Origin of the sequence: Gardnerella massiliensis (assembly GCF_003408845.1) — a bacterium.
In the GTDB taxonomy this organism is placed as follows: Bacteria; Actinomycetota; Actinomycetes; order Actinomycetales; family Bifidobacteriaceae; genus Bifidobacterium; species Bifidobacterium vaginale_H.
This window is the reverse complement of record NZ_LRTV01000009.1, coordinates 1-57,671: the sequence shown is the minus strand read 5'-3', so window position 1 is coordinate 57,671 and position 57,671 is coordinate 1. Positions and strand designations below refer to the sequence as shown.

General features: G+C 44.4%; 42 protein-coding genes, 2 tRNA genes and 1 pseudogene (1 of these 45 running past the window's edge). 27 read left to right on the top strand and 18 right to left on the bottom strand.

The window, feature by feature from the left end:
* The 5 genes from gyrB to dnaA all read right to left on the bottom strand — a co-directional run.
* Positions 1 to 674: the beginning of a DNA topoisomerase (ATP-hydrolyzing) subunit B gene (gene gyrB / locus AXE77_RS05335; RefSeq protein ID WP_116712459.1), read on the bottom strand. 1,402 nt of this gene lie to the left of the window's left edge; only the first 674 of its 2,076 coding nucleotides appear in the window; it begins with the start codon at positions 672 to 674; its stop codon lies off the left edge, out of view.
* Positions 675 to 838: 164 nt separating this feature from the next.
* Positions 839 to 1,303: a DciA family protein gene (locus tag AXE77_RS05330; protein ID WP_116712458.1), complete on the bottom strand. Its 465-nt coding sequence runs from the start codon at positions 1,301 to 1,303 to the stop codon at positions 839 to 841.
* The gene (recF, locus tag AXE77_RS05325; protein ID WP_116712457.1) at positions 1,300 to 2,526 is read right to left on the bottom strand and encodes a DNA replication/repair protein RecF; all 1,227 of its coding nucleotides are present in this window, start codon (positions 2,524 to 2,526) and stop codon (positions 1,300 to 1,302) included. Before recF ends, AXE77_RS05330 begins: the two co-directional genes overlap by 4 nt.
* Before the next feature lie 149 nt (positions 2,527 to 2,675).
* Complete coding sequence (dnaN, locus tag AXE77_RS05320) at positions 2,676 to 3,800, bottom strand: DNA polymerase III subunit beta (protein ID WP_116712456.1); 1,125 nt, start codon at positions 3,798 to 3,800, stop codon at positions 2,676 to 2,678.
* Between the two features lie 441 nt (positions 3,801 to 4,241).
* The gene (gene dnaA / locus AXE77_RS05315) at positions 4,242 to 5,873 is read right to left on the bottom strand and encodes a chromosomal replication initiator protein DnaA (protein ID WP_116712455.1); all 1,632 of its coding nucleotides are present in this window, start codon (positions 5,871 to 5,873) and stop codon (positions 4,242 to 4,244) included.
* 390 nt (positions 5,874 to 6,263) lie between these two features.
* On the opposite strand from dnaA, the gene rpmH reads away from it, so the two are divergent.
* The 10 genes from rpmH (at position 6,264) to AXE77_RS06885 (ending at position 16,682) form a co-directional block, all read left to right on the top strand.
* The gene (gene rpmH / locus AXE77_RS05310; protein WP_116712454.1) at positions 6,264 to 6,398 is read left to right on the top strand and encodes a 50S ribosomal protein L34; all 135 of its coding nucleotides are present in this window, start codon (positions 6,264 to 6,266) and stop codon (positions 6,396 to 6,398) included.
* A gap of 21 nt (positions 6,399 to 6,419) precedes the next feature.
* Complete coding sequence (rnpA, locus tag AXE77_RS05305; protein WP_116712453.1) at positions 6,420 to 6,911, top strand: ribonuclease P protein component; 492 nt, start codon at positions 6,420 to 6,422, stop codon at positions 6,909 to 6,911.
* Between the two features lie 44 nt (positions 6,912 to 6,955).
* Positions 6,956 to 7,276: a membrane protein insertion efficiency factor YidD gene (yidD, locus tag AXE77_RS05300; RefSeq protein ID WP_116712489.1), complete on the top strand. Its 321-nt coding sequence runs from the start codon at positions 6,956 to 6,958 to the stop codon at positions 7,274 to 7,276.
* Positions 7,276 to 8,289 carry a membrane protein insertase YidC gene (gene yidC / locus AXE77_RS05295; protein ID WP_116712452.1) on the top strand — a complete coding sequence of 338 codons (1,014 nt, stop codon included), beginning with the start codon at positions 7,276 to 7,278 and terminating at the stop codon, positions 8,287 to 8,289. Before yidD ends, yidC begins: the two co-directional genes overlap by 1 nt.
* Before the next feature lie 134 nt (positions 8,290 to 8,423).
* The gene (locus AXE77_RS05290; RefSeq protein WP_116712451.1) at positions 8,424 to 8,981 is read left to right on the top strand and encodes a Jag family protein; all 558 of its coding nucleotides are present in this window, start codon (positions 8,424 to 8,426) and stop codon (positions 8,979 to 8,981) included.
* Between the two features lie 161 nt (positions 8,982 to 9,142).
* Positions 9,143 to 9,853, top strand: a complete 711-nt coding sequence (rsmG, locus tag AXE77_RS05285; RefSeq protein WP_165846084.1) for a 16S rRNA (guanine(527)-N(7))-methyltransferase RsmG — start codon at positions 9,143 to 9,145, stop codon at positions 9,851 to 9,853.
* A gap of 183 nt (positions 9,854 to 10,036) precedes the next feature.
* Positions 10,037 to 11,011, top strand: coding sequence for a ParA family protein (locus tag AXE77_RS05280; protein WP_116712450.1), 975 nt, complete (start codon positions 10,037 to 10,039; stop codon positions 11,009 to 11,011).
* Positions 11,008 to 12,390: a ParB/RepB/Spo0J family partition protein gene (locus tag AXE77_RS05275; protein WP_116712449.1), complete on the top strand. Its 1,383-nt coding sequence runs from the start codon at positions 11,008 to 11,010 to the stop codon at positions 12,388 to 12,390. The genes AXE77_RS05280 and AXE77_RS05275 overlap by 4 nt, the downstream gene beginning before the upstream one ends.
* A gap of 356 nt (positions 12,391 to 12,746) precedes the next feature.
* The gene (locus AXE77_RS05270; RefSeq protein WP_240612661.1) at positions 12,747 to 14,387 is read left to right on the top strand and encodes a hypothetical protein; all 1,641 of its coding nucleotides are present in this window, start codon (positions 12,747 to 12,749) and stop codon (positions 14,385 to 14,387) included.
* Positions 14,388 to 14,843: 456 nt separating this feature from the next.
* Positions 14,844 to 16,682, top strand: coding sequence for a leucine-rich repeat domain-containing protein (locus AXE77_RS06885; RefSeq protein ID WP_116712448.1), 1,839 nt, complete (start codon positions 14,844 to 14,846; stop codon positions 16,680 to 16,682).
* Positions 16,683 to 16,970: 288 nt separating this feature from the next.
* Here the strand turns inward: AXE77_RS06885 and trxB are convergent, their stop codons facing one another.
* The 5 genes from trxB to AXE77_RS05240 form a co-directional block, all read right to left on the bottom strand.
* Positions 16,971 to 17,912, bottom strand: coding sequence for a thioredoxin-disulfide reductase (gene trxB / locus AXE77_RS05260; RefSeq protein ID WP_116712447.1), 942 nt, complete (start codon positions 17,910 to 17,912; stop codon positions 16,971 to 16,973).
* Between the two features lie 149 nt (positions 17,913 to 18,061).
* Entirely contained in the window at positions 18,062 to 20,305 is a 2,244-nt protein-coding gene (locus AXE77_RS05255; protein WP_116712446.1) for a protein kinase family protein, read from the bottom strand.
* 135 nt (positions 20,306 to 20,440) lie between these two features.
* The gene (gene murJ, locus AXE77_RS05250) at positions 20,441 to 22,225 is read right to left on the bottom strand and encodes a murein biosynthesis integral membrane protein MurJ (RefSeq protein ID WP_116712445.1); all 1,785 of its coding nucleotides are present in this window, start codon (positions 22,223 to 22,225) and stop codon (positions 20,441 to 20,443) included.
* Complete coding sequence (locus AXE77_RS05245) at positions 22,222 to 24,567, bottom strand: DUF6049 family protein (protein ID WP_116712444.1); 2,346 nt, start codon at positions 24,565 to 24,567, stop codon at positions 22,222 to 22,224. Before AXE77_RS05245 ends, murJ begins: the two co-directional genes overlap by 4 nt.
* Positions 24,518 to 25,294, bottom strand: coding sequence for an NUDIX hydrolase (locus AXE77_RS05240; protein ID WP_116712486.1), 777 nt, complete (start codon positions 25,292 to 25,294; stop codon positions 24,518 to 24,520). Before AXE77_RS05240 ends, AXE77_RS05245 begins: the two co-directional genes overlap by 50 nt.
* Before the next feature lie 75 nt (positions 25,295 to 25,369).
* Between AXE77_RS05240 and AXE77_RS05235 the strand changes: the two genes are divergently transcribed.
* Positions 25,370 to 26,806, top strand: a complete 1,437-nt coding sequence (locus tag AXE77_RS05235; protein WP_346426251.1) for a CCA tRNA nucleotidyltransferase — start codon at positions 25,370 to 25,372, stop codon at positions 26,804 to 26,806.
* A 113-nt stretch (positions 26,807 to 26,919) separates the two neighbouring features.
* Here the strand turns inward: AXE77_RS05235 and AXE77_RS05230 are convergent, their stop codons facing one another.
* The 4 genes from AXE77_RS05230 to AXE77_RS05215 form a co-directional block, all read right to left on the bottom strand.
* Complete coding sequence (locus AXE77_RS05230; protein ID WP_116712442.1) at positions 26,920 to 27,546, bottom strand: LytR C-terminal domain-containing protein; 627 nt, start codon at positions 27,544 to 27,546, stop codon at positions 26,920 to 26,922.
* A gap of 132 nt (positions 27,547 to 27,678) precedes the next feature.
* Complete coding sequence (gene rsmA / locus AXE77_RS05225) at positions 27,679 to 28,575, bottom strand: 16S rRNA (adenine(1518)-N(6)/adenine(1519)-N(6))-dimethyltransferase RsmA (RefSeq protein ID WP_116712485.1); 897 nt, start codon at positions 28,573 to 28,575, stop codon at positions 27,679 to 27,681.
* A gap of 85 nt (positions 28,576 to 28,660) precedes the next feature.
* Positions 28,661 to 30,334 carry an aggregation-promoting factor C-terminal-like domain-containing protein gene (locus AXE77_RS05220; RefSeq protein ID WP_116712441.1) on the bottom strand — a complete coding sequence of 558 codons (1,674 nt, stop codon included), beginning with the start codon at positions 30,332 to 30,334 and terminating at the stop codon, positions 28,661 to 28,663.
* A 418-nt stretch (positions 30,335 to 30,752) separates the two neighbouring features.
* Positions 30,753 to 30,826: transfer RNA gene (locus AXE77_RS05215), tRNA-Thr, on the bottom strand.
* A 169-nt stretch (positions 30,827 to 30,995) separates the two neighbouring features.
* On the opposite strand from AXE77_RS05215, the gene AXE77_RS05210 reads away from it, so the two are divergent.
* The 4 genes from AXE77_RS05210 to AXE77_RS05195 all read left to right on the top strand — a co-directional run bounded on the left by AXE77_RS05210 (position 30,996) and on the right by AXE77_RS05195 (position 37,131).
* Entirely contained in the window at positions 30,996 to 32,684 is a 1,689-nt protein-coding gene (locus AXE77_RS05210) for a serine/threonine-protein kinase (protein ID WP_116712440.1), read from the top strand.
* Between the two features lie 208 nt (positions 32,685 to 32,892).
* A complete protein-coding gene (locus tag AXE77_RS05205) occupies positions 32,893 to 33,864 on the top strand; it encodes a DsbA family protein (RefSeq protein WP_116712439.1) in 972 nt (323 codons plus the stop codon).
* 457 nt (positions 33,865 to 34,321) lie between these two features.
* Positions 34,322 to 35,449 (top strand): ABC transporter ATP-binding protein, encoded by a 1,128-nt coding sequence (locus AXE77_RS05200; protein WP_116712438.1) that lies wholly within the window; start codon positions 34,322 to 34,324, stop codon positions 35,447 to 35,449.
* Between the two features lie 266 nt (positions 35,450 to 35,715).
* Complete coding sequence (locus tag AXE77_RS05195) at positions 35,716 to 37,131, top strand: DUF4032 domain-containing protein (RefSeq protein WP_116712484.1); 1,416 nt, start codon at positions 35,716 to 35,718, stop codon at positions 37,129 to 37,131.
* A gap of 215 nt (positions 37,132 to 37,346) precedes the next feature.
* Here the strand turns inward: AXE77_RS05195 and AXE77_RS05190 are convergent.
* Positions 37,347 to 37,419 (bottom strand) — tRNA-Lys (locus AXE77_RS05190).
* Positions 37,420 to 37,498: 79 nt separating this feature from the next.
* Positions 37,499 to 37,759 carry a mycoredoxin gene (locus AXE77_RS05185; RefSeq protein ID WP_116712437.1) on the bottom strand — a complete coding sequence of 87 codons (261 nt, stop codon included), beginning with the start codon at positions 37,757 to 37,759 and terminating at the stop codon, positions 37,499 to 37,501.
* A 193-nt stretch (positions 37,760 to 37,952) separates the two neighbouring features.
* Here AXE77_RS05185 and ftsY point away from each other — a divergent pair, with 193 nt between their 5' ends.
* From ftsY to AXE77_RS05150, 6 genes and pseudogenes are all read left to right on the top strand, one after another.
* Complete coding sequence (gene ftsY, locus AXE77_RS05180; protein ID WP_116712436.1) at positions 37,953 to 39,179, top strand: signal recognition particle-docking protein FtsY; 1,227 nt, start codon at positions 37,953 to 37,955, stop codon at positions 39,177 to 39,179.
* Between the two features lie 269 nt (positions 39,180 to 39,448).
* Positions 39,449 to 40,963, top strand: a pseudogene (locus AXE77_RS05175) (ammonium transporter); the annotation flags it as partial.
* A 1,170-nt stretch (positions 40,964 to 42,133) separates the two neighbouring features.
* Entirely contained in the window at positions 42,134 to 43,498 is a 1,365-nt protein-coding gene (locus AXE77_RS05165; protein ID WP_116712483.1) for an MATE family efflux transporter, read from the top strand.
* Positions 43,499 to 43,525: 27 nt separating this feature from the next.
* Entirely contained in the window at positions 43,526 to 44,998 is a 1,473-nt protein-coding gene (gene dnaB / locus AXE77_RS05160) for a replicative DNA helicase (RefSeq protein ID WP_116712482.1), read from the top strand.
* A 5-nt stretch (positions 44,999 to 45,003) separates the two neighbouring features.
* On the top strand, positions 45,004 to 46,446 hold the full coding sequence (locus AXE77_RS05155) for a Mur ligase family protein (protein WP_116712434.1): 1,443 nt from the start codon (positions 45,004 to 45,006) through the stop codon (positions 46,444 to 46,446).
* 27 nt (positions 46,447 to 46,473) lie between these two features.
* The gene (locus tag AXE77_RS05150) at positions 46,474 to 47,271 is read left to right on the top strand and encodes a type 1 glutamine amidotransferase (protein WP_116712433.1); all 798 of its coding nucleotides are present in this window, start codon (positions 46,474 to 46,476) and stop codon (positions 47,269 to 47,271) included.
* Positions 47,272 to 47,450: 179 nt separating this feature from the next.
* On the opposite strand, the gene AXE77_RS05145 is transcribed toward AXE77_RS05150, so the two are convergent.
* The gene (locus AXE77_RS05145; RefSeq protein ID WP_116712432.1) at positions 47,451 to 49,688 is read right to left on the bottom strand and encodes an RNA degradosome polyphosphate kinase; all 2,238 of its coding nucleotides are present in this window, start codon (positions 49,686 to 49,688) and stop codon (positions 47,451 to 47,453) included.
* 609 nt (positions 49,689 to 50,297) lie between these two features.
* Between AXE77_RS05145 and AXE77_RS05140 the strand changes: the two genes are divergently transcribed.
* The 3 genes from AXE77_RS05140 to AXE77_RS05130 all read left to right on the top strand — a co-directional run bounded on the left by AXE77_RS05140 (position 50,298) and on the right by AXE77_RS05130 (position 53,039).
* Positions 50,298 to 51,029: an MIP/aquaporin family protein gene (locus tag AXE77_RS05140; RefSeq protein ID WP_116712431.1), complete on the top strand. Its 732-nt coding sequence runs from the start codon at positions 50,298 to 50,300 to the stop codon at positions 51,027 to 51,029.
* A 124-nt stretch (positions 51,030 to 51,153) separates the two neighbouring features.
* Positions 51,154 to 52,203: a glutamyl-Q tRNA(Asp) synthetase gene (locus tag AXE77_RS05135; protein WP_116712430.1), complete on the top strand. Its 1,050-nt coding sequence runs from the start codon at positions 51,154 to 51,156 to the stop codon at positions 52,201 to 52,203.
* Between the two features lie 35 nt (positions 52,204 to 52,238).
* Positions 52,239 to 53,039 (top strand): YggS family pyridoxal phosphate-dependent enzyme, encoded by an 801-nt coding sequence (locus tag AXE77_RS05130; protein ID WP_116712429.1) that lies wholly within the window; start codon positions 52,239 to 52,241, stop codon positions 53,037 to 53,039.
* Positions 53,040 to 53,078: 39 nt separating this feature from the next.
* Here AXE77_RS05130 and AXE77_RS05125 read toward each other — a convergent pair whose 3' ends face one another.
* The gene (locus tag AXE77_RS05125) at positions 53,079 to 53,894 is read right to left on the bottom strand and encodes a fumarylacetoacetate hydrolase family protein (RefSeq protein ID WP_116712428.1); all 816 of its coding nucleotides are present in this window, start codon (positions 53,892 to 53,894) and stop codon (positions 53,079 to 53,081) included.
* Between the two features lie 315 nt (positions 53,895 to 54,209).
* Between AXE77_RS05125 and clpB the strand changes: the two genes are divergently transcribed.
* The 3 genes from clpB to AXE77_RS05110 all read left to right on the top strand — a co-directional run.
* Positions 54,210 to 56,804, top strand: coding sequence for an ATP-dependent chaperone ClpB (clpB, locus tag AXE77_RS05120; protein WP_116712427.1), 2,595 nt, complete (start codon positions 54,210 to 54,212; stop codon positions 56,802 to 56,804).
* A gap of 308 nt (positions 56,805 to 57,112) precedes the next feature.
* Entirely contained in the window at positions 57,113 to 57,274 is a 162-nt protein-coding gene (locus AXE77_RS05115) for a hypothetical protein (protein ID WP_165846082.1), read from the top strand.
* Positions 57,275 to 57,300: 26 nt separating this feature from the next.
* Positions 57,301 to 57,671, top strand: a 371-nt coding sequence (locus tag AXE77_RS05110) for an ATP-binding cassette domain-containing protein (protein ID WP_116712425.1), incomplete at its 3' end; no start/stop codon positions are given.

Below are 57,671 nucleotides of genomic sequence, written 5' to 3'. Positions count from 1 at the left end.
AGGAAGGCCATCTGCTGGAAGCGAGAACGCAATGTTTCAAAATCGTATGTAGTTGTTTCAAAAATTGCTGCATCCGGCCAGAATGTTACGGACGTACCAGTAGATTCTCCTTCTTCCATTGGCTTACCTTGGGCAAGTGGAGCAGTTGGATGCTGATCTACATACGTTTGTGTCCAGTGGAATCCTTGACGACGGACTTCAATTTCCACACGCGTAGAAAGTGCGTTGACTACAGAAATACCAACACCGTGAAGACCACCGGAAACAGCATAGCCGCCGCCACCAAACTTGCCACCAGCATGCAGCTTAGTCATCACTGTTTCAACACCAGAAACACCTTCGCCTGGAACCTCATCTACTGGTATGCCACGGCCATCATCGACAACGCGAATAGCGTTATCTGGCAAAATTGTTACTTCAATATGCGAAGCATAGCCAGCTAATGCTTCATCTACAGAATTATCTACAATCTCATAAACTAAGTGATGCAAGCCGCGAGGACCGGTAGAACCAATGTACATACCCGGTCGAATACGAACAGCCTCCAAACCTTCGAGAACTCGAAGATCACTAGCATCATAATGTTCAGGAGCAAGTGAATCATCAAGTTGAGCATCATTAAGCTTATGCTCTTCGACAGTATTGTCCATCGAATTATCTTCTGTATTTGTCACCTTAGGTCCCTTCACCATTTTTCACACCAAAAGGCATTAATAAGGTCAACATACGCCAGAAAGCACAAAAAAGGGGATTCTAGCGCTTGAACTATATTACATGACATTCTACACATACATAATGACCTCTCGTCATTAAGAGGCCTTTTCACTATTTTTAATATTTACTTACTTTTCCAAGCACCTAATCCGGTTGTAGTAGGGCCAATAACTTTAATTTCTGTAATCTCAATATCGGCAAGATTTTCAGAAATTTTTTTCTTTAATTGAGGAAGTAAATAAGAAAGTTGTGTAGCCCAAACAGCTGATTGCGCACGAATAATAAGTGTTCCATTTCTTATTTGACTAATTTCACAATGTTGAGCAATAACTTCTCCCACCACTTTATTCCAAGAAACACGCAATTTTGCTATAGAAAGCTGCTTATTCCACCTATTTTTAGAAGCAAAAGTTTGTAAAATTCCACCTAATTCAATAGGATCTCTCCCAGGTTTACCAAAATTTTCCCAAGCCTGCTCAGCTCGGTAAGAAAGATCTTCTTTTTTTCTTGCTTTAGCAGAAATTGGTTCAAATATTAATGCCGGTAATTTACGAGTATCTAGCTTAAGAATCTTATACGCAGGTATCATAGTGCATCATTTTCCTGACTGCTGCGTTGGGCTAATATACCTTTTAGCATGGTGGTGTGAAGCGAATTAATATCATCGTCTTGTTGGGATGTTAAATCAGCAACATCAATAATATGATGATTGCATAACTCACTATTTTCAATGCTGTTAGGTATATCGCTTATTGAGGAAGTAGTAATAAAAACTTGTCCTTGTTGTTCTGCAAAATTCAAAATTTGTTGACGTCTCTGTTCATCGAGCTGAGCAAAGACATCGTCAAGAATAATAACAGGATTATCACGATTTTTTTCTTCTAATGCTTTACACAGTGCCATTTTTGCAGCTATAGCAAGTGTCCATGATTCACCATTAGAAGCAAAATCCTTAGCAAGCATAGAATCAAGCATAAAATTGACGTCATCTCGATGAGGACCTATAAGATTGCATCCTCTAGCAAGTTCACCCTCATAAATACGTTGAAAATGCTCACCTATATCTTGTAAAAGTTCATTATGAGAATCGTAACTTTTTAATACTTCTTCAAATGAAGGAGCATATTGTAATATTGCGTTTTCACTATTATTAGTAAGATTTTGAACAAGCTGAGTAAAAGAGTTATTTAATATAGTTACTACTTGATTTCGAGCACGAGTTACAGCAATAGCACTTTCAATAAATCTTCCAGTCCAAATTTCTAAACCAGATAGTGAAATATTACGTTCAGAATAAGAATTTTCTCGAATATTTTTTAGTAGTGCAGCACGTTGCTTAGCAATATGACGAAATTCTTGAATAAGCTGTGCATAATTAGGAAGTAATAAAGTTCCCGCCTGATCTAAAAAAGTACGTCTTATATTAGGATCTCCAAAAATAAGAGATTGATCTCGAGGAGTGAAAGAAACCACGGGAAGTAATCCTGCAATTTCTCTCATATATAATGATTTTCCAGAATTAATACGCGCTCTATTGGCACCCTTTATTGAAAGAGTAACTTCGTAAGTAGTATCTTCTTTGTTGTCACACACGTTAATACGTATAGTAGATGTTTCATAACCTCGTGTAACAAGAGGTAAAGTTGAGGAAGTTCTGTGACTTATTCCTGTTCCAACAATTTCTAAGGATTCTACAATATTTGTTTTTCCTAAACCATTATTGCCAAGAATAATATTTATTCCAGGCTGAAAATCACAAATAATATGTTTCCAAGAACGAAAAGTATCAAGGGCAATGCGAGAAACAAACACTGTTTTTATTACCCTTTCTTTTTACGAAAAACGTATAATATTAAATATTTTTAAACGTTGGTAGTTATATATAAAAAATTGCGATATTACACTCACTTTGAAAATGTGTTGATATTAAATTCATAGTGAATGTAATATCGCAAAAATGTTTAATTATTAAAGCGCATAGGAACAAGAAGATAACGATAATTCAGAGATTCGTCACCATCAGATTCTTGTTGACCATTAAATTCGACAGGTTTTACTGCTGTTGCCATTTTCATATGAACGAAAGGTTCACTAATAGCGCTTAATCCTTCCACTAAGTACATTGGATTAAATGCTACGGTAATGTCTTCTCCATCCATATCAATATCGAGAACTTCATTTGCTTGAGATTCATCGGCAGTACCAGCACTTAATGTGAGTTCTTGATTAGAAAAGACCATGCGAATAGGAGCATTACGTTCAGCAACCAAAGATACTCGTTTGATAGCGTTAATTAATGCTTGTCTGTCAATAACAGCGTGAATAGGATATTCATCGACAAAAAGTCTGTCTACTGAAGGAAATTCGCCATCAATTAGTTGTGATGTGCTGGTTCGTCCAGAGTTTTCAAAACCAAGTAATGTTGGTTCTTCTTCATTAAAGTAAACAAGAACATTTTGGTGGTCATCAAAAGAACGAGCAATGTCACGAAGTAAAGATCCACGAACAAGAGTTGTTGCGTGAATATTTTCATGTTCAGGAGTCCATTTGAAATTAGAACGAGACAAGCGGAAACGGTCAGTAGAAGTCATAGTTACGGTATCGTCATCAAATTGCATGCGAATACCAGTCAGTACAGGCCTATTTTCTTCTCGTGAAACAGAAACAGAGGCTTGGTTAACAGCTTGCATAAAAGTTGGAGCATCAACTTGTCCTAATTTGCTAGGAAGATCAGGCAAATTAGGATATTCACCGAGTGGCATTAGTTGCAGAGTAAAAGTTGATTTTCCAGAAGTAATGGTCAAAGTATTTTCTTTAGAACTTAGATAAGTATTTTCTGCTGGAAGAGATTTAGTAATATCTGCCATTAATTTGCCTAAAACAAGAACGCTACCTTCTTCATCAATGCCAGCTTCAATGTGGTGACAACTGGAAATCTGATAGTTAAATGCAGAAAGTTGTAAGGTACCATTTGTTGCTTCAATTTTTAAGCCTGCAAGGATAGGATTAGCTGGTCTTGCATCGATAACGCGTGTTGTCCAAGCTACAGCGTCAGCGAAAGATGCAGAATTAACTTCTACTTTCATACGTCCTCTTTTCTGTAAAGTCTGCAATTATTCTATCGTATGTTGCGCCTACTTTGCTAAGTGAAAAAAGAAAGTGGAAAAAGTCTTAATTATTTCTACTAATAAGTAAGTAAATAAAGTAATAGGCATAATAAGCGTGGTTAATATGTGGAAAAGTGCTGTAAAAGCGCGAAATAAAAAGGTTATGCACACGAGAAAATTGTGTATAGTGTTCGAACAACAGTGTGCACAAGTAGTCGACTTATCCACAGCGTTAGCTATTTTTTGAGTTGTTAACAGTTGAATCGTGCTTATACACGACTTACTAACATTTTAAAACGGCGTTTTCCACGAGTTATGCTCAGGTTTTACCCACATTTGTGATTAAGTATGTGGATAACTTTCTTTATTTTCTATGAACAATTAAAGAATAACATGGTGGAAAAGCAAATATTTTTTATACTACTTCCTATGCTCGGTAGGATTTTGCTTCAAACGAACTGTTAATTCCATAACGTAATTATAAATTTCCTGCTTTTCTTGCATCTCACCACTAACACGAGTATAAGCGTGCATAACGGTGGTATGATCTCGACCGCCAAAAACCTCGCCAATATCAACCAAGCTCATACTTGTCATTTCACGAGCAAGATACATAGCAATTTGACGTGCAAGTGCAACATTTTTTGTACGTTGGCGACCAACAAGTTCATCAAAAGTCATGTGGAAATATTGCGCAACTTGACTAATAATATCGGATGGTCGAACTTCAATATCAGTTGCAAAGAAATCCTGCAACGCCTGTTCCGCCAAAGCCTTACTCACCGGCTGATTACTTAAGGAAGCAACAGCGGTAACGCGAGTTAACGCACCTTCAAGCTCACGAATATTCTCTGTAAAGCGTTCGGCAATCAAATCAAGTACATCACTCGGAACGTTGCAATGGTTCATAGAAGCCATCATACGTAAAATTGCGATACGCGTCTCTAAATCTGGTGGTTTAATATCAACGGTAAGACCAGATTCAAACCTGGAAATTAAACGAGCTTCAAATCCCTTAAGATTTTTTGGAGCAACATCAGAAGCAATAACAATACGTTTATTGGCCTGATACAAGGCATTAAAAGTATGGAAGAACTGTTCTAGTGTTGCTTCCTTACCACCGAGGAATTGAATATCATCAATGAGAAGTACATCAACTTCACGGTAACGCCTGTTAAAGTCAGCAATTTGACCTTGACTTTGATTTGGCGTCTGTAGAGCTTCAATAAACTCATTGGTAAACTCCTCACTGGTGACATAACGCACTTTAAGAGAAGCATCCTTAACCAAAGCATAATTACCAATAGCATTAAGCAAATGGGTTTTACCAAGCCCAGAACCGCCATAAATACATAACGGATTAAAGTCGCGGCCAGATCCTTCAGCAACAGCAAGAGCTACAGTTCTTGCAAAACGGTTTGAATCTCCAGGCACAAACGTATCGAAAGTTGCACAAGTATTTAAATGCGTAACAGAATCTCTTTGCACGGAAACAGGCATTTTTTGTTGAGAAACCTGTGCCGAAGTAGATGGCATACGAGTTTGTTGCAGAGTGGAAAGACCAGTGGCATTGTCAAAATCCGGCTGCGAAGGCATTGTCGCCGAATGTAAAGTATTAAGTGAATCTTCAGATTTTCTGTCAGCTTCCATCGAGTTAGTAGAAGCTGAATTATGAGATAGAGGAGCTGGGGAAGTTGTATTGATTGATGCCGTTTGTTTCGGCTGAGGCGCCACAGTAGGGCGTGTATCAGCCGCATTTTGCTCGTTATTATGCGTTTGTGGAACTATTTTGAAAGCAGGGAACATATCCTTGCCTGTGCAAATTTTCAAAGCAGTCAGCAGCGGAGAATTAAGTTCATTCTGTAATGCAAGCTGCGCTTGAGCATTAGGAACACATAAAACGATAGTTGTCCCAAAAATTGCCTCTGGTTCGACGCTTTCAAACCAACCCTTATCTCGTGCAGTTAACAGGGCATTGTGCTGCAAAACAGTAAGCGTATTAGACCAAACAAGAGCAGCTTGTGCTGCAGGGTCGCCTAATGTATCAGCCATGTCACCCCCCAAAAGGTTAACGTACACACATGAGAATAAATATGATTTTTATACGCGCACGCGTGTGTAAAAGTATCAGTAAGCTATCTTTACACCGACCCTACGAAGTTATCCACAGTCTAGCGTGTTGAAATTACTTAAATGTGAATAACATGTGTGTAATTTGTGGATAAGTTAGAAGTGTAGTTTTGGCTATATTTCAACGTTTTTGGCTATATTAAAAATGTGATGAAAATGTGAACAAAATAATTTTTGTTATCTGTATGACATTCACCCAATAAGCACAAAAAATGTGAAGTTTTGACTCTTGGTGAGGGGTAAGAGTATTTTAGTAGAGCTTGACTCATACGGGGCCATGCTTTTGCATGGCTGAATACAGGAGCATTAGTTATGAAGAGGACATTCCAGCCGAATAACCGTCGTCGTCACATGAAGCACGGCTTCCGCGTTCGCATGCGTACGCGTTCTGGTCGCGCCGTTATTAATCGTCGTCGCGCCAAGGGCCGTAAGTCGCTGTCTGCCTGAGCTAAGGTAGCGTCGTCAGGTATGGAAAGGCTGAAAAGCCACCGTGATTTTGTTACGGTACTTAGGAAACGACGCAAAGTGAGTTCGCGGGATATCGTCGCGCATTATGTGATGCGTGACGATATAGCCGTACCGAACGCGCTTAACGAAGGTAGAAGTGCAGGTCTAGAAAGTGTTGCCACGGGTTTTGAAAGTAGTATTCCCGCGGCATTTTCTGATACCTTAAAACAAGCTCACAATACTGAGGTTGCCAAGAGGTTAGGCCTTGCTGTATCTAAATCAGTAGGAAAAGCTGTAATTCGTAATAAAGTGAAGCGTCGTTTAAGGGCTATTACTCGCGAATGCGAATTTTTGTTGCCTGCGGGCTGCGATGTTGTACTACGAGCTAAGCCGACTGCAGCTAAAGCTTCATTTGATTCACTGCAAAAACAAATTCGAAAGCTATTTGAAAAAATTAGTGAAGTGTTGCAGCCTGCTCAAGGTTGTGAATCGCATGAAAATAATCAAAATTAAGTAAGTGAGTATATATTACTTAGAGAGAGAAAGTGGTTATTATTATGCGAAATAAGGAAAGTTTTGCAGCGAGTACAATGATTACAGCAATTCGTTGGTATCAGCGCGTGATTTCTGCCAAAAGACCAGCTTGCTGCCGCTACTATCCTACTTGTTCGCGTTACGCTATTGAAGCCGTTACAAGGTTTGGAGCAGTAAAAGGTGGTATTCTGGCGGCGTTGCGACTACTTCGCTGCAGACCGTGGACTAGTTGCAGTATTGACGACGTGCCACATATTTATTCAATTTTTTATCGTTGTGCTTGGTCTAAAGCGCATGAAGAGCCTCGGTTAACTCCCTTGGCTGAAGAAGACAAGGAAAACTAATGTTTAATCAAGATCACTTCTTACTTGATAGCGGACCCTGGGGATGGTTCTACAAAATCCTTACGCCAGTTGAGTGGCTTATGACTCAAGTTATGTACTTGTTCCACAAATTCCTAACTATGCTCGGGATGAATGAAATTGGTTTCTCTTGGGTTCTTTCGATAGTGTTTTTGGTGCTGGTTGTTCATGCCTGCATCTTCCCTGCCTTTATAAAAAGCATTAAGGGCATGCGTAATATGCAGGCAATTGCCCCTAAAATGAAGAAGATTCAGCAAAAGTATAAGGGCAAAAATGATGCTGCAAGCAAAGAAGCAATGCAGCGAGAAATGATGAAACTGTACCAAGATAACAACGCAAATCCTGCTGGAAGCTGCCTTCCTATGATGATTCAAGGTCCAGCGTTTATGAGTATTTGGTATACGCTTTCTGTGATTCCGTTCATTGCTCGTGGAAAGCATGCCGCTCTTGGAGCTTTTGATATTGCTACAGCACAACAATTTATTAAAACGCACGTGTTTGGCGTAGGTGTTGCTGACACATTTATGACGGTTGGGGCATTAGGGAAAGTTGTTATTGTTATCGTTGTAATACTCATGTGTGCTGCAATGTGGTACATGCAGTTTAACAATATTCGTAAGAATCTGCCTCCAGAATCTAAGCAGGGCAGCCAATATACGATGCAAAAGCTCATGATGTGGGGATTCCCGTTAATCTATGTTTTCTCTGCATTCGCTCTTCCATTTGCAATGCTTGTTTATTGGCTTGTAAACAACATTATGAATATGCTTCGCTCTATTTGGCAGGTATATGCCTTCCCAACTCCTGGCTCTCCTGCAGCTGAGGAAAAAGAAGAGCGAGATTATAAGAGAGAAACAGCTCGTCGCGAACGTGAAGGATTGCCTTCTATTGAAGAAGAAAAGCTCCAACAAGCCCGCGAAGAGGCTGAGCGTAGGGAAACTGAAGGATTCCAACGTAAGCAACCACAACGTAAGCGTAAGGTGACAAAGCGGTAGTAATAGCTATATTACATAAATCAACAAAGCCGGTGCGAAAGCCTGAAAATAGGTTGTTAACTTGGCTTTATTATCCGCTAAACTAGACTTCAGAATTGTGTAACGTGAATTTGTATCACGATAAGGAGTAGGTAATGATACAAGATGAGAAGAAGACAGTGGATCAGCTCAATGAAGAAGCTGATATCGCTGCCGATTATTTGGAAGGTTTGCTTGATATTGCCGATTATGAAGGCGATATTGAGATGGGAGTGCGCAATAACCGTCCAATGATTCAAATTGTTGCTGATGACGATACTGATATCAAGCATTTGATTGGTCGCGAGGGCGAAGTGGTTGATGCTTTGCAACAGCTGAGTCGTCTTGCTATTCAGCAGAAAACTGGTGATCGTTCGCATCTTATTGTTGATGTTGACGGGTTCTTAAAGCGTAAGCGTCAGCATTTACGCGATATTGCATTGGATGCTGTTGATGAAGTTCGTGAAACTGGTGAATCTGTATCTTTGAAGCCTATGAATTCGTTTGAGCGTAAGGTTATTCACGATACTGTGCGCGATGAGGGCTTGCGTTCTCGTTCGCATGGTGAGGAGCCACATCGTTATGTGACGGTGTATTTGCCTGCCAGTGCAGACGAAAATATGGTTGACGATGCTGAAGATGTTTCTGCAGACGATGGGTATGTAGAAGAATAATTAATGCTACACCTCTTAGTGTTGTCTAAAATCGAGAAAAAATAAAATTATCCAATAAGATAAAGTAACATAGTTGAACAAATTTTGTTTAATTATGTTACTTTTATCTGTTTGTGATGTACTAAAAAATGAATCTGAAAATCAACAAAGCGCGGGACAATATGGAAAATATTCAATCTACTCAAGCGACAGAAAGTATGCAAAATGTAGTTGATGAATTGGAAAATTCCCCACTTTTAGCTGATATTCTTGGAAATGCTCTTAGCCAGTGCGAGCTGTTTCACGTGAAACTACAAAAAGAAGGTTTGTTGCGTGGGCTGGTTGGACCGCGAGATATGGGAATTTTGTGGGAGCGACACATATTAAATTCTGCTGCCGTTGTGCCATTTATTCGTGAAACTATTTCTGGTAGTAAAAGTAAAAGAGTTGCCGATGTTGGTAGCGGTGGCGGCTTCCCTGGATTAGTACTGGCTGCTTGTTTACCAGAAAGCGATGTGACATTAATTGAGCCAATGGAACGTCGTGTAACATGGCTTCAAGAATGTGTTGCCCTTATGGGATTAAAAAACGTAACTATTTTTCATGGAAGATCAGACGAAGTTATTGAGAAAATTAAATCTCACGAGATAAATGCTTTTGATGCCGTAACGTGCAGAGCTGTGGCCCCTATGACAAAATTGGCAGGGTGGACGATACCATTGTTGCGCGAACACGGTCGACTGGTTGCTCTTAAAGGAAAATCTGCTCAAGCAGAGATAGAAAAAGCTGCAAAGATGATTCGCAAAGCTGGTGGTGTAAAGCCTCGAGTTCTTGAAGCGCCTGTGGCTCCTGGCTTGCAACCGACTACTGTTGTAATTGTAGACAAAGCTTGATTTTTTAAAATTGCGCAAGCAAAAAAAGCAACGTTAATAAGCAAATAAAATCAATTAAACTGTTACATTGTTTCATGTGAAACATTAAGCGATTTTGCGTTTTTATGTCCATAGAAACAAGGAAACTTGAGACACGGTATTGTATTTTTTGGTCTCTTCATAGTTGAGCGGGGGTGATACGTTGTGGAATCGGCTGCTGAAACAATTCAACGTATTTTTGGGGATTCGAAGTCTTCGTTAGGCATTGAATTAGCAGATTTAACATCTCGTTATCACGCGCTTGACAGTGTGAAATATCCACATCCTGATCAAACTCGTTTTATTGCTGTTGCTAATCAGAAGGGTGGCGTAGGTAAAACAAGTTCTGCCGTTAATCTTGCTGCAGCAATGGCGATTAGTGGATCTCATGTTCTCGTTATTGATATGGATCCACAGGGTAATGCTTCTACCGCATTTAATGTGCCACACGCTTCCGGCGATCCTTCAGTATATGACGTTATTGAAGGTAGAAAAGGTATTGCTGAAGTTAAGTTAGCTTGCCCTGACATTGAAAATCTTGATGTAGTTCCTGCCTCAATTGATTTAAGCGGTGCAGAATTAGAACTTGCTGATATGGATAATCGTAACAATCTATTGAAAGATGCTCTTCAAGAATATCTTAATCAATGTGAAAATCATTACGATTATGTCTTTATAGATTGCCCACCTTCCTTGGGATTACTTGTAATTAACGCTATGTGTGCCGCTCGTGAAATGCTTATACCTATTCAAGCTGAATATTATGCACTAGAAGGTTTAGGACAGCTTATAAGAACAATCGGTTTGGTACAGCAACACTACAATCCAATTTTGGTAGTATCAACCATGTTGGTAACTATGTTTGACAAGCGAACGCTTCTAGGGCGAGAAGTATTCCAAGAAGTAAAAAACCATTATCCTAACATTGTTCTCGATACTACTATTCCGCGTACAGTAAAAATTCCTGAGGCGCCTAGCTTTAATCAGAGCGTTATTACGTATGATCCGCACGGTGCTGGTGCAATATCGTATCGCGAGGCTGCGTTGGAAATAGCAAAACGTTCGCAAACTGTACTGGCTGTTATTTCATCAAAACAAGAGGCGTTGCGTAGCGCAAATGAAGAGGAGAGTGGACGATGAGCGGAAATAAATCTCGTTTGGGGAAAGGTTTAGGAGCTTTATTCCCAGCTTTGCCTGGTGAGGGTGCCTTAACTGAGCAGTTTGACGATAAACTAGATGATAACAAAAATATTGTTTCACATGAAACAACAAAGGCGACTGTTTCACATGAAACATCTAGCAATGTTGTTACTTCTGCAAATAGTGTTTCACATGAAACAAACCAACAATTAAAAACGCAAACTAAAGTGCCCAGCATAAGCGATGCAATAGCTCCTCATGCAAATTATGTAGATAACAAAAATAAGGAATCACAAGCCGTTTCACGTGAAACTTTACCGTTAGCGCAGGGTAACAAACACGCTCGTAAGCGTTCAACCATGCCCTCTCTTGAAGATGTCACACGCCCAATCGATTTCTTCTTCAACGAAACCACGACGCAGACATCACCCCTTACTTCGCATGAAAATACGGATCGTAAATCTGGTGACAGCAATGTAAAAACTGCAAATACTACAAACGTTGAGGAAACGCAACAAACTGCAAAAACTCAACCGCTGCAGCCAGTAAAAGGTGGATATTTAGCATATCTAAAACCTTTAGATATTGTACCTAATGCTCAACAGCCACGAACTATTTTTGATGAAGATGAGCTGTGCGAACTTGCGTCTTCTATTAAAGAAGTGGGTGTCTTACAGCCTATAGTTGTTAGACCAATCGAAGGTGCCGATAAGAACGATAAGCAGATTGCACACTACGAACTTATTATGGGAGAACGCAGGTGGCGTGCTTCGCAGATTGCAGGTCTCGATACTGTGCCAGCAATTGTGCGCACGACTTCTGACGAAAATATGCTACGCGATGCATTGCTCGAAAATCTACATCGCGTGGCCTTGAATCCTCTGGAAGAAGCTGCGGCTTATTCGCAAATGATTGACGATTTTGGTTTGACACAAATACAGCTTTCGCAATCTGTGTCGAAATCTCGTCCACAAATTGCAAATACTTTGCGACTTCTAAATCTTCCTGCAAGTGTACAAAAACATGTAGCATCAGGCGTGCTTTCTGCCGGACATGCTCGCGCTTTGCTTGGTTTGGAAAAGCCAGAAGATATGGAAGCTCTTGCCAATCGAATTATTGCTGAGGGATTATCAGTTAGAAGTACTGAAGAAATTGTGTCGCTTAAAACTAAGCATGAATCTGACGGCATAGTTCACGCTCGCAATAGGCGTAATAATAAGTGGGCTGCTTCGCCAATTCGCCAACAACTTGAGCAGCGTTTTGCAACTAAAGTTTCAATTAAAGGTACAGAAAATCACGGTCGAATAGAAATTGTGTTCTCTTCTCCGGAAGAAATGCAGCGCATAGTGGATTTGTTAGTAGCTGAAAAGCAGCAGTAATAAGTGAGATATGCGCAGGCGCTAGCAATTACAACGGATTGTGTTTCTGGCTATGTTTTAGTATTGTGTTTTTTAGATTTTGGACACCAGTCTTTAGAACTACACAAAACTTACAGATTTGTACCGCTTCTTAGCAGCAGCGCAGTTTCTCAGTGTGACTAAAGTTACGCAATTAAGATATTAATAACGCGTGCTATATGTAAATCGGATTTTTGCATTCTGGTGTTTCCCATAGCTGAATACGGGAGTATTGTTTTCAATAGTAGTTACGCGACTTATTACATTGCGTATGGCAGGCGTGTATCTATATTTCTATGCAAGATTCATATTTTAATATGTATCGAGAGAGGAAAATAATGATGAACAAAAAGTGGTGTGCTGCTATTGTTGCAGCAGCAACATTAGCCGGAGGAATGGCACTTGCTGGTTCTGCATACGCTGATGAACCGGAGTATTCTCCTGAATCTTGGTCTGTTGCTGAAGCTTTAAACACAGAGAATAAAAAACTGTACTTACAGGCTATTCATGCTGCTCATGAAAAAGCTGAAGAAACCGGCAAAGTTCAAGCTATATTTTATCGAAATGATCATAATATAGAAATTCCAAAAGGTCATACGGTTGTTCACGGTGATAATAACACAGGTACATTCTATATTGCGCCTGTTAACGTCGTTAACAATGCTTGGACTGTGGACGAAGCCAACCCTACTGAAACTTTCGCATTAAGCGACGAATTTGTAAAATCGTTAAGTAGTTATCCAGGAGACGGCGATTCGGGTTTCGCTGCTATAATTTCTGGTGGCACACCTCGCAAGTCTCCATTATTTGTAATCCCAACCAAAGGTGATTTTTGCGCAGGGCTGACGGGAACTCCTTACGCTAATTGTTCCACGTGGCGTGACGGAAGTACTGTCGATATCAACGAAGTATCCGTCAGTAATATTGGAAAATATTCTGCAAACGTGGATGTCGAATACAATGTGCATCCAAATAGTTCCGTAAAAGACCTGAAAATGTTCGCATACTGGTATAAGAATATGGAACCTTCGGGATTTGGTATTGGAGTAGATTGGTCATTTTTCCCGTTAAATGCCGAAGAAAAGGCTTATCTTACGAATATTCGCATGGATGAAGTTCCATACGAAAAAGGCGCTCTGAAAAAATATGCAACTTCTGAACAGAATGCAGAAGAGGCTGCTAAGGAAGAGGCTACAACAGAAGATGCTGTTGAGCGCTCTTATTGCTTCGAGGGTACTGCTGTTAAGGAAAATCTGCAGGCCAACGTTGGTAAGAACAATACTACGGTGACCTTTGCTGAGTTACTTCCAGGTGCCGTATATGGTAATACGACTAAGCAGGTGTTGCCTTTCTATGCTCAGTTTGGCCCTATGTCTACTGTAGAATCTCCCAACGGCGAAGTGATAAGTGACGATATTTCTCGAACTCAGACAACTGTTGACAATCTGTTGTCCAACAGAGTACCTGAGGGTTCGCTTATTCCACAGGTTGGCGCTAAGGGCTTTACTGTGTGGGCTGAATGGCGCGATGAAAATGGTTTGTTAAGGCATTCCCAAGAGAAGTTAGTTCCTTCGTTTAAGACGCTTCCAGATGGTGGGCATTTTTATGATAATTATCCGAAGGGTAATCCTGATGAAGGTGTAGCTGCTGAAGATGTTCAAGAGCCTGAAGTTACGCCAACTGGTGAGAGTGATGCACTTCCTGAGGCTGACAATAATGATAATGTTGCCGGCGACGACTTTGGTGACTTTAGTGACTTTGGTGACTTTGACGACTTGGGTGATCTTGGAGACCTAGGCGACTTTGGTGACTTTGGTGACCTTGACGACTTGGGTGATCTTGGTGACTTAGGTGACCTCAATTTGGATGACTTAGGTGACCTTGACGACTTAGGCGATGTTGATACGGAAACTACTGCGGATGCAGTTTCTAATGCAGAGCCAGTTGCAGATTCAGCTGCAGAACCAGCTGCTATGTAGTGTAGGTGACAAAGCAACTGCAATACTATCGGCTAATTTATAGTTAGCTGTGTAGTTTTATAAATTAATATTGTGATATTTCGGCTGGGTAAGTTGTACGTGAAATTAGCGGAAGATATAGAAAAGTACGGTATTTTTCTCTGTTTCACGTGGAACAATCCCAGCCGATTGTTATATATTAGGAATTACGGTTGGGCCGTTGTTGGTATTTTTATTAATGTGAATTTGCTTTCACGTATGGCCATGGTTTTATTCATTGGGCATTTTGTATGTGACATTGTGTGAGTAATGAAATGTATGTGCAATATCCATTGAATACCTTGATTTCTGTAGGTAGTGTGCTTATGCTAGTCGAAGCGCTGCTCGCAAAATTATTCAGGTTAGTGCATATTTCACAATAAATTTGTAGGTAGTTGCTTATGCGTTTGCGTATGAGATATTAAGAAAGGGAAAGATATGTTAACCAAGAAGGCTATTGCCGCATTTGCCGCTGGGGCAACATTGCTGAGTGGATTTGCTTTCGCTGTTGTTCCTCAGACCGCTTTTGCTGCTTCAAATACTACGAGTACTTCTGCAGAGCATAATGACAACGATGTTATTCACTTTAAGAATGAAATTTTTAAGAAGAACATACTTGGTGCTTTGAAAGATTACCAAGTAATTGGTAAAGATGCCACTGATATTACTTATGCTGATGCTAAAAAAATGGTATATCCTGTATTTCTTGATTTAGGATATTCATACAATAAACCTGAAGGTGTTGACGTTGATCCTCAATCTTCAGATAAAAATGTTTCAGATCTTTCTGATCTTCAATATTTTTCAAATGTTCAAGATCTTCACTTAACTGGAGATGTAGGTTTTGATTTTTCGCCATTAGCAAAGCTGCAGAATTTAACAAAATTGTATATTATGATTCGCAACAGTACAAAAACTTGCGATTTTTCTTCTTTGAAGGGTGTAACAAAAAATCTAACGACTTTATCTGTGAGAGTTTCTGGGGATCCTGATTTATCTCCTTTGGAAAGATTCGCCAATCTTACTGATTTAGATATTGATGCTAATTATTTGAAGAGTCTTGATGCTATTAAGGGGCTTACGAAGTTAGAGCATTTGGTATTACATGCATCTAGTGTTTCTGATCTTTCTCCTTTGAAGAATCTCACCAATCTAACAGACTTGGGTATTTATAGCAGTGCTGCTACTAACATTGATGCTCTCAAAGGACTTACAAAGTTAAAAGATTTATGGTTATATATTTGGGATGCTCCTGATCTTTCTCCTTTGAAGAATCTCACTGACGTCACTAATTTGCATGTTGTTACTAATAAGGCTACTAGCGTCGATGCTCTCAAGGGACTTACAAAGTTAAAAAAACTGGAGATGCAAATTCATAATGTTTCTGACATATCTCCTTTGGGTAATCTAAAAAATCTTACTTTCCTTGATATTTCTGATTCGATTGTGAAAGATATAAGCACAATAAAGCAGATTCCGTATCTTAGCTACTTAGATATTACTTGTTGCGATAAAATTGGCGATTATTCTCCATTAAAGAGTTTGCCTGGGAATGCGGTGTTAGTAGTTAGCGCTAAGTTAAAAGACAGTGATGTTATCAAAAAGTTAAAACAGGAAAGAGGCGATAAAAAGATTGATATTTCATATTCCACAACTTGGTGTTCGCAAGGTTGTGATCCAGATTTTAATGATGTCAAACATATTGAGCCAGATTCTAATGATGACAAAGATATTGAGCCAGCAGATAATCATGGTGATGCAAATACCAGTACTGTAGACATAAAAGAGCCAGAAGATGCAAAGGATTCTTCTAAGGATTCTTCTTCGGATTATGGCGATGATAATCCGCAATTTGCAGCTGATTTTGATGATTTTGATTTTGATTTGGATTTGAGTGATCCAGGTTTATTGTATGATGATTCTTCTTCGGATTATGGCGATGATAATCAACAATTTGCAGCTGATTTTGATGATTTTGATTTTGATTTGGATTTGAGTGATCCAGGTTTATTGTATGATGATTCTTCTTCGGATTATGGCGATGATAATCCGCAATCTGCAGTTAATTTCGATGATAAATTCATGTCTTTTGATTCGAATTTTGATGATTTTGATATTGCGGAGTTAGATAATCTAGCTGATTTCAGCAATGACATCGGTGATTTTTATGATGTTGATGTTTCTGCGCATAATTCCTTAGATTCTAATCAGGTTGAGCCTGTAACTGCGGATGCAGTTTCTAATGCAGAGCCAGCTGCAGAACCAGCTGCTATGTAGTGTAGGTGACAAAGCAACTACAATACTATCGGCTAATTTATAGTTAGCTGTGTAGTTTTATAAATTAATATTGTGATATTTCGGCTGGGTAAGTTTTACGTGAAATTAGCGGAAGATATAGAAAAGTACGGTATTTTTCTCTGTTTCACGTGGAACAATCCCAGCCGATTGTTATATGTATTTAAATGCTAAAGAGCAGCGAGCAAGCGTAAACTTTGCGCGATATATGCTACATTATGAGATTTATCAGCGGTTTGCACCTACTTAAGCAACTCTTAATTTTCTTTCTTAATTTTCTTTTTCATTAAGATAATCTTGCGCATCAAGAGCGGCACGGCAGCCCATACCAGCTGCGGAAATAGCTTGACGGTACACGCTGTCAACTACATCTCCGCACGCAAATACGCCCTCAACAGACGTGCGCGTCGAAGCGCCGTCCACTACAATAGTGCCATCTTCGTTAAGATTCAGTGCGCCGTTAAGGAATTTCGTTGCAGGAGTGTGTCCGATAGCGACAAACAATCCAGCAGATTCAACTTCCTGCGTCTCCCCCGTAGTAACATTGCGAACGGTAATTGAAGTAGCCTCTGTGTCGTTGCCGTGTACAGCGTCAACTACGCTACTCGTCAAGAACTTAATTTTTTTGTTTTCTTTTGCGCGATCAACCATAATTTTTGAAGCGCGGAACTCATTGCGTCGGTGAATTAAAGTCACAGACGAGCCAAAACGTGTAAGGAATTGTGCTTCTTCAAAAGCAGAATCTCCGCCGCCAACAACAGTAATCGGCTTCCCTCGGAAGAAGAAACCGTCGCATGTTGCACAATAGGATACGCCTCGTCCAGAATACTCCTGCTCACCAGGCACGCCCAATTTGCGTACCTGTGAGCCTGTAGAGACGATAACAGCCTCAGCTTCGTAAGTTACACCCTCGTCTACAGTTACGCGTTTTACCGGGCCGTTAAAGTCTACAGAAGTAACGTCGTCTAAAAGAATTTCCGCTCCAAATTTTTCGGCCTGACGCTGCATACCTTCCATTAGATCAGGGCCTAAAATACCATCGGGGAATCCTGGATAATTCTCCACTTCGGTGGTATTCATAAGTTGTCCACCAGGAGTGAGTGCGCCGGCAATAACAAGTGGTCGATATCCTGCTCGGCCCAGGTATATTGCGGCAGTGTATCCTGCGGGGCCGGAGCCGATAATAATTACTTTGCGCGTCTGATTTTCCATAAATTGTTACCCCTAAACTACTATTAACCAATCAACTAATTAGCCAATTAAATAACTAATTGGTTAACTAATTAATTAACTAACTAACTAACTAACAAATCAACTAACCTACTAACCATACTGTGAGCCAGCCAACTGTGCCATTAGTGCTAGTACAGCTTAATAGAATTAATATAAAGACTATTATTCGGCATGCTATCTTTTGGAACCCACAGCATAAAGTCTTGCGATTTCACAATCTTCTTCAACTTTACGTCAGTAGTGCCGCTTTCGTCGAATGTAAATTCTGCTACTTGTGTGCCTTTAGTAGGATCATTCGTAGCGTTCGCAATCAAATAAGCATGGCCACCTGAAGTGCGAATCGAAATTACAAGACGATACACCGGTTGTGGCTCGGTTAAATGAATGTAATAGCCGTAGCCATTCTGCTGCGCTGGGAAACTCAAGAATTGGTAACGGTCAGCCTTATAAGCAACCGTATTCGTTGGCATCTTAGGTTTTGGCACAGCGCGAACCTGCTTGCGTCCAGTTTGCTTGCGTCCGGCATTCTTCTTAGTTGACTGCTTTTCTTGCGGAAGAACTCCTTGACTACCAAACGGCACATTTTCAACATTGGTACTATCCCACGTTTCGTTATTTCCGAAACCGTCTGTATTTTCGTGTGTGCCAAACAAGCCGTGCAATGCTAACGCTAAACCAGCTACAAGCAGCAAAAATACCGCGCCAATAGCGATAACTTTTGTTGAAAGACCCCACCAAATCTTCGCGTCTGCAATAGCATTATTATTTCGAGATTTTTGTTTTTGTGATGCGGCAGCCTGTTCGCGAGGTTGGAAACTTGGTGGCAGTGAAGGTGCGTTATTAGCAAGAGAATCGTTGTCGTCATTATTGCGTTCATCTTGAAGCGCGCGCGCCGATTCTTCGCCAGGAGCTATAAACCTGCCATGGGTATCAACTACAGGAACTCGGCCTGTGGACTCACCTTCTGACGTCAAGTTTTGCGGACGAGACAGCAACGTTGTGTGTTGTGCATTTTCGGCAAGCAAATGTTCAAAATCAAACGTTCCTGTAACACCCGTTTCACTTATGCTACTTTGTGCCGATTGATTCTCAGAGTTACTAGCATGGTCAAGAACGTTCCGCGAGGTCGCTGGATCCGGAAAATGCTTATACGAAGACGATAAAGTTGGGAATATAGCATCACCCGTATCAAGCTCAGTAGGAGCAAGAATATTCGCCATTTCAGCTGCAGCAATATCATGGAAATCAATGTCGGTATTAGTATTGCTGTCGTCCTCGAATCCGTTATTGTCATCACTTTTAGCGTTGGCGCTGTTACGTTTAAGAAGCGAGCCAAGCGTTTTGCCAGCATTCTTAATGCTATTACTTAACTTAGCGGAACTTCCTGTACCAGTCGCAAGTGCCGTAAGCGAACTCGACTCAGAGGTAGCAGTAACGTCGTCGCTATGTATATTGCTCTGCTGAATAAGTTGTGCTTCAAACTGTTCCTCACTTTGGGTGAGATCCTCCGGCAACGGTAACAGAAAAGCATCTTCCGTATGACGCAAACGAACGTTACTAATAGAAGCTGCGCTCGTTTTCCCATCGAGATCAATATCTTGCTTAGTAAGTCGAGATAACGGCGTGTAAGAGCCCAAAAGAGCGGTAAGTTCAGCAATAGAAGCCATAGGAACCACATTGCTACCATTGCCGTCTTTGTGGTTAGATAAGCTGCGTGTACAAATCATCCTAAATTCTGAAGGAGTATTATCTGGCAGCATAGCCGCATCAAAACGAGCTTGTACACGAGAAGAAGTTCTAGTGAGCAAAGCATACAGCAGCGAAGCGAGTTGGCGAGTAGCCGTATGTTCAGCATCATGCATCCGTGGAGGGTGCTTTTCGTCTTCCAACTGCGTCCTATCCTCTAATAGAGGGCTTACCGGAGTGTCAGCAAGTTCTATACCAGTTGGAGTAATTCGCACGGTGTCACTAGCGATGGCGTGATGCGTAATATTATTAGCAAGCAGTCTACTTAAAGCCTGGGCTGTTTCCGCAACAATTGTGCGCACTGCTTCATTGCTTAATGGTGCATCTTTTTTCGCTAGATAGTCGTCGAGCGTAACACCGCGGTCAAGTGAAGTAATAATAATCGCAATATTATCGTGGTGCTGTAACTGTAGCACTTGCGTAAATTTACGGTTATGAGAAAGCGCGAGCGTAGAAGCAATAGTATTAACTTCCGGCAGGAAACGTGAGTCGCGTACAATAAAAAGTTGGCAATCTTGCGTAAGTATGCGGTCATTAGCCTGCCACACTTGCAAGCCTGCTTCATTGCGCAAAAGGGATACCAATACGTATCGATTCAGCACAATATCTCCCAAGCGAGGTTCCATGTATTCCTCATCTTCCTACGCACAAGTAAATAGGTGACAAAATATTTCTTACTACCATCTCATTGTACCGATGAAATGGCATGTTATGTACCGTAAATTTTGCTTATATTGTAATAATTTCCAAAATTAAAACTCTTACTCACTAATTGACGAGTGAGAACGCACTTTTCTAGGTGCGCGGCTCTCGGCATCGCTATGCTGTTCGTCATGTTGCGCAAGATCACTAATTTGCGAAAGATGCTCAGATAGTGGTGTCAAAGCCGGAATTTTCTGCGCGATTTTACGTACCAGCGGAGCCGACAAGTCCACAAGTTCGCTTGTTTTTAACAAAACCAAAATCACTATATACGCAACTGCAGCAACAATAGTAACTATTGCGCAAACGATTACGGCATGAAGCCAACGTGCAACCCCATGCGTAGCAGGATCGTTAAGGCACAAAACTTTTACCAACGGATCACGTACTATCAATCCCACGATGATAGCAATCAGCGAAGCTGCAACAATTTTTGCGTGTGAAACTATGAGACGACGATCGTCCAAATCATTATGAAAACGATGACGTAACATTCTAACCAACGAAGGGAACGTGAGGAAGAAACTCATGGAAACGCAAGCACCCAACGCAGTAACCCAGTAAGTTGCCGGCAAAAACTTGACGCAAGAAACGAAAGCAATAAGTTCAGTAGCAAGCTGCGCGAACGCAAAAATAAAAGGTCGCTTCCCATCTTCAAAAGCAAAAAAGGTGCGTTGAATAATCAGGTAGCTGCTAGTAAGCGGCAATCCAAAAGCGAGCATCATAAGTGGTGCAGCCATCAAATCAGCTTCCTGAAGGCTAATAGAAGGAATGAGGGCTAAAGAAATAGGCATTGGAATAACAATAAAAACAACAGCAAAAAAGCAGGTAATAAGGCTAACGTGACGCAGTGCACGACTTAAGTCGTTGCGTGCGACGCGGAGATCGTGTGAGGCCACAGCCCGGGAAATCTTAGGGAACATGGCTGTCGCAACCGATACCGCAACCAAAGAGTAAGGAAGTAGAAATATAGTGTACGCATTTTGGTAGGTTGCGTTGCCAGCTACTTCAAACTGGTCCAAGCCTAAAGTTTGTTCCGCAACCAAAGGAACGCTGGTAGTAATATGCGTATTAATCATCACAATAATCTGCGTAATTGCTACGATACCGGCACTCCACGCGGCGACTGGACCCATAGAACGCAAGCCAATATCTCGTATACCCCAGCTTGGTTTGTAATGTATGCCGCTTTTCATCAAAGGCCAGAACAACACCAACGCCTGCGCAGCAACACCAAGCGTCCAAAATCCTGCGGTAAGAAGCAAAGAGGTGCCATTCCAAAACCCAAGTGGTTCCCTATTTGCTTTTCCAAAAAGCAGTATAAATACGCCAAAGCCGCAGCAGCTGATAATATTCGCCGCAACTGAGCTCCATGCGTACATTGCGAAACGACCTTTAGCTGCAAGTACCTGTCCAAGAACCGTATAAAGTCCGTAGAAAAAGATTTGCGGCATGCACCATAACGTAAAAGCATAAGTAAGAGATTGCATTTGAGCGCTGCCGCCGGCGTACAGAATAGTAAGTAGCGGCGTTGCTGCAGCCATAAGAATAGTGATGGCCGCAAGTAGCACAATTGCGAAAGTAATAAGCTTATTTAAGCGGTCTTCAGCATTTTTCTTTTCCAAAGTACGCACTATTTGTGGTACCAACACAGCATTAAAAATGCCGCCGGAAACGAGCGTGTAAATAAGCTGAGGAATCATGGAGCCGGCTTGGTATGCGTTTGCTGCCAAGCCAGTCGTGCCAAGAGCTGCAGCAAGAAGAATAGTGCGTATTTGGCCGGTGATGCGCGATGCCGCCGTTCCGCTGGCCATAATCATAGAATTGCGACCGATTGAGCTCATTCGTCCGGATCCTTTTTACGGTGGAATTGCCTCCAAAGACCAAGCAACCCAAGCATGAAAGCGAATATTATAATAATCGTACCGCTTTTGTCATTAATTTGCAGCGTACTGGTAATAAGTGTGCCTTGCGGCTGAGAGAATGCGTGATGCTGCCTGTCTTCTAGTACAAACGTCACTTTGGTGTGCGTTGAAGTAGTAATACGAAGCGGCAACGTAACTTGCGTTTCACTATTTGCCGGAATATTTACTAAGGTTTTACGATTGGTGACAATTTCCATAGCGTGCGTGTCAGCAGACAAATACACTTGGACGGGATATCGGTAATTGTTGCTAATAGTAACCGGCATGCTTGCTGTTTCGCTCACTGCTGTAATATCGTGAGGTGCAATAATACGTATGCCGGAAAGAAGCGCGCGAGTGAAGCGAGTTGATGTGCTTTCTGTTGATTTTTGAATGGATCTGTTTACCAAATCGTGTAGGGCGATTGAGTCGTATAAGTGTAATACGTATTTTTTCCAAATTTTTACGTTTAGTACGCTTCGTGTTTGTGCCGTTTGTTTAGCAAGCGCTTGGGCGTCGCCTTCGGTAGTGATTGCTTTGGTCGCAGCCCGGTAATCGAGAATATGGTTGACGAAGCGTAGCGTATTGTTCCTATGGTGCGATAAATCGTTTAGCGCTTTTCGTCGCGTTTGAGCGGTTGCCGCACTTATTGCGCTGCTGTGAGGAATGGATCGCATAATATTGTTGCGTTTCCAATAAGGCAGGGTTTCTTGCTGCGTTTGTGCCATAGATTTCAAGTCGCTGAGCGAAAGCCAAGGGGACTGTTCTAAAGCGCTCATAGTGGCATCAATATCACTGACGCTGGTATGTTGGGAAAAAGTTACGAGAATATGGCGCGGCAAGTACGGTTGCTCCATATGGTAGAACGCGCTTTGTGCAACAAGTCGGTTAATGCGGCCTGCTCGGGTGTGCTCGCCTACTGCTTCGTTATCGGTAGGATTGCCGTTCGCGAGGGTGCTCAGTACCGCTTGTGAAGCTAGCACGCGCACATTTCCGGCAGGGGTTTCAATATCGTATATGCCGTTTCTCAACGCAAATTGTGAGGCGCTGGAATCAAATTCGTCTGTGGAAAGAACGGTATCGTAACCGTTGCGTTTTGCTTGCTCAAGCGCTTCGAGTGTCCAGCGTCCGCCGGTTTGCCAGGCGTAAGATTGTGGTGCAGTCTCGTTGTTTGTGTTTTTTACTATTGCTTGAGAATTTTTTGCTGACCATACGGATTGGGCAATGCCTGCAGAACTGTACGCTTCTCGATTATGCTCGTCGGCGTAGGCGCTAATATCAAACCCGGCTCGTTGCATATAAGCGGATGGAAGGAATAGTAATCGTGCTGCTTGGAGTGTGTTGCTATCTGCAATTGTCTGTAATTTTGCGTGTTTGTTAGCTAAATCGGCTTGTTGAAGGATGTGATGGGTGTTATTTTTGCTTGTTTGCAGCAACGAATCGATATTGTAGATGTGCTGTGGAATATCAGATTTTATAGAGTATTGTGTTTGTGTCAGCATTGGCATAACCGCAGTAAGTTTCATGGTTGGAGCGTCGGTTGCGTGAAGTCCAACGTTGGAGCGCGTCAGGAAAGACGATATTGATTTGTATCGTGAATAGTTTTGAGAGTAGTAAGTAATGGAGAGCGGTTTTGGTCCCCAATGCCAAATTGATTTTAATGCTGGATTGTCGGCAGGAATGTCAAATTGTACTTTTGTGCTTGTACCTGCAGCAAGGGAGCTAGTTTTAACTGAGCCTAAGATTTGCAGCGTTGGTATGCGAGACTGTCCTTGCGCCCAATTTTGCATGTCTGTGCGTGAAACAAACGTGTACCCAGCGTTTATGGCAACTTGCACCGTGCCTTCGGGAAGTGCAGTGTTAGTTGCCTGAAGATTAATAGTGATATGGTATCCGCTGGTATCGCTTACTACAGGGGTTGCTTGTAGTATGCTGAGCGAAATTCCTTTGCTGCGTGGGTTTTCATATGGTGCCGTGCGCTGTTTCTGTGTTGGCGCGTGATTGTTTGACGAATAACGTGCAGGTGCTGCTATTGTGGCAGTTTTTGCGTGCGCTAAACCAACTAGTCCTAGCGATTCAAGTCCTGGAGCGCAGCTCACGAGTAAGCTGAGGGAAACAATGGTGAGTAAAGCAACAACAAAACGTGCTTTCTTAACGAGCGTGTACAAAACGCTAGTTAGCGAGAAACGTGCTGTGCGGCTCAAAGATTGCGGATATTGGTTGGTTTGGTGCTTACGCGTGAGATTCGTCACTGTGAGACCGCCTGTGTGCTTTTTTTGCATATAACCATGCAACTTTGCGTTCGTTTGGATAACTCAATATAGCATTTAATTCCTTGAAGCTCACCCATATTGCATCTTCTGCTTCATGATCTGGGTCGCCTAATACGGAAAGATTGCCGCTTACGTAGCGTAGTGCAAAATGGTGTACCAATTTGTGTACGCGATGTGTTGTGCCAGTAAACCAATAGTCGATAGTAGCGATAGAATCTACGACTTCGCCTACGATGCCGGTTTCTTCGTGAATTTCGCGCACGGCAGTTTGTTGAGGGGTCTCGCCTTTCTCAATATGCCCCTTAGGTAAGCACCATTCGAGATGTCCACTTCTGGAATGACGAGCAATAATTGCGACACGCCCGAGTGAATCGAACACGAGGCCGCCGGCAGAATATTCGCGAATAATTGGCAAATCTTGAGCGTCTAAGGAAGCGAAAGTTGCGGGTGTATCCGTAAGTCTACGCTGTGGCATGAGCGCTGGAGAAGCGCCGGCAACGGTTGAATTTTTCGGTAGTTCTTCCGTGGTGATTACCGGTTCTTGAGACCCCTGCTCACCTGCTGAAAGTATTGGAATATCAACGAAAATTTGCGTTTCTTCTTCATTCCGTTCGCAAGTTTTTCCTCGCGTAATTTTAGCGAAATCAAGTGGAGTAAAAGAATGGTGAGGCTCATTTTGGGTATGATTATCCGCAAGCTTGGCGAGCATACGTCGTAAATCTGCAGGAGTAACCATACACTCCACCTTACTCAATCCGCTGTGCATTGGGGTAACGGTATGCTGGAATATAGATAGATTTTTGCTGAAAGGGTGTCGGTAAGGGTGACTGAAAACTTTGAAGTTTGGCCTGAAGCTATAGAATTGGGGCGACTTTTTGCTGAGCATAATTATGAACTTGCGTTAGTTGGGGGTCCTGTGCGCGATATGTTGTTGCATCGCGTGTCGCACGATCTTGATTTTTGTACTTCGGCGCGTCCTGAAGAATTTGAGCCAATTTTGCGTCGTTGGGGGCACGATGGTTTTTGGGATATGGGACGAAAGTTTGGTACGTTGGGTGCTATGCGTCGTCGTTCTGACGGCACGGAAGTAAAGGTTGAAGTTACTACGTACCGTTCGGATGTGTACGATCCGGATTCACGCAAGCCTGAAGTGCAATATGGCGATACGCTGGAAGGTGACTTGTCACGGCGAGATTTTACCGTGAACGCGATGGCGTTGCGTGTGCCGGAGCTTGAGTTTGTTGATCCTTTTGGTGGTGCTAGTGATTTAGCAAAAGGGGTGTTACGCACTCCCGTGGACCCTCGCCAATCTTTTGACGACGATCCGTTGCGTATGATGCGTGCGGTACGTTTTGTTGCACAGCTTGGTTTTACTATTGAAACTAATACGGCTGAAGCAATTGTGGACATGGCTGATCGTCTTACTATTGTGTCTGCTGAACGTATACGTGACGAAATTACGAAATTGTTGCTTTCTGACAGGCCTCGCCAAGGTTTGGAAGCTTTGGTTGAATCTGGTATTGCTAAGCGTGTGCTCCCAGAGATTCCAGCATTACAGCTTGAAATAGATGAGTATCATCGGCATAAAGACGTGTTCGAACACACTATGATGGTTCTTGAGCGCGCTATAGCGTTGGAAACAGCACCGGAAGGGCCTGTGCCCGCACCAGATTTAACGTTGCGTTTGGCAGCATTGTTGCATGATATCGGTAAACCGAGCACCAGAAAGTTTGAAGATGGAGGCAAAGTGAGCTTCCATCATCACGATGTTGTGGGTGCGAAAATGACGCGTAAGCGTTTAAAAGCGCTGCATTTTGATCACCATATTATTGATGACGTAAGTGAGTTAGTGAATTTGCATTTGCGTTTTCATGGCTATGTTGACGAGCCTTGGACTGACTCTGCGGTTCGTCGCTACGTTAAAGATGCGGGTCACTTGTATGAGCGTTTGAACAGATTGACGCGAGCTGACGCTACTACGCAAAATCGACGTAAATCACTGATGTTTGAGCATGCTATGGACGAAATGGAAGATCGCGTGCGCGAACTAAAGAAGCAGGAAGATTTTAATGCAATTCGTCCGGACGTTGACGGTAATGAAATTATGCAAATATTGCAATTGCAACCTGGCCCAACTGTTGGTGAAGCTTACAAGCACATGTTGGATTATCGTCTTGATAACGGGCCGGTTGAGCATGATATTGCAGTAGCTGAGTTGCAGCGTTGGTATCGAGAAACACACGAGTAAACTGGACGTATAAGCGCAAATGCTGCGCATATGCTTACTTACTTTTACTTACTTTGGTTAGTGCCTGTAAGTAAAGCATTGTATGTACGTTGCGTGTACGTTACTGTATTTTGTTACTGTACTTCTTTATGCTGGTAGGCTTTTGGAAGCTTAGTTAACGTATCTGCTTTTACACAGCCCGAAATTTCACGAATAGACGCTCCGGCAGCAGGCACGTCAACTTTTGGACGAAGGTTATTAAACGTGGAACCAAGTACGATATCAATAAGTTTGTCTTGACGATCATCCATGCGAATAATAGCATCAGTAAAATTGGCACTTACCGTATACGCTTCATTAATAGCGTTTTTGCCGAAATAAATAGTAGTACGCTTAATGTTGCTCGTTTTATTGTTATTGACTTCAACAAGATTAAAGCCGCGAGCGTTAAGAGCCTCGCCCACTGCGCGCGCAAACCCGCGGAATTTAGTGCCGTTTAATACGCGAATCGACACGGCTCGATTATCGAGGTACGGTTTCTTCCCGCCTTCTTTTCCTTTAATAGCGCAAGGTGCCACAATACCATAATTTGGATTATCTCTTGGTGTTGGCGCGGCACCTATGCCAAAAACATGGGAGTGCACAATCAGCGCAAAAACAAACACAACCGCTAAACCTACGCTTACGGCGGTTAGGATAGACCGTTTTCTCTGATACATGAAAGCTTTACGAGCAATATGTTCGTCGTACTCTTGCGCCATGTTTACTTCCGATCTGCGTATTTGCCTTATATGCTTAATTTGCAGTGTGCAGTAAGCTCATTAAGCTACTTATAAGCCACCTATCCCTAATACTTACCGCATTTTACCGGCTATGTATGACTGATGAATGTGTTACTTGCAGGCACGATATAAGCTAATAAATTCGTCGCAAGTAAGCGTCTCCCCACGTCGCGTTGGGTCAATTCCCGAGCGCTCGTACGCAGCTTCGGGGACTAGATGCTTCAGAGCCGCGTGCAAAGTTTTACGGCGCTGTTGGAAGGCCGCATCAATAAGTGCGAATACTCCTTCGCGCTCTTGTTCTTCCCCTTTGCTGGTTTCATCGCGCGTGAACGAAACTAAAGCTGAATCTACATTTGGTGCGGGCCAAAAAACGTTGCGTCCAATAAGACCTGCTCTTTGCGCTGTCCCATACCAAGCCAACTTTACACTGGGAGTTCCGTATACTTTATTGCCTGGTTGAGCGCATAAACGGTCGGCGACTTCTTTTTGTACCATCACTAAAAAGTGTTGTAAATTGCTGAATTTTTCAAGCAAAGTAAGCACTATAGGAGTCGCAACATTGTATGGAAGATTGGCAACGAGAGTAAATTGAGTAGCGTTTGCTAATTGTGGGACGTCGTTAGAGTCGAGCGCTAAAGCATCTTTCAGTATTACTGCGAAGCGAGATGATGCTTGCGGCATAAATTCTTCGACGGTGTGCGGCAGCCGCTTAGCAAGTGGTGGATCAATTTCTATAGCAGTAAGATTGGCGCCGGCCTGTAGCAAAGCAAGGGTAAGTGAACCAAGGCCAGGGCCTACTTCCATCACCATATCCCCTGCCTGAACTCCAGCGGCGGCTACGATTTTTCGTACGGTACCAGGATCAATTACAAAATTCTGCCCGAACTTTTTGGTAGGTGTAATGCCTTCTTCTGCAGCGATACGACGAATATCCGCAGCGCCTAAAAGTTGACCGTCGGATTCGCTTTTCTTTGTTGCGGAATCTGCGTTACTTGTCGAGGTGCTTATTGTTGCGCTGTCTACTGTGTTATTCACCCTTATACTACCTATCGTGTTTGCTAGCGTTACGTCGTACAATTTAGTACCAACCAATTTAGTACCAACCAATCTGCTTCGAATGTCTTACAGCTCCGCTTGGGCTTCCGTACTTATTTTTGATGTAACTTAATCCCCAGCTGATTTGCACCGCCGCGTCCTCATGCCAGTTTGCTCCAGCGCTACTCATTTTGTTTGCAGGAAGCGCTTGTGGAATGCCGTATGCGTGAGAACTTGGGTTTTCGGCGTTCCAACGCCACCCAGATTCTCTATTCCATAACCAAACCAAATCTTCCCACTCTTTACCCGTCCATCCCATTTGTGCTGCGGCTCCTTGCGCGAAGAGTTTGGCCTGTTCTGGTGTTGCGTGTACCAAACTATCTGGGTTGCTGGCTGGAGCTGGTGCCGGTGGGTTTGGCGCAGGTGCTGGTGCTGTAGTAACCGTTGACATTGTGGAAGGATTTGGTTGCTTATTTTCTTGCGATTCCGCCTGCTTGGAAGATTGTTGAGATTGCTTGGCTTGAGTGTCGGTTTGTTGAGTTGCAGCGCCGTTAGACGATTTATCGGATGATTGGGCGGGAGCTTGTGTGGATTGCTGTGCCGAAGTAGAAGCTGAAGTCGAGGTAGAAGCCGGAGAAGACTTCGCTGGCTGCGCAGATTCTTGATTTTGTTTGTCAGATGGCGCTGATTTAGGTTGCGTTTGTTGCGCCTGTTCTGCTTGCTTGTCAGAGGCAGGTTGGGAAGGGGACAATTGGGTAGCTTTGCGAGGGGTTTCCCGAGGAGTGTTCTTAGTTGTTGCGTTTTTTTGTGATTGACGTTGAGGTTGACGAGGCTGCTTTGCTTGGTTTTGCTGATGATTCGAAGTCTGCGTCGGCTTAGGAGCACTCTTTCCCACAGCAACGACTTCATTAATCGAAGGCTTCACTATATTTTGCGCAATAAGCGTGGCGCTTTCCGCTTTTCCATCTACGTACGTTACGTTATAAACATCCTCACGTTCACCGTTTACGCCAGCCTGCTGCACTACTCTCGCATTTGCCGGCAGCTTAGGATCGACAATAGTTTGCGTAGCGAAAGGTAACGAAACAGTGCGCGTTTCCTTACCGTGAGTGACTCGTGCAACTCGAAGAATCGTAGTGCCGTCATTTTCTTCAACGCTTACGCGATCTTCTTTGCCGAGCACAATTCCTTGCGAATCGAGGATTGCGCTCGCAGGTAACGTACCGTCTGGCGCAATTCGCGCTTTCCCGTCGGCAATAACGGTTATAGGACCTTTTTTATTAATTGATAATCCGCAGGTAAGTTGGTCATATATGTTGCGTAAATTCACTGTAATGCGTGCGGCTTTGCGTGCGTTAGCTTTAAAGAATCCAATAAGTTGATCGATACTAGTTGCAACTGTCCAAAATGGTATGGTTACGCCATCTACAGTAATGGAAGTTTGGTAAGCGCTGCGGACGGTGACGGTTGCGTGATTGGTAAGAATTTCCCCAGAAGAAGATATTACTTGATCGTGCGTTTTGAGCGGAATGCGCTGTTCTTCTAGCAAGCGAGTAGACGTAGTGGCGTAAGTTTTAACAATTCGGGTTTTGCCGTTTACTACGAGCGCCACCGATTTTTGTGCGGTAAAAGCAAAAGTACTTGTTGCTGCAAGTGATAGAGACAGGACGCAGGCAAGAATACGTGCGCGTCGCATTACGATTAAGCGTCGAGGGGTCCATCGACGTGCCATATCACCACTCCCTTCACTGTGAACCGGCTTTTATTATACCTTCTACGCTGCACTCTGTTGTGATTATTAATCTGACTACTAATTTGAAAAGAATGAATTGGACAAGTCTGGCTACGCTAAAAGTAGTCAAGACGAAGGTAAAAAAGAAAAATGGGGGCGGGAGAGAAGGGGATATTCCCGCCCCCTAAGAGGAGGAGCTGGTTGGGGGACGCTCCGTCCTCTACTCGGAAACCCTGAGTTGGGGGAAGGTTTCCGAGTTCTTACTCGCGAAAAGTGTTACAGTGTGCAGATTCCCTTTCTCAACCTGAATTTTACATATAAAATTACAAAAAGTTACGTCGGCTTATTAAAAGGTTTCCTTCTCCGTGCAACTATTTCCCGTCATTATATGCTGAGCAAGAGATAACAGAAAAAACGGAGCCTCCTGCCGGGATCGAACCGGCGACCTGCCGCTTACAAGGCGGCCGCTCTGGCCATCTGAGCTAAGGAGGCGCACGCTACGTGGTGTACATCACTGCTCCACGCAGAACATTGATTAGTGTATCATATATCGTCAAACTACAAAAGTGACTGTGATTCGTAGCGTGTGGTGCGTTGCGTATTGAGCTGGACTATGAATATGCGAGTGCTTTGGCGGTGCGCAGCATTACCATAATGCAGTATGGAAGATATCAGCATAGTTGATTTGCAGCCGGGCAATAATGTGGGCGGGTATACGCTTATTGCCAGGCTTGGTGGCGGCGCAATGGGGTCAGTTTGGCGCGTTAAAGACGATGGCGGCAATCAGTATGCTATGAAAATATTGCGTGCTTCGATGAATATTTCCGGCAGTGAGGATATTGACGGCGAGCAAGCGCGTGCTCGTTTGCGACTGAAGCGGGAAGCGCTAGCTTTACAGCGTATTCACCATCCGGGAGTGTGTTCAATAGTTGATATGGAGCTTGATGCGTCGATTGCGTTTATTGTTACCGAATTAATTGATGGTCATAATTTGCGTGAGGATGTTGCAGAAAATGGACCGTATTTAGCTGATGATTTAGAGCGTCTTGCGCATAAACTTATTGAAGCTGTTCAGGCAGTTCATGAGGCTGGCATTATTCACCGCGATATTAAGCCAACGAATGTTATGATTGCTGCAACTGGTCCTGTATTGGTAGATTTCGGCATTGCGATGGGTGAAGGTGAAAGTCATGTTACCCGTACGGGATTAGTGATGGGAACTCCGGGATTTATAGCTCCCGAAATTATTGAGGGCAGTGATGCTGACGAGCTTACCGACTGGTGGTCTCTTGCAGCAGTGTTGGCTTTTGCGGCCACCGGAAAGCCGGTTTTTGGTACGAAACCTTTGATGGCGGTGCTTGAGCGTGCAGCTTCTGGCAATGCGGATTTAAGTGGATTGCCGCCGAAAACTTTGGCTGCTTTCCGTGACGTTTTGCAGCCTCAGCGCGAGAAGCGCTGCTCCCCAAACGCTTTGGAACAGGCGATAAGCGAGGATGCTATGAATCCTTTAGCGTGGCCGGAGGCGAACCGCCCTTTTGATCGAAGCGCTGCAGGCGAGACAGCTCGCGCAATGTGGCGTGAAACAATGGACGAAAAGATTGATGAATCGCAGGGTGAATCAACCGACGAGATGCAAACAATTTGTTGCGATAACGTTATTGAAACCTCTGCACTGCCATTATCTGCTACTACGGTTATGCCGCAACGCAATACTGTTACCTCGCAGCCACACGCTGTTACAACGCAACCGGAACATTACGAATCAAATATAAGCCAGGATGTTGATTCTTCTGGCTGTGCTGTTAGCAATCCCCCAAGCCAATATTCTTACTTATTGCGAGGTGCGTGGGCGCTTACAATTTGTGCTCCGATTTGCTCTCTTATTGCAATAGTGAATGTGCTTGATGCTGTGGCAGTCAGCGCATTAATGATGTGGATTACTGCAACGGTTGGATACAATATTGCGGCAAAGTTGCGTCGCCAGCAATTGCATAATGGCACAACTCCGCGGCATGATGTTGTTATGCGTGTTGCAGGGCTGCCTTGGCATAGCGTATGCGGTTTGGCATATACTATACCCCGCATTATTGGCATAGTGGCTGGCGGTGTTGTAGGTTCTGTTGCGTATCCGCTGCTGTGTGGTAGTGCTCCAGAATTACTGTCTGTTACGTTTGGTTCCGTACAAGTTTTTGTGCCGACTTACCATCCGGAAATATTTTCGCAAACGTCTGTTGGTTACGTTTTAGGATTCATTGTGGCTTGGATTGTTATGGCAATTATTAAGGGCACTACTGTGTTCTGTTCGGGACTGGGAGCACTATTTTGTTCGTCGCGTAGGGTTGAAGATTAGTAATTGTGTTAGCTTATGTTGCAGGTTTCATAAGAATTATCGAGTGATTTTCGTTATGCTTTCGTTAGGTTTGTACTGTTGCTAACGTGGTTAGCAGTGTTTCCGTTGGTGCCACACGTTAAACTATGTGGCAGTTATTTATTTATGTGACTGTCGCCGGGAGCAAATCCTGGCGCGTAATGCAAAGTAAGCGAGGATTACGAAACAAATGTCTACAATACAGCCAGATGACGTTCAGCAAAACAGTCATGTTGCTTATGCGCAGCAGAAAAATGCGTTACAAAGTGAACGTTTAGAGCGTGAGGCGCGTGAACGCCGTCAACAAACGATTATTGGGCTTATTGTGGTGCTGATTGTTATCGCCATGATTGCTGCAGTTGGTATAACTGCTTATCAAATGACGTATGTTCAGCCTCAAAAGAAGATTGAGCGATCTGAAAAAGCTCACGTCAATTTGAAAAAACTTGCACCTCAAGATCGTCCAAAAAGCGTGAACGATAAAGACGGCATTTTGTTAAGTAAGTTGGGTTACGGGAAGGCTGTACCGAACGCTCCGACGATTGCTGTGTACTCTGATCCGATGTGCCCAGGTTGCGGCGGTTTTAACCGCAAGGTAGACAAAACTCTGAATGCTATGGTGCGTGCTGGCCAAATTAATTTGGAAATCCACCCAATGTCGTTCCTTGATTCGCTTTCAACCGATCACTACTCTTCTCGAGTAACGGGAGCTATTGCTTATATTGCAGAGAACGATAGTGATCCTGAGCATTTGTTGCAATTTATTAATAACATTTTTGCAGAAGACTTCCAGCCGGAAGAAGGCGAAGGTTATAAACCTGTAAGCAACGAAAAGTTGATTGAACAAGCTAAGAAAGCTGGAATAGACGATTCTGTAGCAAGTAAGGCTTTCGACCGTCGATACGTGAAATGGCAGAATGTAGTGAATAAATACACTCCAGATCGTAAGGAATTGTGGAATGTTTCTGGATCTAACAAGGGTTCTATGACTACTCCAACTGCGACTATTAACGGTAAGTTGCTTGATATGAATGCAGTAAACGAAAAGAATATGAATGTGCTCGATGCAGTACTGCATTGCATTGGCTTGGAAAAGCAGCAAGTTGGTGTTGAAGGGCAAATGCCTAAAGTGACGGATAAGGATGCTCCTATCGACTTGTAATCTTGTAGTAAGTTACACGCATTCAAAGTAACGATAAAATCAAAATATCGTTGTAGTAAAACGGACGTTCAACATTGGTGGGCGTCCGTTTTTATATCGCATGAGCTTGCAAGATGAATTATCGTTGATTGTTTCGCGTCTTTGCCATAGCTTTGGTATAAACAAATGATTAAGCAAACGGGCATATTTTTAAGGTGAATACCAACCATTGTTTATGCTTATTGCTGTTTTTAAGAGCGTTTCCGACACGCTGATGCTGCAGAAAATACTGATTTTTTGCTGTTTTTCTGAGCTAAACATGATATATTAAGGCATGGCTCAACGAAGAGAACCTTCAATGGACCAGGTAAGTAAACTGTGGACGATTGATACCCGCCGATGTAGGAAATTGGGGTCATGAGTGCACACCCTTCACTACGGATCGTTCGGCACGTACCTGCCGATGAAAGGACATATCATGGCAGAAGTTGTATTTGATCATGTGACTCGTATTTACCCAGGCAACGATAAGCCTTCGGTTGACGATTTGAACATGACTATTAGAGATGGTGAGTTCCTCGTACTCGTTGGTCCATCTGGTTGCGGTAAGTCAACGACATTGCGTATGTTGGCAGGTCTTGAAGAGGTTAACAAAGGACGTATCCTCATCGGCGGTCAAGACGTTACTACAATGCAGCCAAAGGATCGCGATATTGCAATGGTCTTCCAGAACTATGCATTGTATCCGCATATGACTGTTGCAGACAACATGGGCTTTGCTCTTAAGATTGCTGGCGTTCCAAAAGAGGAAATTCGCGCTCGCGTTGAAAAAGCAGCTCAGGTTTTGGATTTGACCGAGTATTTGGATCGTAAGCCAAAGGCTTTGTCTGGTGGTCAGCGTCAGCGCGTTGCTATGGGTCGCGCAATTGTTCGTGAACCAAAGGTCTTCCTTATGGATGAGCCTCTTTCGAACCTTGACGCTAAGCTCCGCGTGCAGACTCGTACGCAGATTGCTGCTTTGCAGCGCCAGCTCGGTGTTACTACTTTGTACGTGACTCACGATCAGACTGAGGCCTTGACCATGGGTGACCGCATTGCAGTCATCAAGCTTGGTGTTTTGCAGCAGGTTGGTGCTCCAACCGAGCTTTATGATCGCCCAGCAAACGTGTTCGTTGCAGGCTTCATTGGCTCCCCGTCCATGAATATTAACCAGCATCCAGTAGTTAACGGTCGCGCTCAGATTGGTGAGGATTCTATTGTTCTCCCAGCTGAAGCTGTTGACAAGCTCACTGCAGAAGATAACGGCCAGATTATTGTTGGCTTCCGTCCAGAAGACGCAAGCTTGGCAACTTTCGACGATCCAAACGCATTCTCCTTGCGAGTAGTGAACGTCGAAGATCTCGGCTCTGATGGCTATATCTACGGCAACATCATCACTGATGGTTCTCCTGAGGAAGCATCCACAATGATGTCTGACCAGAATAAGCTCACAACAATTCGCGTGAATCCGCGCGCTTTGCCAAAGGTTGGTGACACGGTGAAGATCAAGATTGATCCATCCAAGATGCACCTGTTCGCGCCTTCTACTGAGCTGCGTTTGAACTAAAAGCTGTAGGTTTGTTTGTTTGCGTAAGTAAAATAAACAAATTTTCGATATAAAGGTATTACGGGGTTCGCAATGTTAAGCGGACCCCGTTTTTGCCAGCAAAATCAGAACACAAATAGTGGTAGATAAGTTTGCGTGTTATAACGTATAGCTTATTATGTCTTACTGTGTATAGTTGTTATCAATAATTAGTTGGCAGTGAATCTGCGTAGCGTTTGAGCAGTAGATTGTACTGTTGACATGAGCTTGATTGGTACATGGACTTTATGGAATGGAATGACGCTCCTCAGTTGGACCCGCGTGCTGTGCAGGCAACTTCAGTATCTGCACAAGACGAGAGTGCGTCGTCTCAAGAGCCGCAGACGCTTAAGATTACCGCCGCTAGTTCAAATCCAAAAATGTTTACCTTGCCGTGGGAGCTGCCGCTTTCTCAATGGCCGGTTGATTTATTTGTGAATTTGCCACGCGGTATTTCTCGTCACGTTGTGCGCTTTGTGCATGTTGGTGACGAAGTGTATGCCATGAAGGAAATAACTCGGCAAGTAGCAGAGCGAGAATATGAGTTGCTGCGTCGCTTGCGTAAGCTTGAGTTGCCAACTGTTACCCCTATAGCTGTTGTTGCAGGCCGTCGGGATGCCAATGGTGAAAAACTTGAGGCAATGTTGGTGACGAAACATTTGAAGTTCTCACTGCCATATCGTGCATTATTTGCTCGCACTCTGCGTCCGGACACTGCTGAGCGTCTTATTGATGCGCTCGCTGTGCTTATGGTTCGTTTGCATCTTTCTGGCTTTTATTGGGGTGACGTGTCGCTTTCTAACGTACTGTTTTTGCGAGATGCTGATGCGTTTTCTGCATTCCTGGTTGACGCAGAAACTGGTGATTTGCACGGAAGTTTAACGGAAGGACAGCGCGAATACGATATTGATTTGGCTCGCACCAATATTATCGGCGAACTGATGGATTTGAGCTCAGGCCAATTGTTGCCTACTGAAGTGGACGAAATTAGCATAGGTAATCGTTTGGTTGACCGTTACCATTCGTTGTGGAGTACTCTTACCGATGTCGATAAGTTTAGCCCAGATGAAATGTGGCGTATCGAGCGTCGCGTGAATCGTTTGAACGAGCTTGGGTTTGATGTTGACGAGTTGGAAATGAAGACTTCTGAAGACGGACGTCGAGTATTGGTTCGTCCTCGTGTAGTCGATGCCGGTTATGCTTCACGTAAGTTGTTGCGTTTGACTGGCTTGGATGTGCAAGAAAATCAAGCTCGAAGGCTGCTTAATGATTTAGACGCGTATAGAACTTCTACATGGCGTCAGGGTGAAGAGTTGGAGATTGTTGCTACCGACTGGATGCGTGAAATCTTCGAGCCGACGGTTCGCATGATTCCACCTGAATTCCGTTCGCAGATTGAGCCAGCACAGTTCTTCCACGAAGTGCTTGATCACCGTTGGTTTATGGCAGAAAAGGTCGGTCACGACGTTGCTATGCAAGATGCCGTGACGAGTTACATTAAGAATGTATTGCCACAGTACAAAATGGATAAGCGCGTGCTCGCTGCTATTAATGCTGATGCTGATTCCGGTGTGATAGACGATGAATATACTTATTCGCAATCCAATGATGCTGGCGTTAATCTTTATGAGGATGATCAAGATGCCAGCGTGTGGGCAAGTTGAGATTTTGCCTGGATGAGTTGAGGATAGTTACTTGAGCGTTATACAACAAACAAGAGAGCTAATTTTTAATAAGGACGATCTCGTTTGTCGTCTTTGATTGTTCAGCGATTATTTCGCAGGGGGAACTTCGGTTCCCCCGTTTTTATATATAGTTACGAATTAATCTGGATGCAATCAAATATCAACACTGTAGTCTGAATTTGGGTATAAAAGAGTGCCCCCTGTGGGACTCGAACCCACAACCCAAGACTTAAAAGGACTCTGCTCTGCCAATTGAGCTAAAGGGGCAACAAACGCTAAGTGTACTACACTCGAGCGACGAAGTGAATATCGTGTACACGTATGCGTGTTATGAGCGTTGCTGGTGTTATTGCAATTCGCCTAAAGATTCCAACTTTGCTTTAATTTGCGTAGCTGAAGGTTCTACCATAAAAGTATTGTCTGCAAAAGTAACTACCGGAATATGCTTTTGCCCACTAATCTCAACCGCTTTTTCTGCAGCGCCTTCTTCCGTTTCAATATCATGCCAAACGAATGCTACACCATACTGATTAAGCGCAGCTTTAGCACGCTTGCAATCACCGCACCAATCTGCTCCATACACTTCTACGGTTGCTTGATCTGCCATAAATGCTCCTTACTGTACTTTTAATCGTCACTATTGCGCGCAATAAATGGATTGCTTACTGCCTCGCTACTAGTTTAATGGATTCCGTAATGCTGTGCTAGTTGATGGCAAATTAATATGCAAGTGTGACAAAGATGAGAAAAAATAGTGAAATATATTGCTAGTGTCCCTTGATTTTCATAGGCTTAATTGCATGAATATGGTTATAGATATGAATACAGTGATTTGGTTTGCGGCTGCAGCGGTCATTATCGCTGTGCTTTTAGTAGCTGCTGCCGTGATATTGCGTATTCGTGGTAACGATCATGGTCCAGACATTCCGCAAAGTGTGGACGACAATCTTCCAACTGTTGAAGCGGGCAAAACAACAGCGTCTGAAAAACCGTTAGATTCTGAACCATCAGCCGAGCCTGTAACTGAGCCGGAGGTTAAGCCGGTAGTTAATTCGGCATCGGGGTCCGCGTCTGGGCTTCGTTCCGCAACTCCACTGCCGGAAAGTACCTCTTCCCGCTTAAAGCGTCTGCGTGAACGTTTAGCACGTAGTGCAAACCCATTTGGTCGCGCGCTTTTCAATATTATGAGTAAGGATCATCTTTCAGAAGAAGATTGGGAAGATGTAGAAGATACGCTGCTTATGGCTGACGTTGGTGCGCAGGCGAGTGAAACATTAGTTGAAGCGCTGCGCCAAGATGCTCGCATTGCTGGTACTACTAGCGCTGACGATGTGCGGGCCGCGCTGCGGGCGAAGCTTTTAGAAATAGTGGGTGAGGATACGGATCGACGTTTGAATGTCGATAAGCCAGAAGCGCACCATCCGGGCGTTATTATGATGGTTGGCGTTAATGGCACTGGTAAAACTACTACTGCCGGTAAATTAGCTCGACTATTTGTGGCTGAACATCGTTCTGTTATGTTTGCTGCTGCTGATACTTTCCGTGCTGCTGCGGCAGACCAGCTTACAACTTGGGCTTCTGCGGTTAATGTGCCGGTTGTGCGAGCCGATAAAGACGGTGCTGATCCCGCTTCTGTTGCTTTTACGGCGGCAAGTAAAGCGCAAGAGGAGCAGACAGACGTATTGATTGTAGATACGGCAGGGCGTTTGCAAAATAAAGCAAATCTGATGGATGAGCTTGGCAAGATTCGCCGAGTGGTAGAGAAAACGATGCCCGTCGACGAAGTATTGTTGGTGTTGGATGCCACTACCGGTCAAAATGGTATGGCTCAGGCGAAGGTTTTTGCTGAGGCTATTGGTATTACAGGCGTGGTGCTCACTAAACTCGATGGTTCTGCCAAAGGCGGTATCGTTATTGCTGTACAGCGTGAGCTTGGTGTACCGGTGAAGCTTGTGGGACTTGGTGAAGGGCCGGATGATTTAGCTCCATTTGATCCGCACAGTTTTGTAGATGGTTTGCTTGGTTAAGTGGTGTTTTGACAGATAGCTTGGTTGTTAGCTTGGCAATTGCGCTACTTGCGTTACCGAAACACAAGTTTTGAGCCTGCTTACATGAGCCTGCTTACATAGGTGAGCAGGCTTTTTTATAAGCTTTTTTGCATAGTCTTATTTCATAGTCTTTTTGTTACGTAACTTTTCTCGTTACAATAGCTATATAGCAATAATGTAATACGTCAGCTGCAACGGCACTGTTATTGTGCCGTTTGCGTTGTGCTGTTGAATAATTGAGGTGAGACATGACCACAATGGATCCGCAATGGGCGTTGTTGGCTGGTGCGTTGGTATTTATTATTACGCCTGGCATTGCGCTGTTTTATGGCGGTCGCGAACGTGCTACTTCTATGGTAAATATGATGATGCTGTCTGCTGGTGCTATTGCCGTCACGACGATTGTGTGGACGTTGTGGGGATGGTCTATGGCTTTCGCTGGCAAAGATATGGCCGGTGGCGTAGTTGGAGATCCGATTAGTGGCCTTTTGTTCCGTGATTCCATGGTGGCAGATCATGGCGTATTTACTTCCATGGATGCTAATTCTGGTTTGGCTGGTGGCATTCCTGCAGCTTTCCGTTTAGCCTGTGCTGTGGTCGCTGTTGCGCTTATTACAGGTGCTTTGGCAGGCCGTGTACGTTATGCTATTTGGTTGATTTTTGTGGCTGTTTGGGTGACGTTAGTATTCGCTCCGTTGGCACACATGGTTTGTGGCGGCGGATTGTTATCTCCTAACGGTGCTATTTCGCAAGCTCTTGGTATCCAGGTGCACGATTTTGCTGGTGGTTCTGTATTGCATATTGCTGCAGCGGTTTCTGCTCTTGCCATTGTGCTCATTATTGGCGGTCATGCGCATTTCCAATTGAAGCATTTTGTGCTGCATATTAAGAATGTTGCGCGCACAAGTGTTGGTGCTGATGCTGGTAGTGCTGCAGGTTCCGATTCATTAAAAGATAAGCATATTCGTAATCATGGTGTGAAAAGTCGTTTGTCTCGTGCTTTGTGGGCTGATGTTGCGAATGCGCAGAATGCTGTTCAGAGTGCTGTTGTTTCTCCGGTTGCAACAGTTGCTGAGGTTGCTTCAGAACCTGCCCAATCCGCCACAGATAGTGCTGTAGCTGCCCGTCATCCGCATAATGTTCCGTTTGTTGTGCTGGGCGTGTTTTTGATTTGGTTTGGCTGGCTTGGTTTGATGATTGGTTCGTCCGCAGGTGTTCCTGGCGTTGCTGGTTACGCTTGGGTGAGTTCTATGATTACAGCTTCGGCTTCTATGCTTGCTTGGGGTGTGACTGAACGTTTGCGTTCTGGTTGCTTTAGTGCGTTGGGTGCGGCTTCTGGAATTATGGCTGGCTTGGCTGCGAGCGCTGCTGCTGCGGATGTTATTGCTCCGCTGTGGGCGTTGGTGCTGGGCGTGCTTGCTGGAGTTATTACTTCGCTGGTTTCACATTCTCGCATGTTTGTGCGTTACGATGGCGCTTTGCACGTGGTGAGCGTAAATGGTGTTGCTGCTTTTATTGGTGTGCTTGCAGTTGGCTTGTTTGCTGACGGTACCGGATTATTTGCTGTTGGTGACTGGCATCAGTTGGTTGCACAATTATGCTTGATTGGTATTACCGTGCTGTATTCGGGTGCTGTAACAGCGGTTGTTGCTTTTGCGCTTGAGAAGCTGTTAGGCTGGCGTATTTCGGAAGCTAAGGAGCGTAAGGGCGTTGATTTGGCCGATCAAGGCGAGCGTGCTTACGATTTTTCCACTATTGCGCAAAGTCATGGCGGTGCTGTGGTAACTGTTGCCAATGACGGCGATGCGAGTAGAGAGCAGATGGCTGTGCTTGCGTCGGTAGATATTGCGGTTGATGATAATGCGGCTGAGCCTGAGCGTCCGGAGATTGAGGTTGATACTAACGATGAGACTGTTGAACAGAGTGAGGTTGCGCTCGAAAGTGCCGCTGATAGTGATGTTCAGGATGATGCTGTCGATGAAACGTTAGTGGAAGATAGTAAAAATATCGAAGCTGAGGTTGCAGAATCGGATGTCCAATCTGAGGAGAGCAATATAGAAGTGGGTACGGAGGCTGACGATAGTGATGCAGCTGAGTCTGATGCTGAAGTTGAGGATACTGAGGCTGAGGACAGTGAAGCTGAAGATGCCGATGTTGATAAAGCTGTTGATGCTGACAGTGACGCTGAGAACAGTGACGCTGAAGGTAACGCTGAAGGTGACACTGCAACTAATAAGGATGTTGCTGAGAGTCGTGAGACGGCACAGAGCGAAGGTTCTGTTGAACAGTCTCAAGAGGAGACTCGAAAGAAAAAGTCTGGTAAACGCAACAATGCTAAGTGATCATAAATGGTCACAATGTTGAAAGTGCATATCGTAAGATAGTTCCGTAACGAATGTATCGAGACATTACAAACCGTGTGTGTTACGTAAGTAAAGCACGCGGTTTTTGATTTTCCTTGGCTTTTGAAAGGCGCATTTGCCTGCGTAAAGTATCAAATAAGACACGCACGAAATATGACATGTGAATAAAAAGTTGAGTTATCCACATTTTAGGCGTGTTCAAGTGGACATCTGGCAAAATTATCCACATAATGGGGATAACAATGTGGATATCCTGCGGATAACTTGTGTAAACCAATCTTTCTATTTGCACTTTTAACATATTTGTGTTAGCGCGCAAACCAAAGTAAGTAAGCGGATGAGTTGCTTGTGTACGCAAACAATCGAAAAAAAGTAATTTCGCCGCAAATAAACTAATTAAAAAGTAAAGCGATACAATAAAACACTATGGCACATAAGCAGTTGGAAAATAACAATATGGCAACATTGCCGCACGACGCACATCGTGCTTCGTCAAACAAGTCAAGCAAAGATACGTTACGCAAAAATACGCAAAGTAATCTTGCGCAAGCTACTGTAGTAGATGCTCACATGCTTAAGCCTGTTAACGACATTGCTTCACAACGGAAAGATGTGCTCCGCAATATGTGGCTGCTTGCTGTGCCAACATTCGGTCAACTTATTGCAGAACCAGCATTCGTGCTCATTGATACTGCTATTATCGGTCACATTGGCCGCAACGCCCTTGCAGGGCTTTCTATTGGCTCAACGGTGCTTCTTACCACTACCGGTCTTTGCCTTTTTCTCGCGTACAATACAACTTCGCAAGTTGCTCGTCTTTTAGGTGCCGGCAAACGGCGTGAAGGTTTTAGCGTTGGCATGGATGGATTATGGTTGGCAATGCTACTTGGGATTGTGCTTACTGTGATACTTCTGTTTGCTGCGGAGCCGTTATGTTACGCTGTTGGAGCGCGCGGCGAAACTTTGCGCAATGCAATTGTGTACACACAAACGGTGATACCGGGATTGCCAGCAATGCTGCTCGTTTACGCAGCAAATGGCATATTTCGAGGCTTACGCAATGTGCACATTACCTTATTTGCTGCGGTAAGTGGAGCCATAATTAATACGATACTTGACGTAATCATGGTGTTTGGTTTGCGTTTAGGAATTGCAGGATCTGGTATTGCTACCATGATTGCGCAATGGTATATGGGATTGGTGCTCACTATCCCGGCTATTGTGTGGGCTGCACAAAGTCAGGCGCGTCTCCGGCCGCATTTTCGCCATATTTTACATTCCGCTGGTAGCGGTGTGCCGCTTTTTGTGCGCACTCTTGCACTGCGTGTATGTATGGTTGCCACGGTTGTTATGGCCACGAGACTCGGCACGAATACGCTTGCAGCTTACCAAGTTGCCAATTCTTGCTGGAACTTTGTGATGAATATTCTCGATGCTATTGGTATCGCTGCGCAAACTATTGTTGCAGCTGCACTTGGTGCGGGTCTTCGTGAGCGTGCCGGCATGATTACGCGTATTTGCGCTCAAGTAGGTGCGGTAAGTAGTGTGATTGTTGGTTTAGTAATGATATTAGTTGGATGGAGTTGCTCGCCATTATTCACTCCGCACGCGGATATTCAGCTCCTCATTGCGATCGGCATGACAATAATAGGATTGTTCCTACCTCTTGCTGGTTGGATGTGGGCTTTAGATGGCGTGCTTATTGGTGCTGGCGACCATCGTTATTTAGCAAAGGCTTGCTCTGCAACGGCAGTAGTGTATTTACTTGCGCTTCTTACTACTTACGCAATTGATTCGCTACTAAATACTCACGATATTACGCGAACTATTACGCTGTGGGTTGTGTTAAACGCTGTGTATATTGGTGGTCGTGCCGTGGGAAATAGTCTAAGAATACGCAACGATACGTGGATGGAATCTGCTGCGCGGCTGTAATACGTGCGCGCGTTTATACTCGATTCTATGGCAGATAATGATATGTGGCAGTCCGCGTCAAGCAAGGTGAGTCGCGCTGGAAGTAATCGAGGCGGCAACGGTGACGCTTCGTTATACGGTTCTGAAAGTACAAGTCGCGGCAGTGAAATGGGCGGTGTAACACTGTTTGATCGTGTGCCTCCGCACGATGTTGACGCAGAAATGGCGGTACTCGGTGGCATGCTCATGAGTAAGGATGCTATTGGTGAGGTATCGCAAGTACTTGAAACGGCTGATTTCTACCAGCCTCAGCATCAAACAATTTATGATGCTATTCTTACGCTGTTTTCTGGTTCGCAGCCAGTTGATGTTGTGCTGGTTGCTAACGAATTAATGAAAGCTGGCAATCTCGATAAAATTGGTGGTGCCGATTATTTGCACAGCCTCGTGGCTTCCGTACCGACGGCTGCAAATGCAATGTATTATGCAGATATTGTGCATCAGAATGCCGTTTTGCGTAACGTCATTACAGCCGGCACTAAAATTGCGCAAATGGGCTATTCTGCCTCAGGTGCGCAGGCAGAAGATATCGTAAATCTCGCACAATCGGAAGTGTACGAGATGAGCGCTGGTAAAATACGTCAGGATTATGTTGCTATTGGTCCGGTTTTGCAAAATACGCTCGATCAGCTCGATAAAATGCAGAATCATGAGCTTGAACAAGGCGTGCCAACCGGTTTTCGTGATATTGACGAAGTTACGCAAGGTTTGCAGCCTGGTCAAATGATTGTTGTTGCAGGCCGTCCAGCCATGGGTAAGTCAACGCTCGGCATTGATTTTGCACGTTCGGCTGCGTTACATCATAATCTAACTACCATCGTATTCTCGCTCGAAATGAGCAAAGTGGAATTAGCGCAGCGCATTATTGCTGCAGAAACGAATATTCCGCTTGCTGCCATGCGTAGAGCGGAAGATATTACGCCGGATCGCTGGAATACACTCAATAATTTCTGGACAAAAATGCAGAACGCCCCACTTTTTATTGACGACAGTCCAAATATGAGTTTGATGGAGATTCGCGCAAAATGTCGTCGTTTGAAACAAACGAATGATTTGAAACTGGTAGTTATCGATTACCTTCAGCTTATGAGTTCCGGCAAGCGCGTTGAAAGCCGTCAGCAGGAAGTTTCGGAATTTTCGCGTGCGCTAAAATTGCTCGCTAAAGAGCTTGAAGTGCCGGTTGTGGCTTTAAGCCAGCTCAATCGTGGGCCAGAAATGCGTAACGACAAGAAGCCGCAACTTTCGGATTTGCGCGAATCTGGTTCTATCGAGCAGGATGCTGACGTGGTGTTCCTGGTGCATCGTCCTGATTTCTACAATAAGGAAGATCGCCCGGGTGAAGCGGATATTATTATGGCTAAGCATCGTAATGGCCCTACTGATACCTTCAATCTTGCCTTCCTTGGCGCAACTTCCAAATTTATGGATATGCCACAGGATTATCAGCAGGCAGGGGTGTGATAAGTATGTCAAGTGGCAACCATGAATCGCGTAAAAAGTTGCGTAAAGATTTGAATAAAGATTTAAATAAGACCTTGAACAAGCATTGGTACAGTTTTGCTATGCCCGCTGTAGGAAAGTTAGTATGCTTACTTTCCAGAGCTTTACATCACGGCGGAAGTGCTCTGCCAGGTAAAGTAATCGAGCGTCTTGATCCAGGCTTTTTAGCGCGAACCTTAGCAACATTACCGTACGGAATAGTACTTATTTCCGGAACTAACGGCAAAACTACCACGACGCGTATGGTAACTTCTATGCTGCGAGACGCAGGACTTAAAGTATTTACGAATCCAACAGGCTCCAACTTTACTAGAGGCGTAGTGGCAGCTCTCGCAAAAACTATGACTGCTTTTGGCACAAAGCTAGATGCGGATATTGCGGTTTTAGAGCTTGACGAAGCGTACGCAGTGCATTTTGTAAATCAAATTAAACCACGTTACGCTACGTTACTCAATGTTATGCGCGACCAGCTCGACCGTTTCGGCGAAATTGATACGACTGCGAAACTATTAAGTAACGTAGCCGCTGCGACTGAAGGAACGGTAGTGTTAAACCGTGAAGATCCACGTATTCGTGCGCTCGCAGACGTTGTTCCTTCTGGTACTAGCGTGCGCTACTTTGGTTTGGACGATGCCGTAAAAAGTATGTTCCCAACTGATGATGATTTGCACAATAATGTTGAGAAAAACGAAAATTGCGAAGACGGTGCAGTGGGGAGAGATAGCAACCTTCCCAAAGCAGATGTTGTGCTTTCAAAAGTTGGCGACCATGAGGCTGAGTTTATTATCAAAGGGCAGCGTAAAACTACTTCCGTAAAACTCGACGGAGCTTACAATATTTTCAACGCCGCAGCTGCTGCAACTGTAGTTCGCGCCATCTTAGCGGACGCTGCAAAGCAAAATTCTGCGCTGCAAAAATTCGACGACGACGCACTTATGGCGGCGATTTCGCGTGTGACGCCTGCTTTCGGCCGAGGCGAAGTAATTGAAGTTAATAGTGCTCCAGTTGAGCTTGTTTTAGTAAAAAATCCTATTGGTTTTAGGCTTGCGCTTGCTTCTGATCATCCGCAAAATCACGACACCATGATTGCGATTTGCGACGAATATGCGGACGGACGAGACATGAGCTGGCTGTGGGATGTTGATTTTACATGCTTGAGCGGCGGTGGAGTTGCGTGCGTTTCTGGCACTCGCGCATGGGACATGGCTTTGCGCTTGGAATACGATAAGGTTGCGGCTCGCAATGTGAATACGGATTTAGAAGAAGACGTTAAATCTTTCGTGAACGGTGATTTTAGCGGCAACACTAAAAACGCAAAACGCATATACTGCACGTATACTGCCATGCTTCGCGTGCGCGCGACTTTAGCGCAACTTGCGGAAGTTAAAGACGTTGGAGTTGGAAAGTAGTTGGAAAGTAGTTGGAAAGTAGAAGTCATGAATGGTGCCAGTGATATTAGCCAGGCAACTGCTAATAATGAGTATAAAAATCGCGTGTTAGATATTGTGTCGCTATATCCGAAAGACATGAATATTTACGGCGACTATGGCAATGTGCTTACGATTATGCGCCGTGCGGAATTGTACGGATATAAACCTGTGTTGCACGAGTACAATGTTGGCGATGATTGGCCAAAGCGTGTGGATATGATTCTTGGCGGCGGCGGCCAAGACCATGGTCAAAGTAGAGTTACTGAAGATTTATTTGCGCGCGCGGATGCGATTCGGGAGCTTGCAAAAAGTGGCGTGCCAATGCTTATGATTTGCGGACTTTACCAGCTTTTTGGAGAGTATTTTGAAACCGTTGAGGGCCAAAAGCTTCAAGGAATTGGCATACTCGGTGAGCATACGGTTGGTCAAGACGTGCGCATGATTGGAAATCTTGTGGAGCACAGCGCCGATTTTGGCGATATTGTGGGCTACGAGAATCATTCCGGGCGCACAAGCTTGGAAGATGGCACGCAGCCGCTTGGCTCGGTTGATGGTGAAAATTGCGGAAATAATGGTGAAGATCACACGGAAGGCGCTCGCAAATATAACGTTATTGGAACGTATATGCACGGCTCCGTTTTGCCGAAAAATCCGCGTTTGGCTGACTTTTTAATTCAAAAAGCTGCAGAAAATCGTTACGGTGAATTTACACCAAATCAGACGGACACTCAGCGCACAGAGCTTGCAAAACTGGACGAACTTGCCGATAGCGCTCGCAAAGTCGCCATAACTCGTCCGCGGTAAACTTGCCTGTATTATATACAAAAGCCTGCTGAATTATGCAAATTATTGCAAACCAGCAGGCTATTTTGTAGTTTTGAAATTGATTTTTGACTTTATTTTTCTCAGCTATTCGCACGGGAAACAACGTGTTAGTCGCAATGCAGCCGTTGCGTACGCTATTTATTGCGTTAGCTTTTTACTTAGTTCGCACCGCGAGGCTTGCGCGTGTGGGTGTGAATTAAATAAGCCTGGCTGTCGACGAGCGGACGACCTTCCTTGTCGCGAGAGTGCAAGGTGTACGTGCCATCGCCATCCATCCACCATGAGACCGTAGAATCAGCCATTTGCAAATCAATATACTGAATCAACGCTTCAACTTGGTCAGGGGCGCTAATGCGAACCAGCGTTTCCACGCGACGATCAAGATTGCGGTGCATCAAGTCAGCTGAACCAATCCACACTTCTGGACCGCTCGCAGGGCCGTCTCCAATTTGTGGACCACAAGAATTAGCAAACGCGTAAATACGGCTATGTTCAAGGAACCTGCCGAGTACTGAACGAACGCGAATATTATCGCTCAATCCCTCAATACCAGGCTTCAATGAGCAAATGCCACGCTCAACAATATCAATCTTCACGCCTGCTTGCGAAGCGCGGTACAAGGCATCAATAGTTTGCTCGTCAACCACAGAATTGACTTTAATTTTAATCCACGCTTCTTTACCAGCAAGAGCCGCTGCTTCCTCGCGGCGAATACGTTGGATAATGCCAGTGCGAACTGTACGCGGAGCAACAAGTAAGCGGTGGAAACTTGACTTTGGAGCGTAACCAGAAAGCTGGTTGAACAGACGCGTCAAATCCTGTCCGACTACAGGATCACAAGTAAGCAATCCCAAATCCGTGTATAAACGAGCTGTCTTAGGATTGTAATTTCCTGTACCAACGTGGCAGTAGCGTCGCAATCCTTCTGCTTCCTGACGGACCACAAGAGACAACTTGCAATGCGTCTTCAAACCGACAATGCCGTATACAACGTGCACGCCTGCGCGCTCAAGCTTACGCGCCCACGCAATATTCGCATCCTCGTCAAATCGTGCCTTAATTTCAACTAACGCAAGCACCTGCTTACCAGCGTGAGCCGCGTCAACAAGAGCATCGATAATCGGCGAATTGCTAGAAGTTCGGTACAAAGTCTGCTTAATTGCAAGAACCTTCGGATCGGCAGCAGCTTGCGCAAGGAAAGCCTGCACAGAAGTAGAGAAGGAATCATAAGGGTGATGCAACAAAATATCGTGCTCACGAATCGAAGCGAAAATATCTTGCGCATGGCTAGTTTCAACTTCCGCAATCTGACGATTCGTAGTCGGAATAAACGGACGATACTTTAAATCTGGGCGATCCAAAGCCTGCAACTCAAAAAGTACCGTCATATCGAGCGGCGAAGGTAAGCGATACACTTCCTCAGGGCTTACTCGCAACTGATTGGCAAGAAGTTGGGAAAGGAACGGGCTGGCTTCGTCGGAAATTTCCAAACGAATTGGCGGTCCAAAGCGGCGACGCAAAAGCTCTTTCTCCATAGCGTTGAGCAAGTTTTCTGCATCGTCTTCCTCAACGTCAATATCCTCGTTACGCGTAACGCGGAAGGAGCGAGCTTCCTTAATAATCATGCCTGGGAAAAGCGATTCCAAGTGCGCTGCAATCAACTTTTCCATGGTGATAAAGCCGTAGCGTTCCTCGCGGCCTTCTTCATCTGTTAAATCGTCAACTGGCACAAGACGGTTCAAATTGTCTGGAATTTTTACGCGTGCAAAATGCGATTTCCCAGAATTTGGATTTTCGACGATAACAGCCAAGTTAATAGACTTGCCGGAAATGTATGGGAACGGGTGTGCAGGGTCCACTGCGAGTGGGGTGAGCACAGGGAATACTTGCTTGCGATAGTAATCCGAAAGGCGATCTTTTTCGGACTGAGTAAGCTTATCCCAGCTGAGCAAAACAATGCGCTGCTTGGCAAGTTCCGGGAGAATATGGTCGATAACATAGTGCGCATGCTCATCTTGGCGGCGATGCGTCACTTCGCTGATAGCGCGCAATTGTTGGCGTGGGCTGAGCCCGGATGCTGCGGTAACAGCAATGCCAGAATCAATGCGTCGCTTCAAGCCTGCGACTCGAACCATAAAGAATTCGTCGAGATTTGACGCAAAAATAGCAGCAAAATTAGCACGTTCAAGGAGTGGCAAATCGGTATTTTGAGCCAACTCAAGCACGCGTCGATTGAACTTCAACCAGCTTAACTCGCGGTCGAAGAAACGATCCTTTGGCAACGGTAGCTCACCCTCACGAGCTTCACGCTTTTCTGCCTTTTCATCTTCGGCGATGTGTTCTGCAATTTGACCTCGCAAAATCGCCTTTGAGGGAGCGTCAAAAATTTGTACCATACTCCGTAATTGTATGCGTTGTAAGGGAAGTGCGCGACTGAGTGTCGAAGCTTTCGACACGCCGACAATTATGCAATAAGAACGCAAGTGCACATGACAACCTTTGCATGTTCACAAAATAGTGCAAGAGACTTGATTTTTTGTGTGCAATTGAACAGTAGCAACAATATGTGAACAAAGGCTATTCTGTACTTTACTATTAAGCGAAAAGTGACGATAATAATAAGTACAAAAACAAATAGAGATAGCGGTAACCCACAAAAGTGTATGGATATGAAATCCGTGGACGTTGGACGGGACATTAAAGACTTTAACCGTTGCAACGAGGATGTTGTGCAGATGAATCCGCTGAAGTTGTTTTTGTAAACGAGAGGCTCGCCAAAGTGGCGGGCCTCTTTTGATGTGAGGGCGATTTTACTGCTCGTGCAGACTGTCGCGCGCATAAGGGAAACTATCAAAGAATAATTGTTGGAATTCATTTTCTTAGCTTCTTTGAAAATGAGAATATATTGTGTTCCATGCTGTGCTAATCGCAATTGCGAGTTGTGAATTTATTGACGCGTGATTACGTGTGTGGAGTTTGAAACAGGTAAGAAGGATCGAAGGACCATGCAACATTCGTTTATGGCAACGTTGGCTGCAGAATTTATCGGCACTGCTATTCTTATGATTTTCGGAAACGGTGCTGTAGCAAACGTTGAATTAAAAAATACTAAAGGACACCATGCCGGTTGGCTCAATATTGCCATGGGTTACGGTTTTGGTGTGATGTTCCCAGTGCTCATGTTTGGCGGAATTTCCGGCGCGCATATCAATCCTGCGATGACGATTGCGCAAGCTGTAAACGGCATGTTCCCATGGGAGAATGTAGCTCCTTATATTGTCGCTCAGCTTCTGGGTGCGTTGGTTGGCCAGCTTATTGTGTACGTAACTTATTTGCCGCACTACAACGAAACTGAGGAGCCAGAAGCAATTCTTGGCACTTTCTGCACTACGGATGCGTATAACAACAAAATTAACTACTTCCTTAACGAATTCTTCGGTACTCTTGTGCTTGTTCTGGCTGCACTTTGCTGCCTTACTTCTCCATGGGGTGAGAAGAATTTGGCCGGTGCTTCAATCGTAGTTGGCTTCGTTGTTTGGGGCTTGGTGACTTCTATGGGCGGCCCAACTGGTCCTGCTTTGAACCCTGCACGTGATCTTATGCCGCGTTTGCTCCACGCAATTTTGCCAATTCCACACAAGGGTTCTTCTCGCTGGGGTGAAGCGTGGATTCCAGTTGTTGCTCCTACTGCTGGCGCAATCTTGGGCGTGCTTATGTATAAGGTCTTGTTTGCATAAAGCAGTTGCTTTGGATTGTGATTGATTGCGGTTTATTGCGATTGTAAGAAGCGCGTAATGCTAGTATGAATGCGTTACGCGCTTTTTATTTTGTAAGCTTGCGTTTATTAAGAAAGACGAAATCATGTTTTCTAAGTCACTTATTGCAATTGGGCGTTTTGCGCCGACTCCTTCCGGGCGTATGCATATTGGCAATATGGTAGCAATGTTGGCTGCGTGGCTCTCTGCAAAATCACAGGGCGGCCACATGCTTTTGCGTTTGGAAGATCTTGATATTGCGCGCATGCCGAAGGATGCTAGCGCGCGAGTTATTGACGATTTGAAGTGGGCTGGTCTTGATTGGGTTGGTGAGCCGACTTATCAGCATGAACGCACTGCAATTTACCAAGAAGCTCTTGAGACGCTAGAATCTTTGCAAGACGACGACGGAAATTCGTTGATTTACCCTTGCTTTTGCTCGCGTTCCGACATTCGCGCAATCGCAGCTCCGCAGGAAGGCGACGGTTTCATACGTTACCCGGGTACGTGCAGAAATCTTCGTAAAAACGCGCAAGGTTTGGCACAAATCGAAAAGCGTTTGCAAAATAATCAGCAACATTCTTTGCGGCTTGCTGTTCCTTCGGCTGATTCGAGGGAGGCAAATATTGATTTTGAAGACGCGATTTTTGGTGCGCAATCTTTTAATATTGATCGCGACTTGGGTGATATGGTGATTCGTCGCGCGGATGGCGTTTTTTCTTACCAGCTTGCGGTTGTTGTTGACGATGTTTTGAGCGGAGTAAATGATATTGTGCGCGGGCGTGATTTGCTTCGTTCGGCAGCGTTGCAGATTTGGATTGGTGAGCTGCTTGAAAAATCGGGATTTTTTGCGGCTCACGGTGTGCATTATGTGCGTCCGCAATTTGCGCACTTGCCGCTAATTGATAACGCTCAAGGCGAGCGGCTTGCAAAAAGTAAGCACTCGCTAGACGTTGGCGCGCTTCGAGAAGCTGGCTGGAGTGCCGAGCGCATGATCGGCTACTGCATGTATCTTTTGGGATACAAAAAGCCTGGGCAAAATCAGCCTGTAGATATGAGTGCTGCCGACGCGCTCGCGTTATTTAAAAGCCTTGACACGCCGTGGGATTCTGTTCGCGCAAACTTAGCCGACAAATCCGTGCCCTTCCTCGACTAAACTATGTAGTTAGGTTTGATAGATTGGGGCAATAAATGGCATATATGACGCAAAAAGATTTGGCGAATACTGAGGTCGATTGTGTTCGCGCGCGTCAAATTGCCGACGGCGTGCACAGCGTGCAAGACGCTATTGCTCAAGCCGAATCGCATTACAGACGCAAAGCTGGGTCGGTTACGTTGCTTGCTGCAACTAAAACGCGAGATGTCGGCGAAATTATGGCAGCGCTTAAAGCTGGAGTGCGAGTAATTGGGGAAAATCGCCCGCAAGAGATAGTTGCAAAAGCTGAAATTTTACGTGCGCAAGCTGCTAGAGAAGGTTTAAGCGTTGGTGTGAACGGCGAAATTCCACTCTACTTAATTGGTCAGCTGCAAAGCAATAAAATAAACAAAGTTTTGCCGCTTGCAAATGGTATTCAGTCGGTTGACGGCATTGATCTTGCGCAAAAAATATCTGCTCGCGCGCAAAATTTAGGACTTTGCACAGACGTTATGTTGGAAGTGAACGTTTCGGGAGAAGCTACAAAATCCGGGTGCGTGCCCGAACGCGCGATTGACGAAGCACTCGCTATATCTAGTCTTCCGGCGCTTAATTTGCACGGATTTATGACGCTCGGAGCGCGCGTGGATGATGAAAAGATAGTGAGAAGCGGTTTTGCAAGATTGCGAGAAATTAGAGATTGTGTGAGTGAACAACTCGCGCAAGATCATGATGGGAACTCTGCAAAATTAGAGCTTTCGATGGGAATGTCCGGCGATTTTGCGTGGGCGATTGCCGAAGGCTCGACGATGGTTCGAATCGGTTCGGCAATCTTTGGCCCACGCGCATTTGTGTAGTTTTAAGTCAAAGTTTTTAAGTCAAATTGATGATTTTAGTTACGCATGCACAATCACATTGCGCAGCGAACCAATACCATCTACGTGCACAATCGCTTCGTCGCCAGCGCGCAAAGTTCCAGCTGGGTATGGAGTTCCTGTCAAAATCACATCTCCTGGAAGAAGCGTTGAGAAGCTTGAAATCGCAGCAATTTGCTCAGGAATACTGTGAATAAGTCGAGCTGTAGTGCCGTCAGCTTCTGGCACATTTTCGCCATTAAGAGTAAACGAAATATGTGCATCGCGCCAATTTAGCTCGGTTGTAATCCAAGGTCCAAGTGGGCAAGAAGTGTCGAAGCCCTTTGCGCGCGTCCACATTGGGTCGCTTCCTGCGCAATCTCGCAAAGTTACGTCGTTTACGCACGTAAAACCAAAAACGTAATTCATTGCTGTGGCTGCAGTCACATTTTTGGCGATTTTGCCCATAACAACTGCCACTTCTGGCTCAAAATTCATGTCGTTTGAGCAAGCAGGAATCACAATCGGATCGTCCGGACCAATTACAGAAGTGCTCGGCTTTGTAAAAATCACCATATCTTCGGCAGTATGCGAAGAAGCCGCAGGAGAGGTAGCGCGCTCGTCGTCAGAGCGCGTATCGTAATTTTTTGCCAATCCGTAAACTTTCGAAGGAATAACAGGCACAAGCAAACGCACGCCATCAGCATCCAACGCGTAACGTTTACCAGTTGGCTTAACTCCTTGCGGGCTTAAAGGATGCCCTTCAAGCGCTACTAAATAATCTTTACCGTCGGTTTCGTCTTTTTGAACGAAAGCGTATTGCGGAACTTCATTATACGAAAAACGTGCAATTCTCATGCTTTTAAGATTACGACATATTTGCTACTTAATTAGAGACTACTTGCTACTTAATTAAACTTTGCCTGCTACTTAACTAAATTATTTGCGTAAATTATTTGCGATTGAAAATTCTTGAAAACAAAACTTGAGTCTAGTACACTCAAGTTTTAGGAATAAAGTTATAGGAAAATCTGTTATACGTATCAGATACATGAAAGTGAAAGCTCGTTAGAACTCGAAAGTATCGTCAAAAAGCTTGAAATTGCAATAAAAGTTGCAGCGATTTGACTTAACTGAAATGGTTTCTACAGCTTTCGTGGAAGTGAGGTAGATATGGAACAAAAGTTTACAACCTTAGCGCAAGACGCATTAAGTGATGCTGTGCAAAGTGCAGCGGCTGCTGGCAATGCGCAAGTTGACACTTTGCATTTGGCGGATGCTTTACTTCGCCAAGAGCAGGGCGTCGTGCGCGCGCTTATTGCGCAGACGGGGGCAGATGCGCAACAAATCGGTGCTGAAATTCGTAACGCATTAGTGGCATTGCCTTCATCTACTGGCTCTACTACGACTAAGCCAGATGCAAGCCGTCAGCTTCTGGCTGCGCTAAGCCAGGCGGAAAAAGAAATGCGCGCAATGGGAGACGAATACGTTTCTACGGAGCACATGCTTATCGGCATGGTTGCAAGCGCGCCGAATACAGTTGCGGATATTTTCAAAAAGCACAATGTTTCTGCAGACGCGTTGCGAAAGGCTGTGCCAACTGTACGCGGAGGCGCGAAAGTTACCAGCCCAGACGCGGAAGGCAACTACAAAGCGCTCGAAAAGTATTCTGTTGATATGACTGCGCGCGCTCGCGAAGGAAAGCTCGACCCAGTAATTGGGCGCGATCAGGAAATTCGTCGTGTAATTCAGATTCTTTCTCGCCGCACGAAGAATAATCCTGTGCTAATTGGCGAGCCGGGCGTTGGTAAAACGGCAGTTGTAGAAGGATTGGCTCAGCGAATCGTTGCAGGGGATGTGCCTACAACTTTGCAAAACAAGCGTCTTATCAGTCTCGATTTGGCTTCGATGGTTGCAGGTTCGAAGTATCGCGGCGAGTTTGAGGAACGCTTAAAAGCAGTGTTGAAGGAAATCCAACAATCAGACGGTCAAATTATTACGTTTATTGACGAAATTCACACTGTTGTTGGCGCAGGATCTGCAGAAGGTTCAATGGATGCTGGCAATATGCTTAAGCCAATGCTTGCGCGCGGTGAGCTGCGTTTGGTTGGTGCAACTACGCTTAACGAGTATCGCGAACATATTGAAAAGGATTCGGCGCTTGAACGCAGATTCCAGCAAGTGTTTGTTGGTGAGCCTTCTGTTGAAGACACGGTGACGATTTTGCGTGGACTTAAGCAACGTTACGAAGCACACCACAAGGTGACGATTAGTGACGATGCAATCGTAGCCGCAGCAACGCTTTCAAACCGCTATATTACTGGCAGGCAGCTTCCAGATAAGGCGATTGATTTGGTGGATGAAGCGGCAGCTCACTTGCGTATGGAGCTTGATTCTCAGCCAGAAGAGATCGACGAATTGCAGCGTAAAGTTACGCGTCTTGAAATGGAAGAAATGCAATTAAAGAAGGCGGAAGATGCTGCTGCGCGCGAACGCTTAGAAAAGTTGCAGGAAGAATTAGCAAACTCGCGCGAGAAGCTTTCTGGATTGAAAGCGCGTTGGGATGCGGAAAAGGCTGGCCATAACAAGGTTGGCGATTTGCGAGCGCAACTCGACGCTAAGCGAGTAGAAGCCGACAAATTCACGCGTGAAGGCAACTTGGAACAAGCAAGCCGTATTTTGTATGGCGAAATTCCAAGCATTCAAAAAGCTTTGGAAGAAGCGGAATCACAGGCTGCTAACGCTAAGAGTGAAGCGAAAGAGCCAATGGTTCCGGATCAGGTTGATGCTGATTCTATTGCAGGAGTTGTTAGCGAATGGACGGGCATTCCTGTTGGTCGCTTGATGCAAGGCGAAAATGAGAAGCTACTCAACATGGAAAAGGAGCTTTCTAAGCGTGTGGTTGGTCAAAGCGAAGCAATCCAGGCTATAGCGGATGCTGTACGCAGAAGCCGCGCTGGAATTGCAGACCCGAATCGCCCGACCGGTTCGTTCCTATTCTTGGGTCCTACTGGCGTTGGTAAGACGGAGCTTGCGAAGGCTCTTGCTGACTTTTTGTTTGACGACGAGCGCGCAATGGTTCGCATTGATATGAGCGAGTACATGGAAAAGGCTTCTGTTTCGCGTCTAATCGGTGCTGCTCCTGGTTACATTGGCTACGAGGAAGGCGGCCAGCTTACTGAAGCTGTGCGTAGACGTCCGTATTCTGTAGTGCTTTTTGACGAAGTTGAGAAGGCGCATCCGGAAGTATTCGACGTTTTGCTGCAGGTTTTGGACGATGGTCGTTTGACTGACGGTCAGGGTAGAACGGTTGATTTTACGAATACGATTTTGATTATGACATCAAACTTGGGTTCGCAATTCCTTGTACAAGAAGGATTGGATGATGCTGCTAAACGCAAGGCTGTTATGAACGCTGTTCACGCTGAGTTTAAGCCAGAGTTCATTAACCGTTTGGATGAGCTTGTTATGTTCCATCCGTTGAGTCGCGAAGAGCTTGGTGGAATTGTGGATATTCAAGTTCGTCAAGTGGCTGCACGCTTGAGCGACCGCCGCATTAGCTTGGATGTGAGCGACTCTGCTCGCGCTTGGCTTGCGGAGCATGGCTATGATCCAGTTTATGGTGCTCGTCCTTTGCGTAGATTGGTTCAAACGGAAATTGGCGATCAACTTGCGCGATTGCTGCTTTCTGGAAAGGTGCATGATGGTGCTCGCGTAGTTGCGGATTGTGAGAATACTAGCGACCATGTGACCCTAAAGATTGCGTAGTGCCTGCATTCTTTAATGTAGTCAAATAATGTAGTCAAATAATGTAGTCAAATAAAACAAAGCGTGCTGTTTGTTGGATTATTCCCCAGTAGACAGCACGCTATTTTTTATCTAAATAAAAAATATTTGTAGAATGAACTTGAAATAAAAAGGTGGAATTCCCCCTTAATTTTTCGAGTTATTGCTGATAATTGGCATTATAGGATATGCGTATCTTTTAAAATTTTAATTGGTTTTTGTAAAAATCTATTTTTTTTTTATGTTGAATTATTATAAAATACGTGTACGTATTCAAGGCTGAATACGTTATGAAGCAGATTGAAAATGGAGATACGAATATGTTCGCAAAGGAAGGATTTGCAATAGTTGCGCTTTCTACTATTGTTTATGCTATTCCAATGTCAGCTTATGCTCAGATGAGTGATTCTGTAGTTGGAATAGACAGAGAAAATATACGAAGTTGTAGGTAAGTAGTCTAGTTATTAAGTGGTGAGATATGCAAGAATCATATACGGGCTCAGATGTGCAACTTGTTAATGTGAATTTTTCGTATGGGAAAAAACAAATTTTGCATAATCTTTCTATAGATTTATCTTTTGGCATATGTGGTCTTTTGGGGCCAAATGGTGCTGGGAAAACTACTCTGCTTAACGTTATAGCGACTATTTATGCTCCCTCTAGTGGAAAACTTTTTGTTCATGGCTTTGATGTAACTGATCGTGCGGAAAGGGCTAAAGCTCGGTCAAATATTGGTTATTTGCCACAATCATTTGAACTTATGAATGCATCGAGTGTGTTAAAAAATGTTCAATATGCCGCATGGGCGCGAGGTTTATCGTGGAGCGCTGCGTATCAAGCTGCTTGGAA

What these genes read in the sequence shown, in the direction of transcription:
- AXE77_RS05330 (WP_116712458.1), bottom strand. Translation starts at nt 1,303, where the DNA reads ATGATACCTGCGTATAAGATTCTTAAGCTAGATACTCGTAAATTACCG.
- dnaN (WP_116712456.1), bottom strand. Translation starts at nt 3,800, where the DNA reads ATGAAAGTAGAAGTTAATTCTGCATCTTTCGCTGACGCTGTAGCTTGG.
- dnaA (WP_116712455.1), bottom strand. Translation starts at nt 5,873, where the DNA reads ATGGCTGATACATTAGGCGACCCTGCAGCACAAGCTGCTCTTGTTTGG.
- rpmH (WP_116712454.1), top strand. Translation starts at nt 6,264, where the DNA reads ATGAAGAGGACATTCCAGCCGAATAACCGTCGTCGTCACATGAAGCAC.
- rnpA (WP_116712453.1), top strand. Translation starts at nt 6,420, where the DNA reads ATGGAAAGGCTGAAAAGCCACCGTGATTTTGTTACGGTACTTAGGAAA.
- yidD (WP_116712489.1), top strand. Translation starts at nt 6,956, where the DNA reads ATGCGAAATAAGGAAAGTTTTGCAGCGAGTACAATGATTACAGCAATT.
- yidC (WP_116712452.1), top strand. Translation starts at nt 7,276, where the DNA reads ATGTTTAATCAAGATCACTTCTTACTTGATAGCGGACCCTGGGGATGG.
- AXE77_RS05290 (WP_116712451.1), top strand. Translation starts at nt 8,424, where the DNA reads ATGATACAAGATGAGAAGAAGACAGTGGATCAGCTCAATGAAGAAGCT.
- rsmG (WP_165846084.1), top strand. Translation starts at nt 9,143, where the DNA reads ATGGAAAATATTCAATCTACTCAAGCGACAGAAAGTATGCAAAATGTA.
- AXE77_RS05275 (WP_116712449.1), top strand. Translation starts at nt 11,008, where the DNA reads ATGAGCGGAAATAAATCTCGTTTGGGGAAAGGTTTAGGAGCTTTATTC.
- AXE77_RS05270 (WP_240612661.1), top strand. Translation starts at nt 12,747, where the DNA reads ATGATGAACAAAAAGTGGTGTGCTGCTATTGTTGCAGCAGCAACATTA.
- AXE77_RS06885 (WP_116712448.1), top strand. Translation starts at nt 14,844, where the DNA reads ATGTTAACCAAGAAGGCTATTGCCGCATTTGCCGCTGGGGCAACATTG.
- trxB (WP_116712447.1), bottom strand. Translation starts at nt 17,912, where the DNA reads ATGGAAAATCAGACGCGCAAAGTAATTATTATCGGCTCCGGCCCCGCA.
- AXE77_RS05255 (WP_116712446.1), bottom strand. Translation starts at nt 20,305, where the DNA reads ATGGAACCTCGCTTGGGAGATATTGTGCTGAATCGATACGTATTGGTA.
- murJ (WP_116712445.1), bottom strand. Translation starts at nt 22,225, where the DNA reads ATGAGCTCAATCGGTCGCAATTCTATGATTATGGCCAGCGGAACGGCG.
- AXE77_RS05245 (WP_116712444.1), bottom strand. Translation starts at nt 24,567, where the DNA reads ATGCAAAAAAAGCACACAGGCGGTCTCACAGTGACGAATCTCACGCGT.
- AXE77_RS05240 (WP_116712486.1), bottom strand. Translation starts at nt 25,294, where the DNA reads ATGGTTACTCCTGCAGATTTACGACGTATGCTCGCCAAGCTTGCGGAT.
- AXE77_RS05230 (WP_116712442.1), bottom strand. Translation starts at nt 27,546, where the DNA reads ATGGCGCAAGAGTACGACGAACATATTGCTCGTAAAGCTTTCATGTAT.
- AXE77_RS05220 (WP_116712441.1), bottom strand. Translation starts at nt 30,334, where the DNA reads ATGGCACGTCGATGGACCCCTCGACGCTTAATCGTAATGCGACGCGCA.
- AXE77_RS05210 (WP_116712440.1), top strand. Translation starts at nt 30,996, where the DNA reads ATGGAAGATATCAGCATAGTTGATTTGCAGCCGGGCAATAATGTGGGC.
- AXE77_RS05205 (WP_116712439.1), top strand. Translation starts at nt 32,893, where the DNA reads ATGTCTACAATACAGCCAGATGACGTTCAGCAAAACAGTCATGTTGCT.
- AXE77_RS05200 (WP_116712438.1), top strand. Translation starts at nt 34,322, where the DNA reads ATGGCAGAAGTTGTATTTGATCATGTGACTCGTATTTACCCAGGCAAC.
- AXE77_RS05195 (WP_116712484.1), top strand. Translation starts at nt 35,716, where the DNA reads ATGGAATGGAATGACGCTCCTCAGTTGGACCCGCGTGCTGTGCAGGCA.
- AXE77_RS05185 (WP_116712437.1), bottom strand. Translation starts at nt 37,759, where the DNA reads ATGGCAGATCAAGCAACCGTAGAAGTGTATGGAGCAGATTGGTGCGGT.
- ftsY (WP_116712436.1), top strand. Translation starts at nt 37,953, where the DNA reads ATGAATATGGTTATAGATATGAATACAGTGATTTGGTTTGCGGCTGCA.
- AXE77_RS05165 (WP_116712483.1), top strand. Translation starts at nt 42,134, where the DNA reads ATGCTTAAGCCTGTTAACGACATTGCTTCACAACGGAAAGATGTGCTC.
- dnaB (WP_116712482.1), top strand. Translation starts at nt 43,526, where the DNA reads ATGGCAGATAATGATATGTGGCAGTCCGCGTCAAGCAAGGTGAGTCGC.
- AXE77_RS05155 (WP_116712434.1), top strand. Translation starts at nt 45,004, where the DNA reads ATGTCAAGTGGCAACCATGAATCGCGTAAAAAGTTGCGTAAAGATTTG.
- AXE77_RS05150 (WP_116712433.1), top strand. Translation starts at nt 46,474, where the DNA reads ATGAATGGTGCCAGTGATATTAGCCAGGCAACTGCTAATAATGAGTAT.
- AXE77_RS05145 (WP_116712432.1), bottom strand. Translation starts at nt 49,688, where the DNA reads ATGGTACAAATTTTTGACGCTCCCTCAAAGGCGATTTTGCGAGGTCAA.
- AXE77_RS05140 (WP_116712431.1), top strand. Translation starts at nt 50,298, where the DNA reads ATGCAACATTCGTTTATGGCAACGTTGGCTGCAGAATTTATCGGCACT.
- AXE77_RS05135 (WP_116712430.1), top strand. Translation starts at nt 51,154, where the DNA reads ATGTTTTCTAAGTCACTTATTGCAATTGGGCGTTTTGCGCCGACTCCT.
- AXE77_RS05130 (WP_116712429.1), top strand. Translation starts at nt 52,239, where the DNA reads ATGGCATATATGACGCAAAAAGATTTGGCGAATACTGAGGTCGATTGT.
- AXE77_RS05125 (WP_116712428.1), bottom strand. Translation starts at nt 53,894, where the DNA reads ATGAGAATTGCACGTTTTTCGTATAATGAAGTTCCGCAATACGCTTTC.
- clpB (WP_116712427.1), top strand. Translation starts at nt 54,210, where the DNA reads ATGGAACAAAAGTTTACAACCTTAGCGCAAGACGCATTAAGTGATGCT.
- AXE77_RS05115 (WP_165846082.1), top strand. Translation starts at nt 57,113, where the DNA reads ATGAAGCAGATTGAAAATGGAGATACGAATATGTTCGCAAAGGAAGGA.